Raw genomic sequence first — 54,517 nt, 5'->3', positions numbered from 1 at the left:
CTCACGATCCCCGGCTCGCACGACTCCGGCGCCCGCTACGGCGGCCCCTGGACCGAGTGCCAGAACACCACCATCGCCGAGCAGTTGAACAGCGGGCTGCGGTTCCTCGACGTACGGTGCCGGGTCACCGACGGCTCGTTCGCGATCCACCACGGAGCCTCGTACCAGAACCTGATGTTCGGCGATGTGCTCGGCGCCTGCTGGGACTTCCTGGCCGAACGGCCCACCGAGACCGTGCTGATGCGGGTCAAGCAGGAGTACTCCGAGGACAGCGACGCGACGTTCCGGGCGATCTTCGACGACTACCTCGACAACAGGGGGTGGCGACCGCTCTTCCGCATCGACCCCGCGCTGCCCGCGCTGGGCGAGGCCCGGGGCAAGGTGGTGCTGCTCGCCGACAACGGCGGGCTGCCCGGCGTCCGCTACGCCGATTCCGCGCTCTTCGACATCCAGGACGACTACATGGCGGAGCCGTTCGCCAAGTACCCGAAGATCGAGGGCCAGTTCCGCAAGGCCGCCCAGCAACCCGGGAAGCTGTACATGAACTACGTCAGCACCGCGGCCCTGCTGCCGCCGCGCTCGAACGCGGACCGCCTCAACCCGCAGGTCCACGCCTTCCTCGACGGCTCCGAGGCGGCCGGCTGGACCGGGCTCGGCATCGTCCCCCTGGACTTCCCCGCCACCCGGTCCGGCCTGGTGGAGTCGCTGATCCGGCACAACCCCGGAGCCTGAGCCCGACCCCGAGCCCACGCCGGGTCCTGGTCCGGGTCGCGGCCCCGGACCCGGTCCCGGCCCCGGGTCGGCCCCGGCCTCGACGAGACAGCCGCGGCGGCCGGGACCGCCCCATCCTCGCCGTTTGCGTTTCTTTCGAATTGTGCGATGCTTGGCTCATTCTCAAAGGAGACAGAGCCATGCACAGCACTGCTGAAGACCGAACTCTGCTGCCCGAGCACCGTGCGGAGATCGCTGAGCTCTGCGCGTTTCTGGACCGGACTCCGCAGGCCGAGGAACCGGCGCTCCTGCGCGGTCCCGACGGAACCTCTCGATCGCTGCCGCCCGAGGTCTACGAGGCGCTCATGGTGGTTGTGCGCGCCCTGTCCGAAGGCAAGGCGGTCACGGTCGCCCCGGTGAACACCACCCTGACCACGCAGGAGGCTGCGGATCTGCTCGGGGTCAGCAGGCCGACGTTCGTCAAGATCCTGGACGAGGGTGCTCTGCCCTTCTCCCGCCCGGGGCGTCATCGCAGAGTGCTGCTGGCTGACGTCCTGGACTACAGGGAGAAGCGCCGTACGCAGCGCCGCCGAGGACTGGACGAGTTGGTCGAGCTGACCGAGGAGTCCGGCCTCTACGACATCTGATTTCGCATAACACCGAGTTGCCGGGAGTGATGTGCAGCGCGTGGTTCTGGACACCTGTGTCCTCTTCCCGAACTATCTCAGGGACACCTTGCTGCGGCTGGCGGAAGCGGAGCTCTATGAACCGCTCTGGTCGGCCGACATCCTGGAGGAGCTGCGGCGCAACCTCGCGGAGAAGGTGGCTTCGACGACGGCCAAGAAGGTTGTCGAGACCATGGCGCGCGCTTTCCCCTGCAGCTCAGTGACGGGTTACGCGGGGCTCGTACCAGTGATGACGAATGAGCCGAAGGACCGCCATGTGCTCGCGGCAGCGGTCTGCGGGCAGGCGCATGCTGTGGTGACGCTCAACGTGAGGGATTTTCCGGCCTCGGCTGCGGACCCCTACGAAGTCGAGGTGCTCCATCCCGACGACTTTCTGCTCGACATGCTCGACCTTGCCCCGGTCGATGTGTCCTCAGTCCTGCGCAGGCAGGCCGCCGGCTACCAGCGCGACCCCCGTGACCTCCATGGGCTCCTGGACCGGCTTTCGGCCGGGGGCGCACCGCAGTTTGCCGCCGAGTTCCGCCGTCGGCTCTGATCCCTGCCGGTGCGGCCGGCCCCGGCCTCGACGAGACAGCCGCGGCGGCCGGGGCCGCCCGGGCCGTCTCAGTGCTCCGGCGGTGGCTGGGGCGCTCCCGGCATTCTGATCGACGCCACCGTGCCGTCGCCCTCCGCCGGGCTCAGGCCGACCTCGCCGCCCGACTGCTGGACGGTGCGGGCGACGATCGACAGGCCCAGGCCCGAGCCGGGGAGCTGGCGGGCGGACGGGGAGCGCCAGAAGCGTTCGAAGACATGGGGGAGGTCCTCGGCGGGGATGCCGGGGCCGTGGTCCCGTACCGTCAGCTCACCGTGGAGCAGCGCGACCTCGATCGTGCCGCCGGGGGGACTGAACTTCACCGCGTTGTCCAGGACGTTGACCACGGCCCGCTCCAGCGCCGCCGGCTCGGCCCGTACGTACCAAGGGGTCAGGTCGGCCCTGATCGTCAGCTCGGGGCCGCGCAGGCGGGCCCGCTCCAGGGCTGTGTCCGCGATGTCGTGCAGAGCGACGACCTGGAGGGGGCCGGGGTCCGCCGCGTCGGGACGGGCCAGTTCCTGGAGGTCACCGATGAGGGAGGCCAGTTCGGTCATCTGCGCCTTGACCGATGTCATCAGGGCCCTGCGGTCGTCCGGCGGGATGGCCCGGCCGGTGTCGTCGCTGCGGGAGAGGAGTTCGATGTTGGTGCGCAAGGACGTCAGCGGGGTCCGCAGTTCGTGACCCGCGTCCGCGATCAGCTGGGCCTGGCGGTCGCGGGAGCTGGCGAGGGAGGCGGTCATCGAGTTGAAGGAGCGGGACAGCCGGGCGATCTCGTCCTCGCCCTCGACCGGGATGCGGACGGTGAGGTCCTCGGTGCGGGCAACGTGCTCGACAGCCTCGGTGAGCTCGTCGACGGGGCGCAGCCCGGCACGGGCGACCCAGAGACCGGCCGCCCCCGCGCCGACGACGCCGATGCCGGAGACGAGCAGGAGCACCCAGGCGAGGGTGGAGAGCGGGTCGTCCACCTCGCTCAGCGGGCGGGCGATGGAGACGGCGATGTTGCCCGACGTCCTGCCGGGCTGAGGCGCGACATGCAGCGGGTACGTGTAGACACGCATCCTCGTCCCGTCCTCGTCCTTCGTCGAGTGCAGGGCGTAGGGCTGCCGCCCGTCGGCCACCGCGACGTCGGCGGTGCTCACGGAGAGCGGCGACGCGTCGGGCGCGATGCATACCGTGCCCTGGGCGTCGACGAGCTGAACGGTGTACCCGGTGAACGGATTGGGCAGCACCGAGGCGGTGCCGCGGCAGTAGGAGTACAGGTTCGTCAGGTACCTCTCGTCGACCTGCGAACTGCGCAGCGTGTTGTCCACCTGCCGGTCGAGCTGCGCCTTCGTCACGAACCAGCAGGCCAGCGCGACCGCCGCCACCGCGACCGCCACCGCCGTCGCCACCAGCAGCGCGAGCCGGGAGCGCAGCGGCAGGGCGCGGAGCCGGCGCAGGGCCCCGGTCATCCGTCACCGCCGCCGGAGCGGAGCGCGTAGCCGACACCGCGCACCGTGTGGACGAGCCGCGGTTCGCCGCCCGCCTCCGTCTTGCGGCGCAAATACATCACGTACACGTCCAGGGAGTTGGAGCTGGGCTCGAAGTCGAAGCCCCACACCGCCTTGAGGATCTGCTCGCGGGTCAGCACCTGCCGCGGGTGCGCCAGGAACATCTCCAGCAGGGTGAACTCGGTACGGGTCAGCTCGACCCGGCGCGAACCCCGGGCGACCTCGCGGGTGGCCAGGTTCATCCGCAGATCGGCGAAGGCCAGCACATGGTCGTCGGGGGCACCGCCGCCCGCCGCGGCCGCGTAGGAGCTGCGGCGCAGCAGGGCCCGGACGCGGGCGAAGAGCTCGTCCAGTTCGAAGGGCTTGACCAGGTAGTCGTCGGCGCCGGCGTCGAGACCGGTGACCCGGTCGCCGACGGTGTCGCGGGCGGTGAGCATCAGGATGGGGGTGGTGGTGCCGGCGGCACGGAGCCGGCGGGCCGCCGTCAGCCCGTCCATCCGCGGCATCTGGATGTCGAGGACGATGAGGTCGGGGGCGTACCCGTCGGCCTTGGCGAGGGCGTCGAGGCCGTCGACGGCGACCTCGGTGCCGTACCCCTCGAACGCGAGGCTGCGCTGCAGGGCCTCGCGTACGGCGGGCTCGTCGTCGACGATCAGGATGCGCTGCGGATCGTCTTCGGCGGGGCTCATCGCTCGTGTCCTCTTCTCGTTCCGGGCGTCGGGACTGCTCTCAGCCTCGCACGGCCGCGGCACGGCGTCGCGCGGCCCGGCGCTTGCGGCTCGCGGGAGTACGGGTCGTACGGATCTCGGGGGCGCGGGTGGCCCCGCCGGCCCCGCGCGCGGTCAGTTCCGTGACGAGGGCGAGCGGCAGGGCCAGGTCCGCCGGGCCGGTGGGGGTGTGCGAGGGATGGTGGTGCATGGGTCTCTCTCCTCAGGAGCCGTTGCCGGCCCGCAGGGTGGCGAGGTCGGCCTTGAGTGTGTTCACGGGGATGGCGAAGCCGAGGCCCACGCTGCCCGCGCTGCTGGATCCGCTGGACGAACTCGCCGAGTACATCGCGGAGTTGATGCCGATGATCTCGCCGTTCATGTTGATGAGCGCGCCACCGGAGTTACCGGGGTTGAGCGAGGCGTCGGTCTGGATGGCCTTGTACGTGGTCGTGGAGCTGCCGGTGTCGCCGTTGAACTGCTGACCCCCGAACTCGAACGGCCACTGCTGGCCACCGCCCTGCCCGTACTGGCCCTGGCTCTGGTCCTGGCCGCTGCTCTCCTCCTTGGCGACCGTGACATCACGGTCGAGGGCGGAGACGATGCCGCTGGTGACGGTGCCGGTGAGGCCCTCCGGCGAGCCGATCGCGACGACCTGGTCACCGACCGCGACCGCCGAGGAGTCGCCCAGCGTGGCCGTCTTCAGCCCGCTCGCCCCCTGGAGCTTGATGAGGGCGAGGTCCTTGTCGGCGTCGGTGCCGACGACCTCCGCGGTGTACGTCTTGCCCGTGCTGAGCGTCACCTTGATCGACGAGGCGCCGGAGATGACGTGGTTGTTGGTGACGATCTCGCCGTCGGACGTGATGACCACGCCGGAGCCGGTGGACTCGCCCGCGTTCGACGTCGCGTTGATCTCGACGATCATCGGCGAGACGGCCTTGGCCACTCCCGAGACGGTGCCCTTGCTGCTCTGCGAGACGGTGGTGCCGGGGATGACGCTGCTGCCCGTGCCGTTCGCGTCGTTGCCGACGAGCCGGCTGATGAAGGTGGCGGTGCCGCCGCCGATGACGGCCGCCGCGATGGCCACGGCCGCCAGGAGGGCCACCGGCCGCCCGGCCCGGCGCCGGGGTGCGGCGGGCCCGGGCGCGGGCTGCGGGAGGGCGGAGCCGTAACCACCGTCGCCGCCGCCGTAGCCGTTGTCGCCGCCGTAACCACCGTCGCCGCCGCCGTAACCACCGTCCGGGCTGCCGTGCCCGGTGGTTCCGGGGCCGGGCCACACGGTGGTTCCGGGGCCCGTCGCGATCGGCTGCACGGGCTGGTGGGGCGGCGGCGGCGGGTAGGACGCGTCACCGTTGCCGTACGAGGGGTACATCGGGTACTCGCCGCTCGGGCGCTGGCTCTCTGTCATGTCCTAGAGCCTGTGCGCCGAACATGAGAGAAGCCTGAGCACGTGCTGAGAAGCCCGGCAGAACCTCGTATGCCCCATATAAGGAAGCGGGCCCGACACAAGGAAGCGGGCCCGACACAAGGAAGCGGGCCCGACAAGGAAGCGGGCCCGCGTGGGACACCGCCCGCGCCGGCCTGCCTACCGTGCCGCCGCCGCCACCGGCTCCCCGCAGCCGCACGACCGCCGTACCACCAGCGCCGACGGGAACTGCTTCAGCCGCTCGCGCCGCGACCCCGCCACGCGCAGCGAGTCGTCGAGCACCAGGTCCACGGCCGCCCGTGCCATCGCCGGCCGGTCCGAGGAGACCGTTGTCAGCGGAGGGTCGGTCAGACCGGCTTCCTTCACGTCGTCGAAGCCCGCCACCGCGAGCTCCTCGGGCACATCGATCCGCAGCTCACGCGCGGCCCGCAGCACACCGATGGCCTGGTCGTCCGTCGAGCAGAAGATCGCCGGCGGTCGGTCCGGCCCCGCCAGCAGCTTCAGAGCCACCTGATAGGCGTCGTAACGGTTGTACGGGGCCTGGAAGAGCCGGCCCTCCGTCGAGCGTCCCGACTCGTGCATCGCCCGGCGCCACCCCTCGACGTGGTCGGCGACCGGGTCGCCGACGGCCGGGGTCGACTCCACGCCGCCGAGGCACGCCACGTACGCGTTGCCGTGCTCCAGCAGATGGCGGGTGGCGAGCTGGGCGCCGCCGACGTCGTCCGTGACGACCGCGACGTCGTCGATCGCCTCGGGCCGCTCGTGCAGCAGGACGACCCGCGCGTCCCACGCCTCGATCTCGGCCGCCGCCGACTCGCTGGGGCCCTGGCTGACCAGGATCAGTCCGGACACCCGCATGCCGAGGAAGGCCCGCAGGTAGTGGACCTCGCGCTCGTCGCGGTAGTCGGAGTTGCCGACGAGCACCATCTTCCCGCGCTCGGCGGCGGCCTGTTCGACCGCGTGCGCCATCTCTGCGAAGAAGGGCTGCCGGGCGTCCGGCACGATCATCCCTATGAGGTCGGTCCGCCGCGAGGCCATGGCCTGGGCGACCCGGTCGGGCCGGTAACCCAGCTCCTTGATCGCGGCGAGCACCCGCTCGCGCGTGGCCGGGGCGACCGGCCGGGGTCCGTTGTTGATGACGTAGCTGACGACCGCGGTCGACGTACCCGCCAGTCTCGCCACATCGTCCCGCGTCACCTTGGCCACGCGCGGCAGTCTACGCGGATGGATCGGGCGGATGACAGGTGGATCCGGCCCGATCCATCAGCCCCGCGTTACCGGTTGGCCGGCCGGACCGGTGCCTCGTCCGCGGACCGGACCGACGCCGGCTGCTCCGGACGGGCCGCGGCCTCGGCGGCCGGTTCCGTCGCGGCGTGCGCCTTGGCCTCCTCGGCGGCGCGCTCGGCCTTCTCCGCCTTCTCGGCCTTCTCCGCCTTCTCGGCCTTGTCTGCCTTGTCTGGCTTCTCCGGCGTGACGAAGCGGTAGCCGACGTTGCGGACCGTGCCGATCAGCGACTCGTGCTCGGGGCCGAGCTTGGCGCGCAGCCGTCGCACATGGACGTCGACCGTCCGCGTACCGCCGAAGTAGTCGTAGCCCCAGACCTCCTGGAGCAGCTGGGCGCGGGTGAAGACCCGGCCGGGGTGCTGCGCCAGATATTTGAGCAGCTCGAACTCCTTGAAGGTCAGGTCCAGGACCCGGCCCTTCAGCTTCGCGCTGTAGGTCGCCTCGTCGACCGAAAGATCGCCGTTGCGGATCTCCATCGGGGAGTCGTCGGAGCCGAGCTGCTGCCGGCCCGTGGCCAGCCGCAGCCGGGCCTCGACCTCGGCAGGCCCTGCCGTGTCCAGCAGTACGTCGTCGATGCCCCAGTCGGCGGTGACGGCCGCGAGACCGCCCTCCGTCACGACGAGGATCAGCGGACAGCCCGGTCCCGTGGAGCGCAGCAGCTGGCACAGCGACCGCACCTGCGGCAGGTCGCGGCGCCCGTCGATCAGGATGACGTCGGCACCGGGGGTGTCGACGAGGGCGGGGCCTTCGGCCGGCGCCACCCGCACGCTGTGCAGCAGGAGACCGAGAGCCGGAAGCACCTCCGTCGACGGCTGAAGGGCATTCGTAAGAAGCAGCAGTGAACTCATCGCCGCCCACCTGCCTGCGTCGGCGGTCGATGATCGTGCACGGGTTGCTCGCCCATTACGTCGGTCCTCCTCGTTCCCTGCGAGAGGGGCACTCCCGGGCTTTGGCCCGGGGGAGTATGCGGCACTTCTTCGTACGTGTGGTGCTGGCTTTCGCCCTGCTTGCCGTACGACGTTCGTCATACGGGTTTTACGGGTGCGGCCCCGCGCCCTGGGACCGCTGAGCTTGTGGAAACGCTGTCGTAACAACGTCCGGAAAGCACAAAAGGATCCGGGGGCTGCTTTGCCCGGATCCTCTTCCCAGCAGAATAGCCCACATGAGTTCAGTGTCCGAGGGGCGATATCGGAGTTCCTCTGTTTCCTTGATCACGCCCGGCCCCCTGCGCACCACATTGCGGACCGATGACGGGGTCCGTATCGAGGCGGTGTACGAGCCGTGTACGGCAGAAGCCGGTACCGCTGCGGAAACATCCTTCGACGGTACCGCGATCGTGGTCGCGCACGGCTTCACCGGATCGGCGGACCGGCCCGCGGTGCGGCGCGCTGCGGGGGTGTTTGCCCAGCGTGCGGCCGTGATCACGTTTTCCTTCCGGGGGCACGGCGCCTCCGGCGGGAGGTCGACGGTGGGGGACCGCGAGGTGCTGGATCTGGCGGCCGCGGTGCGGTGGGCGCGCTCGCTGGGGCACCGGCGGATCGTGACCGTGGGGTTTTCCATGGGCGGTTCCGTGGTGCTGCGGCACGGAGCGCTGTATACGGAACAGGCGGTGTCCGGCGTGGACGCCGGTGGTGCCGCCGAGCCCGAGCGGCCGGTCGAGGGGGGTACGTCCGCGCACGCGGACGCGGTGGTGGCCGTGAGCGCCCCCGCCCGCTGGTACTACCGGGGCACGGCTCCGATGCGCCGCCTGCACTGGCTGGTCACCCGGCCCACCGGCCGCCTGGTCGGCCGTTACGGGTTCGGCACCCGGATCGACCGCGACGAATGGAATCCGGTGCCGCTCCCGCCGGTCGATGCGGCCGGGCTGATCGCCCCGGCCCCGCTGCTGATCGTGCACGGCGACCAGGACCCGTACTTCCCGCTGGACCACCCCCGGATGCTGGCCGCCGCGGCGGGCGACGGCGCCGAGCTGTGGCTGGAACGCGGCATGGGCCATGCCGAGAACGCCGCGGACGAGAACCTGCTCGGCCGCATCGGGGACTGGGCGGTGACGCCGTGACCCATGATGGACAGCTGACGCGAGACGAGAGGAGCGTCGCCATGCCGGCCGGAACGATCCGCTACTGGGCCGCGGCCAAGGCCGCCGCCGGGACCGCGGAGGAGCCGTACACAGCCGCGACCCTCGCCGAGGCGCTCGACGCGATGCGCGAGCGGCACCCCGGTGAGCTCACCCGAGTGCTGCAAAGGTGCTCGTTCCTCATCGACGGTGACCCCGTGGGAACCCGCGGGCATGAGACCGTACGCCTTGCCGAGGGCGGCACGGTCGAGGTGCTCCCGCCGTTCGCAGGAGGGTGAACCGCAGCACATGAGCAGCAACGATCAGCAGCATCCGTACGGACAGGACCCGGGCCACGGGTACGGGCCAGGGCCCGGGCACGACCCGGTCGACGGCCGGTCCCAGCAGCCCGCACAGCCCGCACAGCCTTACGGACAGCAGCCCGCGCCGTCGTACGGGGAGCAGGCGTACGGCGCACCGTCCTATGACGCGCGGTCGTACGGTGAGGCGCAGGCGCATGGAGACGGTTCGTACGGGGACGGTTCGTACGGGGCCGGTTCGTACGGCGACCCGACCCATGTCCGGCAGGCGTACGGGAGCCAGTCCTACGGGAGCGAGTCCTACGGTGCGCAGGCGTACGGCCGGCAGGCCCCGTACGCGGACCCGCATCAGGCGCCGCACGCAGCGTACGACCCGCGTCAGGCCCCGCAGGGAGCCGGGACGGACCCCGGGTCCGCGTGGCCGACCGGGGCCACGGGATCCGCGCCGGAGCCCGCCGCGCACGGTCCTCGGGATCCCGGCGTCGCGCAGACCTGGGAGGGCCAGACCTGGGACACCCAGTACCAGCCGACCTTCCAGTCCTCCCGGTCGGCGCAGTCCGCCCAGCCGGGCCCGCCGGTGCAGCAGCCCGTTCCGGCCGAGCCCGGGACCGCCGGGACCGCCGGTACGCCGCGTCCGCAGCCGCTGGGCGCCTCCGGCTCCTACCCGGCCCACCCGCTGCCTCCTGAGGCCCCGGCCCGGCCCGTCACCGCCGAGCCGGCCGGTGCCACCGCGTCCGCGCCCGACGCCACCCAGTACGGCGCACCCACCACCCTGGGCAACAGCCGCATCACCGACGCCCAGCGGGCCCGCGCCGAGGGCCGCTCGCCGATCATCGCGCCGGGCATGCAGCCCGCCGGGATCACCGCGGTGCTCGGGCTGCTGCTCGCCCTCGGCGCCGCGATCGGTCCGTACGCCCTGGCCGTGCCGCTGGTGCTGCTCCAGGGCGTGACCGCGGCAGGCTGGTTCCGGCTCAACGGCATGTGGCCGGCCCGGCAGGGCATCGCACTCGCCTTCGCCGGTGGCCTCGTCGCCGACATCGCGCTGCTCGCCGCGGGCCGCGAGAACGCGCCGGCCGCCATCCTCGGCACCCTCGGCATCTGGGTGCTGCTCACCGTCGTCCTCCAACTGCGCAGCCACGCGAGCGCCGACGAACGGATGCAGGGGCTGATGGCCACCGTCGCGTCGGCCGCCCTCTCCGTGCTGGCCGCCGGACACCTCGCGGCGGTCCCGGACGCGGTGACGGTGGGCGGCGCGGCCGTCGCGGTCGCGGCGCTCGTCCGTGCGCTGCCGCTGCCCGGACCGGCGTCGGTCGTGGTGGCGCTGCTCGCCGCCGCGGGCGCCGGTGCGGTGGCGGGGGCGTTCACCGACTTCGGTACGGAGGGCGCGCTGCTCGGGTTCGCGGCGGGCGGCTGCGCACTGATCGGGCTCCGGGTGGCGAGTTACGACTATCCGTCGCGGTTCGTCCACATGACGGCCGGGGTGGCGCTGCCGCTCACCGCCGCGGCCCCCGCCGTGTATCTGATCGGCCGCGCGCTCTCGTAACACCGGCCACTGCCGCCCCTTGGGAACCGAAGAGGGGGGTCCGGTCGTCGATCACCCCGGGCGCGCCGTGCACCCATCGTGGACGCACGGGCGCCAGGGGTTCGGCCGGATGCAGGGTGGGGGAGAAGCGGGCATGCGCGCACTGCGGATACTGCTGGTCATAGTGGTCGTTCTGGGCGGGATCTTCGTCGCCGTCGACCGGGTGGCGGTGTACTTCGCCGAGTCGGAGGTCGAGGGGCGGGTCCAGGTCAGCGGCGCCACGCTCGGTTCGACGGACGTCTCCATCAAGGGATTCCCGTTCCTCACGCAGGTCGCCGGATCGCAGCTCGACGAGGTCGACATCGAGATCACCGGCATCGAGACCGACAGCAACGGCCACAGGATCCGGATCAGCCGGATGAACGCCGCGCTGCACGAGGTGGAACTGGCCGACGGCTACTCCAGTGCCACGGCCGCCCGGGCCACCGGAACCGCCGTCATCTCGTACGAGGACCTGACCAAGGCCGCCAGCGACGGCGTCGTCGTCGCATACGGCGGCGACAGCAAGGTGAAGGTGACCGGCACGGTCGACATCCTCGGCAGCCCGCTCACGCGCAGTGTCCGCTCCACCGTCACCCTCGTCGACGGACACACCATCAAGGTGCACGCGGACAAGGTGCCCGGTGAGGGCATCCCGGGGCTGGAGGGCCTGGTGCGCAAGAAGACCGACTTCGAGCGGGAGGTCGGGGGCCTGCCCAGCGGCCTGAAGCTGGAGAAGATCGAGCCGACCGCCAAGGGCCTGGAGATCTCGGTCGTCGGCACGGATGTGCGGCTCGCCGGATAGATCCGGGCCGGACGGGGCAGGCAGTCCCTCGGGCCCTCGGCGCCCCCGCGCCCCACAGGGCCCCGCGCACGGCCACGCACAGGGCCACGCACAGGGCCCCGCACCCCATATGACCCGGTGCCCCACATAGTGAGACGGCTGCGTCCGATCCGCAGATGACCGACGGGCGCCGGTGGCGGCGAGCGGTGCGGAGTGCGCCCTTCCTCGTATGTCGTCTCATCTTACGGACGATCGCGTCTCATCATGCGACACGGCGGTGACATGTCCGCCCGTACCTCCTTACGATCGGTCCCATGCAGTGCTCTATGGGCGGTCTCCCGCAGGGGGGACGGGCGGATCTCACGAAGCGGCGGGCAGTGGACCTGTGCCGCGTCGCCGCCATGCTCTGTCGCACTGTCTGAGCGGGAGCCTTCGGCGCCCCGCGTTCCCCAGGCCCTTCGACCGGTGTCAGGGCCCATTCCGATCGCCTGTGCACGTGCGCCGCATCCTGCGCCGCCGTACATCCGCATCACGCACCGTCTCGCATCATCTCGCCGCAAACTGCCCCGGAGGAGAACAGAATGAGCCGCAGTGACGTCCTGGTAGACGCCGACTGGGTCGAGGCCCACATCGAGGACCCGCAGGTCGCTCTCGTCGAGGTCGACGAGGACACCTCGGCGTACGAGAAGAACCACATCAAGAACGCGATCCGGATCGACTGGACCAAGGACCTCCAGGACCCGGTCCGCCGTGACTTCATCGACCAGGCCGGCTTCGAGAAGCTGCTGTCCGAGAAGGGCATCGGCAACGACACCACGGTCGTCCTGTACGGCGGCAACAACAACTGGTTCGCGTCCTACGCGTTCTGGTACTTCAAGCTCTACGGTCACCAGGACGTCCGGCTGCTCGACGGCGGCCGCAAGAAGTGGGAGCTCGACTCCCGCGACCTGGTCGACGGCGACGAGGTCCCGTCCCGCCCGGCCACGGAGTACAAGGCCAAGGCGCAGGACGAGTCGATCCGCGCCTACCGCGACGACGTCGTGAAGGCGATCGGCAGCCAGAACCTGGTCGACGTGCGGTCGCCCGACGAGTTCAGCGGCAAGCTGCTCGCCCCGGCGCACCTCCCGCAGGAGCAGTCGCAGCGCCCCGGCCACGTGCCGTCCGCCCGCAACATCCCGTGGTCGAAGAACGCCAACGACGACGGCACCTTCAAGTCGGACGACGAGCTCAAGGCGCTCTACGAGGGCGAGCAGGTCGACCTCGCGAAGGACACCATCGCGTACTGCCGCATCGGCGAGCGCTCCGCGCTCACCTGGTTCGTGCTGCACGAGCTGCTCGGCCAGGAGAACGTCAAGAACTACGACGGTTCGTGGACCGAGTACGGCTCCCTCGTGGGCGTGCCGATCGAGCTCGGCGCCAACAAGTAACTCCGCACGACCCCGGACCAGCACGACCCCCGACCAGAAGGACAGAACATGTGTGGAGCAAAGGCCGGTGGCCCCGACGCTTCGACCATCAAGCCCGGTGAGACCACCATCCAGGGCAGCGTGACCCGCAACGGTGAGCCCGTCACCGGTTACGTGCGCCTGCTGGACTCGACGGGTGAGTTCACCGCGGAGGTCCCGACCTCGGCGACCGGACAGTTCCGCTTCTACGCGGCCGAGGGCACGTGGACGCTGCGCGCCCTCGTCCCCGGCGGCAGCGCCGACCGCACGGTCGTGGCGCAGACCGGTGGTCTCTCCGAGGTCGCGATCGCCGTCTAGTACGGAGCGCGGGACGCCGAAGGCCACCGGCCCGGAGCCTCGCGACGCTTTACCGGCCGAAGGGCCGTACCCCAGGGGTTGGACGCCTTCTGAAACGGGGTACGGCCCTTCGTGCCGTTCCCGGCGGCGGCGACGGGCCTACGCTTGAGGTATGTACGCGCGGCGCCGTCGCGGCTATTTCCTGATGATGGGCGGTTGCATCGTCCTCTTCGTATCGGCCTGGGCCTTCGTCCGGCTGTGGTCGATGCCCGCCGCGATAGGGATGTGCGTCGTCGCGATGGTCATTCCGCCCCTGGCGGCCATGGTCGCCAACCGTCGGGGCCCGGAGGACCGCTGGTGGGACGACCCGTCGGGCGACCCGAAGTCCGACGAGTGGTGGGACGAACTCGACGGCAAGAAGCGCCGGTAGCGGGTACGAGCGTCGGTAGCAAGTACGGGCGCCGGCAGCGGGTACGGGCGGCGGGTGCGGGCGGCGACGGGCCGTGGGCACGGGCCGCGGTGGCGGGGACGGCGCGGGCGACTCACGGGTACGGCGCGGGCGACTCAGTAGACGAGGGCCTGGACGTCCTCGGCCATGATCTCGCTGACGAAGACCTGGGCCCCCGCGATGCGCACGCCCTCCAGGACATCCTGTTCGGTGATGTCGCGCCGGGCCGCGCACTGGGTGCACAGCGTGATCTGCCCGCCCGCCTGGATCGACTCGATCAGATCCGGCAGCGGCGCGGCGTGCGGCAGTTCGAACTCCGCGGCGCGTCCCGGCAGAGCGAACCACGAGGATTCCCCGGTCAGCCAGAGCGAGACCTCCACGCCACTGGCGACGGCGACCGCGGCCACCGTGAACGCCTGCGAGCAGCGCTCGGCTGAGTCGGCACCGGCAGTCACCTTGATCACGAGCTTCTTCGGCATATGCCGAACTGTAATCGTCGCCAGGGCAACCTCATCGCCCCGGCGGCAGTCAGGTGGGTGCGCGGATACGGAATCAGCGCCTCTGGTCTCGTGGGGGGACCCCAATTGGAACCGAAAGACACTACTTCTGACGGGCCGGCCGAGCCGCTCGCCGCGAAGGAGATACCGGCCGACGCCGTGGCGCCACCGCTGACGGGAGAGACACCGGAACCTGCCCCGGCCGCCGAACCCGCGCCCGCGCCTGCTGCTCCGCCTGCTGCTCCGCCTGCTGCTGATCCTGCCGTCGCCGCGCCCCGCGCGAGGCGTCCGCGTGGGCGTACGACCCTGCTGATCGCCGCTGCCGCCGTGCTCGGCATCGCAGGCGGCACCGCGGTGGGCCTCGACATCCAGGCCGGAAGGGCTCCGACGCCGCTGCCGGCTCTGTCGCAGCCCGATCTGGCGTATCCGGCGAAGTCCCTGCCCGCGGGCAAGGCCCCGGATCCGCTGCCCGCCTCCGAGGACCGGCAGGTGAGGACGAGCGGCGACCTGCGCAAGCTGATCATCGGCAGGCCCTCGGGCTGGAGAGAGAACACGTCGCTGCTGAGGCCGAGCAGCGGTTGGCTCGGTGTGGACAACTACGCCCGCACGTACGAGGAGCCGAGCTCCATGTACGAGTACTTCGTGGAGTCCGACGTCCGCCGGATCGCCACAGCTTCCTGGGAGCGCGGAACGTACGGGGAGGCGCTGATCACGCTCGTGCAGTTCCGTTCGAGCTACACCGTGGCGTCCGCCGACTTCGCCGAGGGCCAGCACGCCTACATGCCCGGCACCGCCCACGGCGCGGGGAACGTCGGACATCCGATCAAGGGCAGCGGCAACGGCCGCTACTACGTCTACGCCGTCGACCGGAAGCCCGGCTACCTGCCCGCCTACCAGGCCAGGGCCATCATGCAGCGCGGCGACATCGTGGCCGACATCTACCTCTACGACACCAAACCGATCAGCAAGAAGGACATCCGCACGCTGGCCGAACGACAGCTGGAGCGCCTGTGAGCGACGTGACCACACCGGAGACACCTGTGAACGACGTGACCACGCCGGAGACGACTCAGGAGGCGACGCCCGCCGGTCAGGACGTGACGCCCACCGGTCAGGACGTGACGTCCGCCGGGAACGTCGACGCTCCGGGGACCGCCGCCCCGCTTTCCCCGGCCATCCCCGGCCGGGCGCGCCGGGTGATCCTCACGGCGCTCCCCGCCGCCCTGGTTCTCGCGACGGTCGGCGGTGCGGTCGCGTACACCAGGGCGGCGGTGGACACTGCCGACCGCAGCGTCAGCACCCGACTCTGGCAGCAGCCCGCGAAGGACGAGCGTCCCGGCAAGGACCCCGCCGGTGACACGGCCCGGGGGCGTGCCTCGACCGAGCTCAGCAAGCTGCTGCTGCCGGTTCCGAGCGGTTACCGGCTCGGCCCGGACGTCAGGGAGCTGGGCAACGACGGCGAGCAGAGCGGAAAGAAGGCCGCCGCCGCGGTGAAGGAGAACGCGCACGGCCTTGCGGGCAAGCAGCGACGGGCCTACGAGAAGCAGGTCGACAAGCTCCGTATCGAGGGCACCGCTGTCCGTTCCTACGCATCGGACAGCAACGACCTGCTGGTGGACACCCAGATCGTGCGGATGAAGGACAAGAAGGCCGTCCGCAGCCTCCACAACGCCAGGGTGGAACTCTTCGAGGCCATCGGCATCTTCCGTCAGGGGCCCAAGATCCAGGGGCACACGAAGAACGCCAAGTGCTTCGTCCCGGCCAAGAGCGACAAGGACTCCGTCCAGTCCATGGAGTGCACGGCGTTCGACGGCGAGCTGAGCATCAGCGTCTCGGCGTCCGGCATCCGCCCCTTCGACCGGGCGGCCGTCGCCGAGCTGCTGAAGGACCAGCTCAACCACATCACGTCCCCGGGGGAGTACGTATGACCGAGCAGACGACGGAAACGCCCCACGCGCCCGGTACCCCGGCCGGTACCGAACCCGTGGCGCCGACCGGTACCGAACCCGGGGCGCCCGCCGGTACCGAGCCCGCCGCCCTGGCCGGAACCGAACCGGCCGGAACCGAACCGGCCGGAACCGAACCGGCCGGAACCGAACCGGCCGGAACCGAACCGGCCGGAACCGAACCCGCCGGTACCGTGCCCGCCGTGCCCGCCGACAGCGTCGCTCCCGCACCGCAGGTGCCCGGGCATCCTCCGGCCCCGCCGCTGCCGACCGAGTCGCCCAGGTCGCCCAGGCCGCCCCGGCGCGTCCTGCGCGCCGTCGCCCGATGGACCGTCGCCGTCCTGGTCCTCGGAGGGCTCGGTGCCGGTACGGCCCTCGGCATCACCTCGATGGAGCGCACCGACGTGCCGGGCCTGGCCACCGAGAGCGACGGCCGCTGGGACTATCCCGAGCTGAGCCTGCCCGCGCTCCCGGCCGGTTCGCCCCGACCGTTCAGCGAGAGCAATGTCGCCGAGATCCACCACGCCGACCTGCGGCGTCTCCTGCTGCCCGCCCCGGCCGGAGCAACCGTGGACGACAAGGAGCTCGACGGCGGCTGGGTGAGTACGGAGCAGTACCTCTCCGCGTACGCGAAGGACGAGCGCTCCGACATCGCGCAGGTGCTGAAGGACTCCGCTCCGCGGCACGTCGCCGCCCGCGGCTGGACCATGCCGGACGGCACATCGACCCGGATCTATCTCCTCCAGTTCAACTCGACGGCCTTCGCCCAGTACTTCAGGGACGCGATCACCGAGGACGACCCCTCCGGGGTGCCGCTCGCCGGGACGTCCGAGACGGCCATCGACGAAGACTGGAAGGGCGCCGGCAAGGTGGAGGGGACCGCGTCGTACGTGTACAGCGAGCAGAAGCCGTACGGCGAGGCACAGGTCCGCCACGGCTACGTGGTCGCCGGCGACACGCTCGCCCTCGTCGTGCAGTCCCGCAAGGGCAAGGACGGCACTCCGAGCGTTCCGTTCCACCAGACGCTGATCCTGCAGAACCAGCTGCTCGGCTGACCTGCCCTTCCGCGGCTCCCGGGCAAACCCCGAACCGACGGGCCGGGCCCCAACCCATTAGGCTGGGGCTCGGCCCCGTACCGCTGCCCTACCGCTCGTTCCAAGGAGTTCCCGTGCTTGAGGCGTTCTTCTCCGCCCTGCTGGTCCTGGTCTGCGTCGGCGTGCTCGCCTTCGCCGGCGTGACCGTGAAGAAGCTGTACCAGGGTCAGCGCTGACCCTCCCGACCTCGCCGCCGTCCGCGCGGGGCACCCCTGCCACGACCACGTGACAGGAGGCACCCGGTGTGTCACGTCCGAAGTCGCCCCACCTCGTACCCCCACCTCGTACCCCCACCTCACAGATCGTCTGAGCCGCTCATGATCGAGATCCCGTCCGACCTCCACCCGGACCTCGTCCCGCTGGCCTTCCTCCTCGGCAACTGGGCGGGCGCGGGTGTCTCCGACTTCCCCGGCGCCGAGCAGTGCAACTTCGGCCAGGAGGTCTCCTTCAGCCACGACGGCCGGGACTTCCTGGAGTACGTCTCGCACACCTGGGTGCTCGACTCCGAGGGCAAGAAGATCCAGCCGCTGGAGTCCGAGTCCGGCTACTGGCGCATCGACAAGGACCGCAAGGTCGAGGTCGTCATGGTCCGCGACCAGGGCGTCATCGAGATCTGGTACGGCGGGCTGGCCGATCAGAAGCCGCAGATCGACCTGGTCACCGACGCGGTGGCCCGGACCGCGTCCTCCGGTCCGTACAGCGGTGGCAAGCGTCTCTACGGCTATGTGAAGAGCGACCTGATGTGGGTCGGCGAGAAGGCCACCCCCGAGGTGGAGCTGCGGCCGTACATGTCGGCGCACCTGAAGAAGGTCGTCACGCCCGAGGAGGTCGAGGCGATGGCGAAGAGCCTCGGTGACCTGCCGGACGACGGTATCGCCTTCTTCAAGTAGCGCACGGGTTTCCTCCGGCCTCCCACAAGGCGGCGAACAGGTGCTCACCCGGTCCTACACTGGGCCTGTGGTGAGCACCGACTGGAAGACCGATCTCCGACAGCGCGGCTATCGACTGACGCCGCAGCGGCAGCTTGTCCTGGAAGCCGTCGACACGCTGGAACACGCGACGCCGGACGACATCCTCTGCGAGGTGCGCAAGACCGCGTCCGGTGTGAACATCTCCACCGTCTACCGGACGCTCGAACTCCTGGAGGAGTTGGAGCTGGTCAGCCACGCCCATCTGGGCCACGGGGCACCGACGTACCATCTGGCCGACCGCCACCACCACATCCATCTGGTCTGCCGCGACTGCACGAACGTCATCGAGGCCGATGTCGATGTCGTCGCCGAGTTCACCGCGAAGCTTCACGGCACCTTCGGTTTCGAGACGGACATGAAGCACTTCGCGATCTTCGGCCGCTGTGCCGACTGCACGGCGAAGGCGGCGTCCGGGAGCGAGGGCCGCGTGGCCGACACGGCCGGTCCCCGGTCCTGAACCGCGTCGTACGCTGGTCGCATGAAGAGCCCCCTGCTGTCCCTGCCCGGCGCCGTCCCCGCCGAGGGCCGCGACGAAGGCGTCGCCGCGCACTACGGTGACCTGTTCCGCGAGCAGCGCGCCCTCGCCGACGGCTCAGGTCTCGTCGACCTCTCGCACCGCGCCGTCGTCACCGTGTCCGGCAGCGACCGGCTGGCCTGGCTGCACCTGCTGCTCACGCAACACGTCAGCGAACTCGCCCCCGGGCAGGCCACCGAGGCCCTGATCCTCTCCGCGCACGGACACATCGAGCACGCCCTCTATCTCGTCGACGACGGCGAGACCGTGTGGATGCATGCCGAACCGGGCACGCAGGGCGACCTCGTCGCCTATCTGGAGTCCATGAAGTTCTTCTACCGGGTCGAAGTCGCCGACCGTACCGAGGACTTCGCCGTGGTGTACCTGCCGGCCGGTTCCATCGCGGAGGTCCCGGACGGTGTGACGGTACGGGAGACGGCGTACGGCCGGGACGTGTTCCTGCCCCGCGCGGACCTGGAGGCGTACGCGGCCGGGAACGGCCCCGCGGCCGGCATCCTGGCGTACGAGGCGCTGCGCGTCGAGGCGCACCGCCCGCGCCTCGGCTTCGAGACCGACCACCGCACCATCCCGCACGAGCTGGGCTGGATCGGCACCGCCGTCCACCTCCAGAAGGGCTGCTACCGAGGTCAGGAGACCGTGGCCCGGGTGCAGAACCTGGGCAAGCCGCCACGGCGGCTCGTCTTCCTGCACCTCGACGGCAGCGAGGTCCTGCTCCCCGGGCACGGCACCCCGGTACGGCTCGCCGCGGACGGCGCCGAGGGCCGGCAGCTCGGCTTCATCACCACGTCCGCCCGCCACCACGAACTGGGACCGATCGCGCTGGCCCTGATCAAGCGGAACGTCGCGGTGGACGCGGAACTGCTCGCGGGGGACACCGCAGCCGCGCAGGAGACGGTCGTGGAGCCGTAGCGGCCCACAGACCCTGTTGCCTGCCCTGGACCTGGACCTGGACCTGGACCTGCCGCGGTCGCGGTCCCGGGCCGGACCTGGGGCCGCGACCGGCGGAGGCCCTGCCCCGTCCGGGCCGGCTCAGACCTCGACGATGACGGTGAACGGGCCGTGGTTCGTGAGCGAGACCCGCATCTGCGCCCCGAACCGGCCCGTCTCCACCTGCGCCCCCAGCGCCCGCAGCTGTGCCACCACCTCGTCCACCAGCGGTTCGGCGACCTCGCCGGGCGCCGCCGCGTTCCAGGTGGGGCGGCGCCCCTTCCGGGCGTCCCCGTAGAGAGTGAACTGCGAAATCACCAGAAGCGGTGCATTCACGTCGGAGCAGGACTTCTCGCCCTCCAGGACGCGGACCGACCACAGTTTGCGGGCGAGTTGTGCCGCCTTCTCCGGAGTGTCCCCATGGGTCACTCCGACCAGCACACACAGCCCCTCGCCGACGATTTCGCCGACCACCTCGGGCCCGCCCGACGCGTCCGAGCCGTCGGCCACCGTGACGCTCGCACCGTCCACCCTCTGTATCACTGCACGCATACAGACCAACCTATCTTGGGCTGAACGGGTACAGAGCAGCCGCACAAGGCCCACCGGAGTGGCACCATGCTCGGAAGGCGGTGTGCCGACGCACCGGTCGAGGGGATGGACAACAGCATGAGTACCTATGGAACCGGGCAGTCCCCCGGTGCCGTGCCGGGCACGCGCACCGGCACCAGTACCAGTACCAGCACGAGCACCCTGCGCCCACCCGTGCAGCGAACCGGCCACGGTCTCGACGGCGGCCTGTCCGCGGGACCGCAGCCCGAACTGGACGGCCTGAGGCTGCCGGAGCTGCGCACCCTGCGCCGCGATTCGCAGCGCGACGAGGCCGACCTCAGCTACGTACGCCGGCTGGTCCAGGGGCGGATCGACATCCTGAGGGCCGAGCTGGCCCGGAGGATGGATCCGGAGACACCGGTGGTGGACCGGCTCTCGGAGATCCTTGCCGACACCCCGTCCCAGCACCGTTCCTCCGCGCGGCATGTCACGCTCACCACACCGCGCAGCGACGAGTACCGCCGGCTGGCGGCCGAGACGTTCGCCGAGGTCGAACTCTCCGACCTCGACGCCCGTACGGACGAGGAGCTGCACACCGCGATGGGCCGCCTGGTCCGCTACGAGCAGCAGGTCTCCCGGCGCCGTCACCAGCTGCAACGCACCGCGGACGAATGCAGTGCGGAGATCGCCCGCAGGTACCGTGATGGTGAAGCACAAGTAGACGACCTGCTGGCCTGAAGCGATCCTTCCGGGGGCGGGTTCCGTTCGTCCCCGGAAGGCCACCATGACCTCCAGCGCAGTTCCTGCCGCTCCCTCCGCCATATCCTCCGCCCACCCCGTCCTGGCCGAAGTCGTACGGTCCGGCTTCGTGGAGGGCGGACATCGGGGTTCGCTGGTCCTCCTGGCCGCCGACGGCAGTGTGGAACGGGTCCTGGGCGACCCGGCGGCCCCGGTCTTCCCTCGCTCCTCCAACAAGCCCATGCAGGCCGCGGCCGTGCTGCGGGCCGGCCTCGACCTGTCGGGGGAGCGGCTGGCGCTGGCGGCGGCGAGCCACTCGGGCGAGGGCTTCCACCTCGACCTCGTGCGCACGATGCTCGCCGAGCACGGACTGACGCCCGGCGATCTGCAGACGCCGCCCGACCTGCCGCTGGACCCGGTGGAGGCGGAGGCGTACCTCGCCGCGGGCCTGGTCCGGGACCGGGTCACCATGAACTGTTCCGGCAAGCACGCGGCGATGCTCGCGGTGTGCGCGGTGAACGGCTGGGACCAGGCGTCCTACCTCGATCCGGCACACCCGCTCCAGCAGCTGGTGCACCAGGTGGTCGAGGAGGCGACCGGCGAACCGGTCGCCGCGGTCGGTACGGACGGGTGCGGGGCGCCGCTGATGGCGGTCAGCCTGGTGGGTCTGGCGCGGGCCTTCCGTTCGTTCGTACTGGCGGAGCCGGGGACGGCGGAGCGCCGGGTCGGGGACGCGATGCGGGCCCACCCCGAGTACGTCGCCGGAACGCGCCGCCCCGACACCTGGCTGATGCGGGAGGTGCCGGGCACGCTCTCCAAGATGGGCGCGGAGGCGGTGCAGGCGGTGGCACTGGCGGACGGCCGGGCCCTGGCCTTCAAGATCGACGACGGTGCGACGCGGGCACTCGGCCCGGTGCTGGCCCGGTCGCTGAGCCTGCTCGGCGTCGACGCCCCGGTCGTCTCCCGGATCGGGCGCGCGCCTCTGCTGGGCGGCGGCGGTGAGGTCGGCGAGATCCGGGCAGCGTTCTGACGGGTCGTGCCGCGCCGTGACGGGACCGGCGGTTCATGAGGCCCGCTCCAGGTTCAGGGAGGGGGCGTGGGGGCGGGGGCCGGTGTGCGAAGCGGCAGGGCGGTGCCGCGGTTCCGGTGCCCGCGCGACGGAGACCCCGGCGAATTGTTCCCCGTGGCCGGATACGGGCCGGTGGACATAAACCGGAGGACATGGTGTGAGCCGGTACCTAGCGTGGGTGTATGCGCCCTGACGTCCGTACGATCACCGAGTCCGAAGTGCCCGACTGGCTGCGTGCCCTGAACACCGGCTTTCTCCGTCCCCCGACCGTGACACCCGAGGAGGTGGCCGCCCGCCTCCCGCGCTACGACCTGGCCCGTACGCAGGGTGTGTTCGACGGTGGCCGGTGCGTGGCGACGTTCCGTTCGTTCGCGCAGGAGCTCACGGTCGTCGGCGGCGCCACGGTGCCGGCCGACGCGGTCTCCAACGTCACGGTGTCGCCCACGCACCGCCGTCGCGGGCTGCTCAGCCGGATGATGGCCACGGACCTGGCGGCGGCGAAGGAACGCGGCGAGGTGGTCGCCACGCTGATCGCCGCCGAGTACCCGATCTACGGACGGTACGGCTTCGGCCCGGCGGCGTGGAGCACCGAATGGGAGATCGACGTGCCGAGGGCCGGCCTCGACCCGCGCTGGTCGGGGCCCGGTGCCGAGGACGGCGGCCGGATCGATCTGGTGAGCGGGGCGGACGTACGCAAGCTGGGCCCCGCGCTCCACGACCGGCTGCGTGCCCGGCAGCACGGGGTGACCGACCGCACCGCACACTGGTGGGAGCAGACCACCGGCGAGAACCGGCCCGGCCCCGGCGCCTGGACGGAGCCCTTCTACGCCGTCCACAGCACAGCGGACGGCGATGCCGACGGCTTGATCATCTACCGTGCCGACGGCCACTGGGGCGACGCGAAGCAGCCGCTGAACCGCGCCACGGTGGCCGACCACATCGCGGTCACGCCCGCCGCGGAACGGGCACTCTGGCACTTCGTCTGCTCGATCGACTGGATCACCACGGTCCGCACCGGTCACCGCGCCCCCGACGACCTGCTGCCCCTCCTCCTCCCGGACCCGCGCGCGGCCCGCATCGTGACCCAGGCGGACTGGCTGTGGGTGCGCGTCCTGGACGTCGTACGCGCACTGGAGGCCCGCACCTACGCGGTACCCGGCACCCTGACCCTGGACATCCACGACGCCACGGGCCTGACCACCGGCCGCTACCGCCTCGACGCCTCCCCGTCCGGCGCGACCTGCGCCCCCACCACGGCCACCGCCGATCTCGCCCTGGACGTGCGGGAACTGGGGACGCTCTACCTCGGCGACGAGTCCCCGACCCGGCTGGCGGCCCTGGGGCGCATCGAGGAACTCGTGCCGGGTGCGGTGGCACGGGCGGAGGGGATGTTCCGGACGGCACGGCGGGCCTGGTGCCCGGACGTCTTCTGAGGGCTGCCGCTGCCGGTCCATGTGTTGCCGGGCGCGTGCCTTCCGCTGCCGGGCGCGCGCTTCCCGCTGCCGGGGGCCGCGTCGTCCGGCGCTCGTGCCGCCGTGCTCGGACGTCAAGTCCGGTTGAGGTCACGGCGTACGCTCATGGTCATGAGCGGAGAGAAACCCGGTCCCGGGACGCCGGTGCGCGCGGCTCCGGACGCCGTCCGGACCTCGGCGGCCCCTGCGGCCTCTGTGGTCCCTGCGTCTCCAGTGGCCCCGGCGGACCCGCCGGCCCCTGCGCCCCCTGCGTCTCCTGCGTCTCCTGCGTCTCCTGCGCCCCCTGCGTCTCCTGCGTCTCCTGTGGTGATGAGTCTGCGTGAGCGGAAGAAGCAGCTGACGTACCAGGCGGTTTCCGATGCCGCGATCGCGATGTTCCTGGAGCGGGGCTTCGACAAGGTCTCGGTGGCGGAGGTGGCGGCCGCGGCGGACATCTCCAAGCCGACACTGTTCCGGTACTTCCCGGCCAAGGAGGACCTGGCCCTGCACCGGTTCGCCGACCACGAGGACGAGGCGGCCCGCGTCGTCGCCGCCCGCGCGGAGAGCGAATCCCCGCTGGACGCCCTGCGCCGCCACTTCCTGGACGGCCTGGAGCGGCGCGACCCGGTGACCGGGCTCTGCGACGCACCCGAGGTGCTGGCGTACCTGCGGCTGCTCTACGGGACACCGTCCCTGGTGGCCCGCCTGTACGCCTACCAGGGCCGTTCGGAGGCGGCGCTCGCCCGTGCGCTGGGCGACCGGGTCCGGGACAGGCTGGGCGCGGGCCAGATCATCGCCGTACAGCGCATCCTGGCCCTGGAGAACTGGCGGCGGATCGACGCGGGGGAGAGCGCGGACCAGGCGTACGCCGGTGCGGTCGAGGCCGCCGAACTCGCCTTTGAGCAGCTGCGGTCGGGGCTCGGGACGCGGTAGCGGACGGCAAAGGCGCCCGGGCCTGTCAGGCGCACCCGGCGGTGCGTTCAGACGTGGACGTCCCCGGCGGTGCGTTCAGACGTGGACGTCCCCGGCGTGCAGCACCGCTTCGGCGATCTCCCGGACCCGGTCCGGCGTGATGCCGGTGCGCTGCTCCACGGCGAGCGGATGGTCGGTGGGCTCCAGCTCGATCCGGGGGCGGAGGCCGATCGGGCGGGTGTGCGCGTTGGTCTTGAGGTTGGTCGTGCGGGGCGAGTACAGCCCCAACTCGGTGCTCAGCCAGCCGAAGTACGGCTGCTCGGACTCACGGCCGGGGGTCTCCCACACATCGAGCGCGCGGGCGAAGTTCTCCCGGCTGAGCGAGACCCAGACCCCCCAGGAGAAGGGCTCCTCGCTGCCGAGGACGGGTATCTCGATCAGACCCTTGATGAAGTAGTGCTCATGCCTGACGATGCACTGGTCCGACGAGAGCATGCTGTCGGGATCGCTCTCCAGGCTTGCGTCCCAGACGTCGGGCGCCATGGTCGAGTACCCCATCGGGAGTTCCGCGTGGTGTTCGCCGCAGCAGGAGCAGGTGTAGCCGGGGTCGGTAGCCATGGGCGGGATCCTAGGCCCTGAGGTCCCGGGGGTGGCAGGTGTCCCGCGGGCGCCGCCGGTCCCCCGCTGCCGGTCGGCGCTCCTCTGCGTGCGGTCGGGCTTCAGGCGGCGGGCCTGTGCGCGGGACGCCGCAGCACCGCGAGCGCGATGAGGAGCGCGGCCACGAGGAGTCCCGTACCGACGGTGAAGGCCAGGTGGTAGCCACCGGTCAGCGCCTCGGCGCGGCTGAGGCCGCCCGTGAGCAGGTCGTCGGTACGCCCGGCGGCCAGGGTGGACAGCACCGCGACGCCGATGGCCATACCGATCTGCTGGGTGGTGTTGAACAGTCCCGACGCGAGCCCGGCATCGCCGTCCCCCGCCCCTGACATGCCGAGCGCGGTCACTGCGGGAAGGGCGAGTCCGAAGCCCGCGGCGAGCAGCATCACGGGCAGCAGGTCGGTGACGTAGTGCGCGTGCACGGGGACGCGGGTCAGGAGGCCGAGGACTCCGATCAGGAGGACGAGCCCGGCCAGCAGCACATTCCGGTCGCCGAACCGCTCGCTCAGCCGGGCCGCGATGCCCAGGGACACGGCTCCGATGGCGACCGCCGCGGGAAGCATCGCGAGACCGGTCGCGGCGGCACCGTAACCCAGCACGTTCTGGAGGTAGAGGGCGACCAGGACCTGGAACGAGTACAGCGCCGCCACCATGAGGACCTGGACCAGGTTGGCTCCGAAGACGCTGCGCGAACGGAGTATCCGCAGCGGCACGAGCGGGGTGCGGGCGGTGGCCTGGCGGGCGGCGAACCCGGCGAGCAGGACGACTGCGAGCGCGCCGAGCCCGAGCGTGGGCGCGGATGTCCAGCCGTGCTCCTCGACCCGGACGACGGTGTAGATGCCCAGCATCAGCCCGGTGGTGACCAGGAGCGCGCCGATCACATCGGCTCCGGCCCGTCGGCCGAGGCCCCGGCCGACGGGCAGCACGCGCACGGCGACGGCGAGGGTCGCGAGCCCGATCGGCAGATTGATGAAGAAGATCCAGTGCCAGTCGAGGGCGTCGGTGAGAACCCCGCCGAGCACCTGCCCGATCGATGCCCCCGCCGCGCCCGTGAAGCTGAACACGGCGATGGCCCTGGCGCGTTCGCGGGGCTCGGTGAACAGGGTGACGAGGATGCCGAGGCCCACGGCGGAGGCCATGGCGCTGCCGAGGCCCTGCAAGAAGCGGGCGGCGATCAGGACGGCGGGGGAGGCGGCGGCACCGGCGAGGAGCGAGGCCGCGGTGAAGACGGCGGTGCCCGCCACGAACATGCGCTTGTGGCCGATGAGATCGCCGAGCCGGCCGGCGAGCAACAGCAGGCTGCCGAACGCGATCAGGTACGCGTTCACGACCCAGCTGAGTCCCGCGGGCGAGAAGCCCAGGTCGTCCTGGATGGCGGGCATCGCCACGGTGACGATCGAGCCGTCGAGGACGGTCATCAGCAGGCCCGTGGCGATGACGCCGAGAGCGAGTCGGCGTGAGGCGTGCGAGACGGGTGGTGAGGCGTGCGAAACCGGTGCGGAATCGGGCGCGGCAGGGGCGGGGGAGGCGGCAGAGGTATCAGAGGTATCAGAGGCAGCAGAGGCAGACATGGGGTTCTCCTGTCGGATGAGGCGACAGGAAGGACCGTAGCAGATGGTTTTGTTGCAGACTGTTTTTTTCGGGTCTTCTTTCGGGTCCTCTTCCGTGTCTTGTCCCGGATCCTGCTTCTGGGCGTCTTCCTGCTCCGGGGCGTCTTCCTGCCCTGGGGCGACTTCCTGTTCCGGGGTCTCCTGCCCGGGGCCGCTGCTCCGGGGTTACGTCTTGCTTCGGGGCTACTTCTTGCTCTGGCGTGCGCGGCGAACGGTCGCGGGGCTCTCCGCGGGGACGGCCAGGTGGTCGCCCGCCAGGTGGTGCAGGGCCCGCAGGAGGGCGTCCCGGTCGTCGGAAGGGAGGGTTCGCAGGGCGTCCTCGTGCACCCCGTCGACGATCCGCCGACTCTGCTCGGCGAGTCGGGCGCCCTTCTCGGTGACCGCGATGATCCGGGCCCGCCGGTCCCGGCGGGACGGCCGGCGTTCGGCGAGGCCCGCGCTCTCCAGGGCGTCCACGGTCACCACCATCGTGGTCTTGTCCATGTCACCGATCTCGGCCAGCTGGATCTGCGTGCGCTCCTCCTCCAGGGCGTGGACCAGTACGCAGTGCATGCGTGCCGTGAGGCCGATCTCGGCGAGTGCCGCCGACATCTGGGTCCGCAGGACGTGGCTTGTGTGGTCCAGGAGGTAGGAGAGGTCCGGGCCGGTCTGGGTGGATGCCATGGTGGTCATGCGTACCAGCGTAACCATTCAGACCGTGGCGGATAGTCCTCAAGCAGACGTTCGGCGCGCCGGGGTGCGCCGGGACCGGATGCCCCTTTCCGACGGGCCTACGCGTCCGACGGGCTTACGCGTCCGATGGCGGGAGTCAGGCTTTGAGGGCCGACTCGTGCAGGATCCGTGCCAGCTCGTGCGGCTGGGAGAACATCGGCCAGTGACCGGTGCTCATCTCGACCAGGTCCCAACGCTCGTTGTCGGCCACCAGCTTGGCCACGACCTCCTTCGGTTCGTCGCCGTCGAGCAGGCATTTGATGTACGTCGCCGGAAGCTCCCCGAGCGGGCGTGCCAGTACGGCCGGTTCGGTCAGCGTGGCACCGGGGTGCGGCGTCGAACCGCCCGTGATCCGTGCGGTCTGTTCGTCGGTGAGGCCCTGGCCGTCGCAGTCGGCTGCGGTGAGCGGTGCCCAGAAGCCGCCGTTCCCGTCGATGGCGGCCTCCAGTGCCTCGCGGCCGGCCCACCAGTCGGAGGCGAACGACGCGCCGTCGACCGGAACCTCGGAGTCGACGAAGACCACGTGGGCCAGCCGGTCACCGATCCGTTCGGCTGCCTGGCCGACCGGGATGCCCGAGTAGCTGTGCCCGACCAGGACGACATCGTGGAGATCGTGGTGCTCCACCACGTCGACGATGTCCCGGACATGGGTCTGCTGCCCTGCCGGTACGCCTTGCTTCTCGGCGAGGCCGGAGAGCGTCACCGGGTGAGCGCCGTGCCCGGCCGCACGCAGCTCCGCCGCCACCTCGTCCCACGCCCACGATCCGAGCCAAGCACCGGACACCAGTACGAATTCCGTCATGGCCATAACCTAGCGCGGCAGCCCCGGCGCTCGTCCGGGTTCCGCCGATGCGTGGCGAGGTTCTGACCTGCGGCGCCGACGGCTGAGCTGCACGTACACGCCGTTCGCTTCTACCGCTGGAGTTCCAGGACGTCGGCGATCACACAGCTGACGTTGTCGGGGCCGCCGGAGCCGTTGGCGAGGGCGATGAGTGCGCGGACCGCCTGCTCGGGTTCCCCGGTCTCGGAGAGCACCCGGTGGATCTCCTCGGTCGGCACGACGGTCGAAAGGCCGTCGGAGCAGAGCAGGTAGCGGTCTCCCCGCTGGGCATCGTGGAGACGTATGTCGGGGGCGGTGTCGGCTCCTTGGCCCAGGGCCCGTACCAGCAGCGACCGCTGGGGGTGGGTGACGGCTTCTTCCTGGCTGATGCGTCCCTCGTCGACCATCGACTGCACCACGGTGTGGTCGTGGGTGATCTGGAACAGCTCTCCGTCGCGCAGGAGGTGCACCCGGGAATCACCGATGTGGACGAGGGCCAGACGCGATCCGGTCCAGAGCATCGCGGTGAGCGTCGTGCCGCTCTCCTCGGTGGCGGAACCGGTCCCGGCGACGCCGTGCACGGCCTGGTTGGCCTGGTCGATCGCTTCTTCGAGGACGTTGAGGAGATTGCCTGCCGGGATGCTGCCGGTTTCGAGGTGCTTGAGCGCGTCGACGGCGGCCGCGCTCGCGGGGGCTCCTTCCTTGCCGTAGCCGTCGGCGACGGCGAGCAGGCGGGATCCGGCGTAGGCGGTGTCCTGATTGCTCTCGCGGACGAGGCCCGTGTCGGACATTGCGGCGTAACGGATTCCGAGCGGCGGGGTGGTCGGGGACATGGCAGGGTCCTTCCAGGACAGGTGGTCGATGAGGAAGGCGGCCAGATCCCGCCGTGCGGCGGTGTCGGCCTCGACCTGGGCCCAGAACGCGCGGATCTCCTGGGCCACCTCGTCTGCCTCCAGCGCGCAGACGTGCTGGATCCGGGCCAGGGGCATCCCCAGGCGTCGGAGCCAGGCGACCAGCCGGGCTTGATCCAGCTGCTCCGGCGCGTAGAAGCGGTACCCGGTCACCGGGTCGACGCGAGCCGGGGTCAGCAGGCCGAGCTCGTCGTAAAGACGCAACGCCTTCGGTGACAGCCGGGACGCCCTCGCGAACGCCCCGATGGTCAGCAGCCCCATGCTCGCTCCTCCTCATTGCCGGGCACATCGCCCGGCCCCACCGATGCTGTGACCTCACCCAGGGTGAAGGTCAACCCGCAGCGGCGTCGGCGAGGATCGCCTCAAGACGTGCGCGGCATTCGGCGACGAAGGCGGCAAGGCGTGCCAGTGGTCGGCCAGTCGTTCGTTCCCTGATCTGCCGACCGCGGACCCACGAGGCCCGCGGTCGCGTGGAACGGCTTGGTGTGCGGTGTCCCGCTCGCCCGCCGGGCCGCCTCTAGGGTGTGCTGTGCCTCGCGGAAGTCCATCGATCGGCTCGGAGACGCCATGCCCCTGCAGATGAAGATGAAGTTGAGCGCGATAACACTCGACTGCCCTGATCCGTTGGCTCTGGCGGAGTTCTACCAGCAGGCCACCGGCCTCGAACTCCACCCGAAGTCGGACGCCGAGTTCGCCGGTCTCCACCACGAGGACGGACTCCTGATCGGCTTTCAACGGGTCGACGACTACCGAGCCCCGAGATGGCCCGGCCAGACCGTTCCCCAGCAGCTCCACATCTGCTTCAAGGTCGAGGAGGACTTGGAGGAGGCCGAGGCCCGGTTGCTGGAACTGGGCGCGGGCAAGCCGGATCACCAGCCTCATGACGCCGCCAGGGCCCGGGTGTTCACCGATCCGGCTGGGCATCCCTTCTGCATCGTCAGAAACTGACGGGGGAAAGCGGTTGGCTGTCGGTCGCGGGGCCGGGAAAATCCGCGGTGTACGGGGCGGGAGGGCGTATGGACGTGTTTGCGTGCGTCGGGTGCGGCGCGGTGCTGACGGCACCGGTTCCTCAGGTAGCGCTTCCCGTTCATGCCTGAGCTCGCCGGAGCGGCCCACGGTGACCTCGGTGGGGGTTGCGGACCGAAAGGCGGGCAGGTCTCGGTCCTAGCGGCCGGCCGTCGGCGTGGCCGTCGGGTGCCACTCGCGGCGGAGGAGGCCGAAGACCCAGGAGTCGGAGACATCGCCGTTGACGACGCAGTCCTCGCGGAGGGTGCCTTCGCGGACGAAGCCGAGCTTCTCCAGGACCCGGGCGGACGCCACGTTGCGGGTGTCGATCTCGGCCTGGACGCGGTTCAGGTCCAGGGTGTCGAACGCCCACCGCAGGACGGCGTGCGCGGTCTCCGTGGCGTAGCCGTGGCCCCACGCGGCGGCGTCGAAGACGTAGCCCAGGGACGCGCTGCGGAAGTCCGGGTTCCAGCTGGTCAGGCCGCACCAGCCGATGAACGCGCCGTCGGAGACGCGGTCGACGGCCACCCGGGCTCCCGTGCCTTCCTCCTCGATCGTCCGGCAGGTCGCGATGAAGCGCTGGGCGCGGGCCGGATCCCCCCACGGCGGGGAGTCCCAGTAACGCAGCACGTGGGCGCTGCTGTGCAGCGCGTAGAGCGGCGCCGCGTCGGCGTCGGTGAACGGCCGCAGTCGCAGGCGGGCGGTGTGCAGCTCGGGGGTGGGCAATGGCATGCGGAGCATCCTGCCGCATCACGATCAGCCCCGACCGTCCGTTTATCCGGACGGTCGGGGGCGCGTACGTCCGCGGTGACGCCGGACGCGCCGCATGGGCGGTGAGCCCGCGGTACCGTGCCGGCATGGCGAGCAAACGGCGGCCGTACTGGCGCACCCTCGGGACGCCGACCAGCCTCGTCCTGTACCGGACCCCGGACGGACTGAGGTACGCCGTCCACTTCATCGGGCCGGCCGGCATCGCCGACGGCGCGCTCGCCAGTCCTCCGCCCTCGTCCGGGCCGGGCATCGCGCAGGTGGCCCTGGTTCAGAAGGCGGAGGAGCTCACCCACCGCCGGCTCGACGTCCTCTGGCACGCACCCGATCAACCGGACTGGTGGACCGGTACGGTCACCGTCGCAGGGCCACTTCCACCTGCCTGAAGCCGGCGCACCGATGCGGTCGGAGCAGTAGATGTGGTGTCTCACGACGTTGGTTCCACAGGTCCGGCTGATCACTGCCCCGTCTCAGGCGGCCTGGCAGGTTGCGCGGCACGCCCCGGACAGTGCGGGACACCATGCCGTAGGGTCGCGCGCGTGACAGGCGGCGCAGGTGAAGCGAGCTTCTGGTGGACGGAGTTGCGGGGGGCGGATGGGGCCGAACTCCCGCCCAACGTGCGGGAACGAATGACGTGGTACGAGTGGCATAAGCGGCGGCAGCGGCTCGGCCACTACCTTTCGGAGGCCGGGCTGATGCTGTTGTCCGCGTCCATACCGGCGTGTGCGGCGGCCGGTGTCTCCGTCACGGTGACAGGAGTTCTCGGTGCGTTGGTGGTGGTCTCGGCGGGGCTCCGGCAGCTGTTCCGGTGGGGTGAGAACTGGGTACGGGCGAGTTCCGTGCTGATAGCGCTCCAGGGCGAGCTCGTCAACTGGAGCTGTGGGTCGGCTCCGTATGACGGCGCGGACTCCTTGGCCGTGCTGGCATCGAGAACCGAGGAGCTGGTGCGGTCGGAGGCCGGCGCATGGGCAGAGACACGGTCCTCGGCGCCCCAGCCCCCCGTCGCTGGACCTCCAGCATCGGGTGGGTGAGCACAACGCCGACGCGCCGTGGGGAGTGTCCCAGAGCGAGGGGTGCCGCCGGTCCGTACGTGGTCAAGATGGGCGTGAGCCCCGCCGCTGAGGCGGCACCAACCTCATGAGACGGCACAACTGGACCTCGACGGCGTCGGTCATCGCACCCTCAGCAGCAACCTCTCCGTGCCAGTGCTGCTGTCGAAACCCGTGAACATTTCGATTCCCTCTCGGGCGGCGGCTGCCTCCCAAGCCGGTGTACATCCGCTGCCGTTCTCGCGGACAGAGCCACTCAGGGGTGTGGGCGGCTGAACCAGGCCGTTGTCGGGGCTGCTTGCCACCCTCCCCGGCGTTCCCCGGATCAGGCTGCCCCCAGCTTCACCAGACCGCTGCGACGGCCCGGCAGAGAAGGTCTTCCACCTCCACTCGATTGCGTAGCGCCTCGTGGCGCACTCCTGTTTCAACTAAGTGTGGGTAGTGCGAGGTCGTGACCTGCGGTGCCTCGTTCTGTCTGGGACGCGCCGGCCGGGGCTGTCCCGCATAGGTGTGGGTAGTCCGACGTGTGGCATGTGCCGGAGAGTCGGGTTTCAGCGGCCTTCGGTCTGCGGCGGTTCCCAGACCGAGCAGTCGTGGGCGAAGAGCACACGGCGTGGGTCGAAGTCGGCGAGTCGATCCAGCCAGTGCTGATAGGGAGGAAGCGGCTGCTCCACGCCCTGGAGTGTCGCGTGGCGGGCCAGTTGGCCGGACGCGAAGTGGGAAGTGAAGTCGTGTGCCTGGCCCGCGAGGACTACTGTGCCGTCACCTCGTCGGAGGACGAGCGACTGATGCCCTTGAGTGTGCCCGGGCGTCGGGATGATCCAGACTCCCGGCCAGACCTCGGATTCACCGGCGAGTTCCTCATAGGCGGCGCCGGGGAAGTCGATCAGTTCATCGAACGCGTCAGCCATGCGGTGGACCGTGCAGGCCGGCCGGCTTCGCCGGGACTCCGCCGGGTCGTTTGCCGGAACCACTGGGACTCGCCACATCTACCGGGAACGGACACCCGTCGTGCTCAGTCCCACGGGGCTGAGCCTGAGGGCGACAGTTGTCGCTGACCTCCTGTGCCGACCTGGCCCTTCTCGAAGCACGAGCACGATGTCTGTCGCCGAATTCGCATCGTTGCCGACGTGTTCCGTGCTTTTCGCAGGCACGTTGTCGCCACCCTCGAAGAGCAGGCAGGCACCCCGGCCCGAGAAGCGGGCAAGGTCAGGACCGGGCGGTCCGGAACGCGAGATACCGGCTGAAGGCTTCGTGGCTGTCGGGGGTGAAGCGCCACTCCAGCAGGGCCGACCGCAGCTCCGGCTCGGTCAGCCAGCCGTGCCAGGCGACCTCATCAGGATCGGCGACCACCGTGTCCGGCATCACGGCCTCGTGCACGCCGAGCCAGTGAGGGCTCAAACCGCTGCGGTTGAGGAACGTGAACAACAAGCGCGGCAGCACACGAATGCCCAGCTCTTCGGCCAGCTCCCGCGCGGCGGCCTGTTCATAGGACTCACCGACGTCCACGGCGCCACCGACCACGACCTCGTAGTGCCCGGGGAAGCGCGACAGCTGCTCCGACCGCCGGTGAACGAGGATCCGCCCACGCTCATCACGACACACCGTCACGGCGACCCGGTGCAGCCAACCCTCCTGGGTGGCTTGCCGGCGGCTGACCACCATCCCCAGCGCACGATCTTGGCCGTCGACACGCTCCACCAGTTCATCCACGACGCACACCCTGGCAGAGCCCACCGACAACGCCGCTCCCCGGCGATCCGTGGAGGGCGTCCCGGGAGCACCTGCACCAGGAGGCCGGACCCGGCTGACGACAGGTGTCGTGCACATACGACACCTACCGTGCTCAGTCCCACAGTGTCCGTTCCCAAAAGATCTGAATGGATGAGGTGTCTCCGAGCTGGGCCTTGTCAGTTCCGTTGGGACGGTTCCGAAGCCGGGCGGCCCGGTGGATCTGAACGGTGGTGAGCCTGCCTGCGGGGACAGCTGGGGTGGTCCCATTTGTTCTGTCGGGCGGTGGGGCTGTGACCTGGACTTTTTCAGTTCTGGTGGGACTCATCCCGTAGGGCGTCGTAGTCGTCCGGCGTCGTCACCAGCATCAGTGATCGTCCCAGGGAGTCGGTCCAGCGAAAGAGGGCGTCGTTGGAGAAGGCGTGGGATCGGAGCCTTTCGCGAAGGGTGGGGACGTTCAGCCGGCGCTCGGCCTCTGTGCAGACGGCGTCGATGGTGTGCCGGTGCTGGCTGAGGTTCGCCCATCGGCGAGGCGCCCGTAGTGTCCGCCAAGCAGGATCGGCCACCATGCCCAGCAGCGTGACGAACTCTGGCTAGGTGGCGATGTACTCCCGCTCGTCGACACGCGCTTTGACCTTGGTCAGCTCATCAACTCCCCTCGAACAGAGCCCGGATGGAACACTTGACCATTGACCACGGAGGTGCATGCGCGTGACGGTAGTGGAGTTCGCGGCTGGCCAGGACGGACGCGTCTACGTTGAGGTCCCTGACGGGACACGTGACAACGGCGACAGCGGACTGGTCCGGGCCGGCGCCGGGGACCGGATCGCCCGGGCGGCGACGGATACCTGGCAGGGCGCCCTGGCGGGCGTGCGATCGGTGGCCGAGGGGGCGTTGGCCCAGCTGCGCGCAATCGACCCACCGCCCGAGGAGGTGGAGGTGACCTTCGGGGTGGCAGTCGACGGGAAGTTTGGCGCGACGCTGGTGTCGGCGGGAACGAATGCGCATCTGACCGTCAAGGTGGTGTGGCGGAACACGGCCGCGACGACGGCCCCGGGCCCATGACCGGCCTGGCAAGCCAGCTCGCGGAACGTCCGCCGTGGCTGGTCCGGTTTCCGCACCCGCGGGGCGAGAGTGTCGCGGGAGCCGGAGTACTCGTTGGGCCCCGGCATGTGCTGACCTGCGGCCACGTCCTGGAAAAGCAGCTCGGCCGACCGCTTCCAGCGCCTGGCCCTGGCCTGTCCTCGCATGTCGACGAGGTTGAGGTCGAATTCCCCTTCGCTGGAGAGCCCGGAATTGCCGGCAAACGCATGCGGGGCACACTCGTGGGCTGGGTGCCGATCCCGGCGGACCGCTCCGGCGACGAAGCACTCCTGGAAGCGGCGAACGACTCCGGCGACGTGGCGCTGCTGGAACTGAAGTCGCCCGTGGACTTCACCCCGGCGCCGCTGGCGTGTCCACCCGCGCTGGATGGTCACCGATTCTCCGTCCACGGCTTCCCCGACGGGGATCCTGTGGCGCGACAGGCGAACGGTGTGCTGAGAGGAGCCAGCGGAAAGGAGGGGACATGGGTACAGCTGGACAAGGAAAGCGCGACCGGCTGGGCGATCGAGATGGGTTTCTCCGGCGCGCCCGTCTTCGACCACAACAGGGAGGCCGTGGTCGGCATCGTCGTGGTGCGCGACAAGCGCGAGACCCGCACCGGGCACATGCTGCCCATGTCCTACCTCCGGACGCTCTGGCCCGAGGTACGCAGCAACTGCCGCTGGCGGCTGGACCTGGAGCCGAGCTACGACGCGCACTGGGGCCCCCGGGCGCGCGGTTCTGAGCCCGATTCCCCCACCTGGAAGTGGTTCTTCACCGGCCGTATCGAGGCCCGCCGCGTTATCCGCGACTGGCTGAAAGGCAGCGAACCGGCCCACGCCAAGCAGCCGATCCTGCTTGTGACCGGTGGCCCGGGCAGCGGCAAATCAGCGCTCCTTGCGCACTCGCTGGTCTCGGCCGATCCACTTCTGGCCGAAACAGTGCCTTACACCGACCTCACGGACCCGCGCCCGCCGATCGGGGCCTTCGACGTGGCACTCCACTTGAGGGGGCAAACCTGTGATGAGGTGACGTCACAACTGGCCCTCGCGCTGGACGTAGACGGGAGCGAATCCAGCAAACTACTGGCGGCGGTGCGCAAGTACCCGGATGGTGAACGGATTACGGTACTGGCGGACGCGGTGGAGGAGGCCGCCACCCTGGAAGAAGCCCAGAAGATTGCGGCCCTGCTGCGGCAGTTGACCAACACGGGCCGGGTTCGAGTGCTGGCAGCCGTACGCACAGCGCCCGCTGGTACCACCCGGGCACGGATCCTTACCAGGCTCGGCCGCGACGCCCATCTGATCGACCTGGAAGACAGCCAATTTCTGCACCGCCCGGACATCACCGAGTACGTAATAAGCCGTCTGACCAGCGAGCAGGCGGATGCGGCCCAGTACCACGCTTACGAGCCGAGCCAGTTGTCCGCGATCGGGGAGGCCGTGGCGCGCAAGGCACGCTACAACTTCCTGATCGCCCAGCTCACCACAGGCTGGCTGATCCGCCGCGGTGAGCAGGGCCCTAGCCCTGGCGAACCCAGCTGGGAGAACCAGCTGCCCACTACTGTCGGCGACGCGATGGACGCCTACCTCGACACCTGCGGCGTCGACACGCCGAAGCTTAGGCGCCTGCTCACCGCCCTGGCCTATGCCCGCGGCGACGGTCTGCCCCTCGGCGACACCTGGTTGCGCATGGCGGACGCACTTGGTCGCGGCGTACGGCACAGGGCCGAAGACCAGGAGATGATTTTTGAGAGCGCGGCGCACTACCTCGTCGAACGGATCAACGCCAGTTCGAAGACGCAGGCTTATCGGCTCTACCATGACGCTCTCGACCAACATCTGCGAGAAGAGTGCGAGCGTGTCGCACCCGAGGCTGATATCACAGCCGCTCTCATGGAGGCTGTACCCGTATGCAACGGGGAGCGGAACTGGGCTGAGGCCGATGCGTATACATGCGACTATCTAGCCAGTCACGCAACCGCCGCAGGACAGCTCGACGATCTCCTGACGAGCGACACCGAGTACCTCGTCCACGCCACTCCTCGCGGCCTGACCCGGTACCTGGACCGAGTCCGCAGCGAGCCCGCTCGGTTGGCAGCGGCCGTATACCGAACCTCACTTCGCGTCCACGCCACTTCCACCCCGGGCGTACGCCGTCAAGCACTCGCCCTCGATGCTGCACGCGCCGGGGCCACCTCTCTGAAGTGCCGACTGGTCAATCACATCCCCGCAGGCGACTGGGCGCCTCTGTGGGCGACTGGCAGCGACTTCACTCCCGCTCTCCGCGATACCCTGACCAGCCAGACCGGCCCGGTGTCCCATGTCACATGCATCGTGCTGGACGGCACTCCGGTCGCCATCGCTATCGCCGCCGAGTCCATATTCAACTTCGGTAGCGATTGCACGGCAGAGACATGGGACCTGACCACTGGCGCCCCACTGACCCGCCGCACCATCCCGAAGTGCAGAGCCGTGTGCACGCTGCCGGACGGCACGCCTGTCGCCGTGACCATGGGATACGACAAGACGGTGCGGGTATGGAACCTGATCACTGGCACACCCCTCGGTAAGCCCATCGTCAGCCACACCGACACGATCCTCGCGGCGTGCACGGTGGTGAACGGTACTCCGGTCGTTGTCATCGCCTACGGCGAGGACAGCGAGCAGAGCAAGCAGAGGTGGAATGTTGGTTCGGCGGTGATGGCAGCGCCCAGCTACGACCGGAGCATGCTGCAAGGGCGGCCGAACGTCTACGGCGGTGACACGGTACAGGCGTGGAACCTGACCACCGGCACACCGTTTGGTGAACCTCTCGCAGACAACACCCGGGTGAGACGCATCACATGCGCAGTTCTGGAGGGTGCCCCAGTAGTTCTCGCTGACGTCTCCGACCACAGAAGAATGAAGGCGTGGGATCTGGCTACCGGCACCCCTATTTCCCAGCCTTTCTCAGGCCGTATGGGCCACATTAGCCAGATCCGCGACGCAGCCATCACGGTGTTGAATGGCACGCCGGTCGTCGTCACTGCCGGCAGCACACTATGGGTACGGAGTCTGGCCGCCGACACTCAGCTTGACCAACCCCTCGGGAGCCACACCCAAGAAGTGAGGGCGGTGGCATGCGCGATGGTGGAGGGCACCCCAGTAGTCATCGCCGGCGGCCACGAAAACGCGGTGCGGGTGTGGGATTTGGCCACCGGCACTCAACGCGGCGAACCGCTCACTGGGCACACCGAACAAGTGAACTCAGTGGCGTGCGCAGTGGTGGAGGGCATCCCCGTTGCCGTTACGGGAAGTAACGACGGCACCGTGCGGGTGTGGAACCTGACAACAGGTGCCTCCCTGGGGAAGCCCCGCCCGGGGCACACAGGCCAGGTAACAGCGGCGGCGTGCACAGCAATGGGCGGCACCCCGGCAGCCGCCACCGTTGGCGAAGACGGCACAGTACGAGTGTGGGACCTGAGCACCGGCACCAGCCTCGGTGAGCCCTTCAGCAGCCACACCCGCCGGGTGTTTGATATCGCGTGCACGACGGCGGGCGGCACGTCCTTGGCCATTACGGGCGGCTATGACCACTCGCATCGGAACCACTGGGGTACCGCGCGGGTGTGGGATCTGGCCACCGGCGCTCCTGTCGGGTCACGTCAATTTGACGGAGACAGAGTTCGGGCCGTCGCGTGGATAGGCGATACCCCGGTCTGTATGGGGGATCAAATGCTTGGAGGAGTGAGAGCTTGGAACCTCGCCACCAGCCGCCTATTCGGAGAATCACTCAAACACCACTCCCGCAATATGAATGCGGTGACATGCTCGGTGCTGGCCGGTATTCCGGTCGCACTCACTAGCGATGAAAAATTCGTGGAGGCTTGGAATCTGGATACCGGTGAGTGTGTCGGCAGAGCCCTGCTCAGAGACCCGGGTCCAGTCTTCAGCATGGCGTGCGCAGTGGTGGACCGCACCCTCGTCGCTGTCACCGGTAGCACCAAGGGCACGGTGCGGATATGGAATCTGGCCACCGGCACCCCACTCAGTAGTCCCCTCGCAGGCCACACTGGCTGGGTAGACGCGGTGGTGTGCACTGTGCTGGACGGAACACCGGTCGCCGTCACTGCCGGACGCGACGACACGGTGCGAGTGTGGGATCTGCGTACCGGCGAGCCTGCCGGGCTTCTCCCAGTGCCTCGTCCCCGAGCGGTCACGCCGACCCCTGACGGAGACCTCGTCGTATGCATGGGCAACGACGTGGCCGTCTTCCGCCGCCGCCCCGCACATACAGGGAGCGTCCTCGCCGCGCGACGTCCGTAGGGCAACCGCAAGAGACCTCACTGTGCAGAAGGATCGGAACCCGATCACTTCACCGAGCGGATCCACCGGGAACCCTGCACAAGTACGGGGAACGGACACACAGGGCCGTGTCCCACAGGGCCGTGCGGGTGGTGTGGCGCACTTTTGCAAGCGAGTGCTTGCAAAAGTTAGCAGGGGTGGCGCACTATCGGTTCATGGCATCACTCAACGTCGGCAATCTCGGTGAGTACCTGCGCGAGCAGCGGCGCAACGCGCAGCTGTCACTGCGGCAGCTCGCCGATGCCGCCGGGGTGTCGAATCCCTACCTCAGCCAGATCGAGCGCGGGCTGCGCAAGCCGAGCGCCGAGGTGTTGCAGCAGGTCGCCAAGGCCCTGCGGATCTCCGCCGAGACCCTTTACGTACGGGCCGGGATTCTGGACGAGCGGGAGCGGGAGGAGCTGGAGACGCGGGCGGTGATTCTGGCCGACCCGTCCATAAACGAGCGGCAGAAGAGTGTTCTGCTGCAGATCTACGACTCCTTCCGCAAGGAGAACGGGTTCGAGCCCGGACCGGAATCCGGCGCCGAAGCCGGATCGGAGACCGGCGGCGAGCCCGGATCGGGGGCCGGTGCGGACGGCCGCCCCGGTGCCGGCGGCAGCGATGCCGGCACAGCTTCAAAGCCTTCAAAACCCTCACACTGAGTCTGATGATCCGGGAGGACCACAGTCATGGCCATCACCGATGACCTGCGCAAGACCCTCACCGACCCGACCCCCCTCTACTTCGCCGCCGGTACGGCCGACATCGCCGTCGAGCAGGCGCGCAAGGTCCCGGCACTGATCGAGCAGCTGCGTGCCGAGGCGCCGGAGCGCATCGAGGCCGTGCGCAACACCGACCCCAAGACCGTGCAGGAGAAGGTGACCTCGCAGGCCAAGGACGCCCAGGCCACCGTGCAGGCCAAGGTCACCGAGGTGATCGGGTCGTTCGACAGCGATCTGCGGAAGCTGGGCGAGAACGCCCAGGACCTGGCGCTGCGCAGTCTGGGCGTGGCCGCGGAGTACGCCGTGCGGGCCCGGGAGGCGTACGAGAAGGTCGCCGAGCGCGGCGAGCAGACCGTGAAGAACTGGCGCGGTGAGACGGCCGACGAGATCGTCGAGATCGCCGTCGTCGTCGAGCCGCGCAAGGAGTCCAGGCCGACGGGCACCGGCCCCGCGAAGTCCGAGCCTGCCGCCAAGCCGGGTCCTGCCGCCAAGCCGGGCCCCGCCGCGAAGCCCGGGCCTGCCGCGAAGACGGGCCCCGCGAAGGCCGCGCCTGCTGCGAGGGCCGTCAAGCCGGAGACCAAGGCCCCGGCCGCGCCCGCGAAGAAGGCGCCCGCGCGCAAGCCCGCCGCGAAGAAGACCACTCCGCCGACCGCGAAGTAGGTTCCGGCGTCGCGGCGCGTCGCAGCCGGAGGGTGTATCGGGGCGCGAGGCGGGCACCTTTTGGGGTGCCCGGCTCGTTGTCCCGGTACCTTGGCCGCGAGGCGCTCATCCACTTATTAGGCGGTGCACACCATGTTGCTCACAGGATTCAGCACACTCGTCTGGCTGCTCTACATGGCCATGCTCGTCCTGGCCGTGGTCGCACTGGTCATGGCCGCGACAGCGCGCGAGGACGCCTACCGGGCCGCGGACAAGCAGAAGAAGTCCTTCTGGCTGATCATTCTCGGCATTGCCGTCGCCGTGAATCTCTTCGTGCCGATGCTGTTCCTGCAACTCGCGGGCGCGGTCGCATCCATCGTCTTCCTGGTGGACGTACGGCCCGCGATCAGGGCCGTCTCCGGTGGTGGCGGCGGCCGACGCGGCGGCTCCAGCAGCGACGGTCCGTACGGTCCCTACAACGGCGGGCGTTGAGCGTGTGCGGGGCTCACGGCCACTGCAACGGTGAGCGTTGAGCAGCGACGGGCCGCACGGTCCCTACAGCGGTGGGCGTTGAGCGTGCGCGGGGCTCGTCGCGGCTTCGGCGTTCGCGGGAGTCGCGGGTGAGGCCGGTTCGGGGCGGGGGCGAGGGATGCTCCTGCCCCGGCTGCCGTTCGGGCTCCGTCGGCGGATGTGTTCCTCGTCGCGGTCGAGCAGCAGGACCGCGACATCGTCGGTCAGTTCGCCGCCGTTCAGCTCCCGCGCCTCGGTGACCGCCGCCTCCAGAAGATCCTCGCCGGTGAGCCCCTGAGCCAGTTGGCGGTTGATCATCGCGACCATGCCGTCCTCGCCGAGCCGCCGGATGTCGTCCGGCCCCACGCGGCCCTCGATCAGCCCGTCCGTGTACATCATCAGGCTCCAGGAGTCGCCCAGCTCCACCTGTCGGCGCGGCCACGGCGTGTTCCCCGTGCGAAGAGCTTGCGGAAGGGCGTTGCGCGGCAGCAGCCCCAGGGCCGGGCCGCCGTCCTCGTGGGGGAGAAGGTGCGCGGCCTGCCCGTGCCGGGCGATCAGCGGGGCGGGGTGGCCCGCCAGGCAGAGGCCCGCGCGCCGACCGTCGGGGGCGATGTCGACGGTGCAGAGCGTCGCGAAGATCTCCTCGCTCTCCCGCTCGTGCTCCAGGACCTGCTGGAGGGTGGAGAGCAGTTCGTCGCCGCAGAGCCCGGCCAGTGTCAATGCCCGCCACGCTATGCGCAGTTCGACGCCGAGCGCCGCTTCGTCCGGGCCGTGCCCGCAGACGTCACCGATCATCGCGTGGACGGTGCCGTCGGGCGTACGGACCGTGTCGTAGAAGTCCCCGCCGAGCAGCGCGCGGCTGCGGCCGGGGCGATAGCGGGCCGCGAAGCGCAGATCGGAGCCTTCGAGCAGCGGGGTGGGGAGCAGGCCGCGTTCGAGGCGGGCGTTCTCCTGGGCGCGCAGCCGGGACTCGGTGAGCTGGTGCTGGGCGACGTCGGCGCGCTTGCGTTCGACGGCGTAACGGATGGCGCGGCTGAGCAGCCGTCCGTCGAGTTCGCCGCGGAAGAGGTAGTCCTGGGCGCCGACCCGTACCGCCTCGGCGGCCAGCTCGGTGTCGTCCTCCGCCGTGAGGGCGAGCACGGCGTGGCACGGGGCGATCCGCAGGACGTGCTTGAGGGTGGCGAGCTGGTCGGCTTCCTCGGTGGCGGCGGAGCGGGCCTCGCTGCCGAGGGGCAGGGCGAGGTCCAGCAGGATGCAGTCCACGTCGTCCGTGAGGAGCCGGCCTGCCTCGGTGAGGTTGCGGGCGTTGCGGACACGGACCCGCGTGCCGGCCGTGGCCGGGAGCTCGGGGACGGTGAAGGTGCCCGTCGGGTCGTCCTCGATCACCAGGAGGGTGAGGTCGGCGCCATGGGTGGCCTCCGCAGCGGGAACGGCGCGCTGCTGCGGTACGGGTACGGGCATCGGTTCTGTCTTCCTTCCCTCCCCCCGAGGGCGCGGCGGAACGACGATCGACGACCCGCCAGACGGGGACCATAGCGGTCCGCGACGGGGGAACGGAATGGCGTCCCCCGGTCGGCCGCTGTCCCGTGCACGGCCATAAGCCGCGTCAGGTCACGGATCCGGCGCGATGCACGAAGCCGAGGGCGGGTTGCGCGGCATGACAAAGGTCACGTGGGGTGGTGGGGCATGGGTGGTGCGGGTCACTCCCTCGGGGGCTCCGTAAGGCTCCGTGCGGTTGCGTAAGCCTCCGTGCGGCTCCGTAGGGCTTCATGGGGTGGTTCCGTGTGGCTCCATGGGGTGGCTCCGTGGGTTCCGCTGTCCGGACGTGTGTCACTTGTCCGGGCGGACCACTCCGAGGATCTGCATCGAGCCCGCGCCGGCCAGTGTGACGTTCCGGCCGGGGCGCGGGGCGTGGATGATCGCACCGTCGCCGACGTACATGCCCACGTGGCTGGCATCGGAGTGGTAGATGATGAGGTCGCCGGGGCGCATGTCCTTGATGGCGATGTGGCGGAGCAGCCGCCACTGCTCCTGCGAGGTGCGCGGGATCGGCCGGCCGGCCGACGCCCAGGCCTGTGACGTCAGTCCCGAGCAGTCGTACGAACCTGGGCCCTCGGCCCCCCACACGTACGGCTTGCCGATCTGTTCGGTCGCGAAGGCCACCGCCTTCTTGCCGCTCGCGCTCGCCTCGCGGTTGATGTCCTTGAGGGCGCCGGAGCTGAGCCAGGCCGTCTGCAGCTTGTACGCGGCCTCCTGCTCCAGCTTGAGCAGGCGGGCCTTTTCCTCTTTCTCCAGCTGGGATTCCAGCTTCTTCGCCGCGGCGATCCGCGCGTTGATCTCCTTCTTGTACGCGGCCTGCTTGAGGCGGTCGGCTTCGAGCTTCTTCCAGTTGGTGCTCGCGTCCTGGGTGTACGTCTCCAGGTCCTGCTGGGTCCTGGTCAGTTCGCCGAGCACGCCCTCGGCGGCCTGCTGGCCCTCCCTGATCCGGCCCACCCCGTCCAGGAAGAGCTGCGGGTCGTCGCTGAGCATCAGCTGCGCGCCGGGCGGCAGTCCGCCCGAGCGGTACTGCTCGCGGGCCTGGGCGCCCGCCTGGGCCTTGAGCTCGGCGATCTTCGACCGGCCTTCGATGATGGCCCTGGCCAGTCTGACGATCTCGGCGGACTGCTTCTTGGCGCGTTCCTCGGCGAGGTTGTACGCGTCGGTGGCCGCCCCGGCCTTGTGGTAGAGGTCGTCGATCTCCTTGCGTACCTCTTCGAGGCTCTTCTTCTGCGTCGTCGAGCCGGACGGGGACGGCGTCGCGGAGGGGGACGAAGGCGGTGCCGGTGCGGCGAAGGCCTGGACCGGTGCGGTGAGCACGCCCAGCGCGCAGACCAGAGTGATCGCGGCTGCGGCAAGATGACGTCGGTTCAAGAGATTCCCCCCGAATGAATCTGATTTACCGTCAGTAACTTGTTGCCGATGTCGAGATCGTGCCATGCCGTACCGAAAAGCAACAGAGGCGCACACCTGATGTCTTGACGGTCACATGGGTCAGCCGGCGCTCCGGGCGCTACCCCTCGCGCCCGGGGAACCGCCCCCCTATGGTCTCGACGAACGGTGTCCCGTCCGTGTTCCCGTCCGTGTTCTCGTCCGCGTCGCCGTCCGCGTTCTCCTCGGTGTTCGCCCCCACGTCGCCGTCCGTGTTCCGGCTCGCTTCCCCCGGTGCGGTCCCGTCGGGCTCTGTCCGGTGCGGGTGGGGCTATCGGTTGGGCTGGAGGGCGGTCCACTTCACCGTGACTTCGCCCTGGCGCCACCGCCGTACCCCGTCCGCCAGTGGCCAGTCGCCCGACAGTGAACGCACGGCCGTGATCCAGCGCTGTCGGGCGCCCAGTGAGGCGTACGGAGCGGCGGCGGCCCACGCGCGGTCGAAGTCCCGCAGGAACGCGTGGACCGGTTCGCCCGGCACATTGCGGTGGATCAGGGCCTTGGGAAGGCGTTCCGCGAGGTCGGAGGGGCGGTCCAGGGAGGCGAGCCGGGTCGCGAACGTCACGGTGCGCGGGCCTTCCGGGCCGAGTGCCACCCATACGTGCCGACGGCCGATCTCGTCGCAGGTGCCCTCCACCAGCAGCCCGCCCGGCGCGAGGCGCGCGCACAGCCGCTGCCAGACCGCTGCGACCTCGCTCTCGTCGTACTGCCGCAGCACGTTCGCCGCCCTGATGAGGTCGGGGCGCGCGGGGAGCGGGATCTCGAAGCCGCCGTGCAGGAAGGTGAGGCCCTCGCGTGCGTACGGTCGCGCCGCCGCGACCCGCTCCGGGTCGATCTCGATGCCGACCACCGACGTGCGCGGTTCGGCGGTGCGCAGGCGGTGCAGCAGCTCGACAGCGGTCCAGGGGGCGGCGCCGTAGCCGAGGTCCACGGCAACGGGGGCTGCGGCGCGGCGCAGGGCCGGGCCGTGGGTGTCGGCGATCCAGCGGTCCATGCGGCGGAGCCGGTTCGGATTGGTGGTCCCGCGGGTCGCGGTGCCGATGGGGCGCATGACAGCGAGCGTAACGATGCGGTGGGCCGGGAGGCGGCGCGGGCGGAGGGCACCGGCCCGGACCCTGGCGGGGGTACGCGCCCGGACGGGAACACGCGCCCCGGCGGAGGCGGGTGCACCGGCGGAGGCGCGCGCCCCGGTGCCCGTTCCGCGCCCTGCATACGCCCCCGGCGCACCGCGCCCCGCATTGTAATGATTTGGTAAAGCGGAAATGAAAGCGGGAATTCGTATGTTGCAGCCCCCGAAGGGGCTCGCGTCCCTCAAGTGTCATGCCCTGAGTTGAGGAGGACCGGACGACGTGAGTCAGTACGTCTCCCGGCTCGGCAGCAGCCGTGTCGCGCCGCGCCTCAGGTTCCCCGCCGCGTTTCCCGGCGGCCAGCGCAGGCCCCGCCGTATCGCGATGCTCTCCGTGCACACCTCGCCCCTGCACCAGCCGGGCACGGGTGACGCGGGCGGCATGAACGTCTACATCGTGGAGCTGGCGAAGCGCCTCGCCGCGATCAACATCGAGGTCGAGATCTTCACCCGGTCGACGACCGGCGGGCTGTCCCCGAAGGTCGAGCTGTCGCCCGGTGTCCTGGTCCGCCATGTCGACGCGGGGCCGTACGAGGGCCTGGCCAAGGAGGAGCTGCCCGCCCAGCTCTGCGCCTTCACGCACGGTGTCATGCAGGCATGGGCCGGTCAGCGCCCCGGCTATTACGACCTGGTCCACTCCCACTACTGGCTCTCCGGCCATGTCGGCTGGCTCGCCGCCCAGCGCTGGGGCGTTCCGCTCGTCCACGCCATGCACACCATGGCGAAGGTCAAGAACGCGGCGCTCGCGGCGGGGGACACCCCCGAGCCCGCCGCCCGCGTCATCGGCGAGACCCAGATCGTCGAGGCGGCCGACCGGCTGATCGCGAACACCGCCGAGGAAGCGGACGAGCTCATCCGCTTCTACGACGCCGATCCCGGAACTGTCGCCGTCGTCCACCCCGGGGTCAACCTCGACCGTTTCCGCCCCGCCGACGGGCGCGCCGCGGCCCGGGCACGCCTCGGGCTGCCGCAGGACGCCCTGATCCCGCTCTTCGCCGGCCGCATCCAGCCGCTGAAGGCCCCCGATGTGCTGCTGCGGGCCGTGGCCGCCCTGCTGGACCACGATCCCTCGTTGCGCCGCCGGATCGTCGTACCGGTCGTCGGCGGACCGAGCGGCAGCGGGCTCGCCAAGCCGGAGGGGCTGCAGAAGCTGGCGGCGCGGCTGGGCATCGCCGATGTCGTACGGTTCCACCCGCCGGTCGGACAGGATCGGCTCGCCGACTGGTTCCGGGCCGCGTCCGTGCTGGTCATGCCCTCGTACAGCGAGTCCTTCGGCCTGGTCGCCATCGAGGCGCAGGCGGCGGGCACCCCGGTCGTCGCGGCGGCCGTGGGCGGTCTTCCGGTGGCGGTGCGGGACGGCGTCAGCGGCTTCCTGATACCCGGGCACGACCCCCAGGCGTACGCACGGGCGCTGGGCCGATTCGCCGAGGCGCCGGACCTGGTCGCCCGCATGGGTGCGGCGGCGGCTGCGCACGCCCAGGGTTTCGGCTGGGACACCGCCGCGTCCGCGACGGCCGACGTGTACACGGCCGCGATGCAGGAACGCCGCCGTCGCGTACGCTCGCACCATGGCTGACGTACCCGATGAAGCGGTGACGGCGCAGGTCGCGCGGGCCGGGCAGGCGGAGGCGCCGTCCTCCGAGGCCACGCAGGTCGCGCGGATCATCGAGTCGACCCTGAAGGACGCCGAGCTCGCCTGGGAGAGTCCCGAGCCCGGCAGCTATGTCGTCACGCTGCCCGGCACGCGCAAGCTGTCCACCACCTGCTCGCTGCGGGTCGGCCGGCACTCGCTCTCCCTCAACGCCTTCGTCGTCCGCCACCCGGACGAGAACGACGCGGCGGTCCACCGCTGGCTCCTGGAGCGCAATCTCCGTCTCTTCGGCGTGAGTTACGCGATCGACCCGCTCGGTGACATCTACCTGGTCGGCAAGCTGCCGCTCTCCGTGGTCTCCCCGCAGGAGCTGGACCGGCTGCTCGGCACGGTCCTCGAAGCGGCCGACGGCTCGTTCAACACCCTGCTGGAACTGGGCTTCGCGAGCGCGATCCGCAAGGAGTACGTGTGGCGGGTGTCGCGCGGCGAGTCCACGCGGAACCTGGACGCGTTCACACATCTGACTCAACGCCCCGTCGACTGATTCCCGCGTCACGGTCCGGCTGACAGCCCCGCAGGTCGCGCCGACGGTCCCTCCATGCACTATCGGTGTGCCCCTCGGTGTGCCCTTCCGTGCGTCCTTCCGCGTGCCCTCCAGGCATCCCTCTGCACGTGTACACGTTCATCCATGTGGCCGAGGGTTCCCCACCGCGCCCGAAGATTCCCCGCTGCACGCCTCTTTCGCCGCGCCGGGGCGGCGTGGCATGCTCACCGCCGACTCAGATATGAACGTCGTTCACATGTATGAAAGGCGGCTCGGATTCATGGCGACCATGGGGAACATCAGCAGACGCGGACTGCTCGGCAGCGCGGTGGCCGTCGCCGCGGCAGCGGCCACCGGCGTCATCGGAGGCGGCACGGCATGCGCCGCGGGCCGTCCGACCGCGGGCGGAGCCGTCACGGGGGTCGGTGCGGCCACGCAGGCCGGTACCGCGACCGGGCAGGCGTCCGCGGTCGGCGCCCCGCGCGCCACACCCCTCTGGCGGGAGTTCGCCGCGGCCCCCTTCACCCACCCGCAGATCCCGTTCATCGGCCGGGCCGGCTACCGCGGCGGCCGTGACCTGCCCCGCCGGACGGACCGCGGCTTCGTCGCCGACGTCCGGAGTTACGGCGCGAAGCCGGACAACTCCGCCGACGCCGCCCCCGCGATCAACCGTGCCATCGCCGCTGCCGGAGAGCGTGGCGGTGGCACGGTGCTCATTCCCGCAGGCACGTACCGCATCGACGACATCATCCGGATCGGCCACAGCAAGGTGGTGGTGCGCGGCGCGGGCAGCGGGCGCACCAAGCTCTACGCGACCAGGAGCCTCACCGAGCTGATCGGTGTGTACGGCAGCCGCTATGGCGGTGACAAGTCCAGCTGGTCCTGGGCCGGCGGCCTGATCTGGCTCTGCCCGAAGGGCCGTTGGGCCTCGCTCACCGACGCGATCAGGGCTGGGGCCTGGCCCTTCGAGGGCTGGACCGGGAACAGCCGGGACGAGTGGAGCACGCTGACGGCGGTCGCCCCCGCTCGCCGGGGTGACCGGTCGATCACCGTCGCGTCCACGAAGAACCTGAAGCGCGGCGGGCTCGTCCTGCTCCGTCTCGCCGACGACGCCGACCACACGCTCCTGGAGCACATGGCGGGCGGCGGCCCCGGTCCCGAGGCGTACTACTGGGACGACAAGACCAAGCTGACCTCGTACGTGCCCTACGAGTGGCCGGTCCGCATCACCTCCGTGCGGGGCCACCGGGTCACTCTGGAGCGCCCGCTCCCGCTCGATGTCCGCCCCGAGTGGGATCCGCGCCTGACCACGCTCGTCACCCCGCTCACCGGCTCCGGCGTCGAGGGCCTGACGCTCGAAGCGGTCGAGACCCCGCAGGAGCAGCATCTGCTCGACAAGGGGTACAACGGGGTCGCGTTCCAGTGCGCGTACGACTGCTGGGCCGACGACATCACCGTGCGCCATGTCGACAACGGCTTCGGCCTGATCGGCGCGTCCGCCTGCACGCTGCGCCGCACACGGGTCGAGGGCCGCGGCTCGCACCACCCGTACTACTGCCGTGAGGGTTCGCACGACAACCTGGTCGAGGACTTCACCATCGCCCGGCGCACCGTTCCGGCGCCTGCCGGAACGCAGCTGCACGGCATCAACGTCGAGGGCCTGTCCAGCTACAACGTCTGGTCGCGCGGCGTGATGGAGATGGGGACGTTCGACTCCCACCGGGGCATGCCGTTCGCCAATGTCCGTACCGACATCACCGTGGAGAACAACGGGCGTCACGGCGGCGACGCGAGCGCCGGGCCGCTCTTCGGCGCCCGTTTCACGCACTGGAACATCCGGGTCACCAACGGCCGGGCCGGCCTGATGCGGATCGACGGGCTCGCCCCGTACAGCGCGACGGTCGGCGTCAGCGAGGTGACGGAGTTCGACCAGATCGACGTCCCCGACTTCACCGGCGATCTGCACACGCGGCTGGAGGCGTACGGCACACCGGAGGCGGTCCGGCCGCCGAACCTCCACGACGCCCAGCGGGCGCTGGGCGGCTGAGGTGCGGGTGTCGGCAGGGCGATGGTGCGGGTGCTGTGTGCGTCGGCAGGGTGACGGTGCGGGTGCTGTGGCCAGTGGTCGGCTGACGGTGCGGGCGCTGTGGCCAGTGGTCGGCTGACGGTGCGGGTGCTGCGGGCCGGTGGTCCTCAGCCCCGTGCCCGCAGCGCCGACTCCACGTTGTCCAGCGCCGATTCGAGCTGCGGACCGACCTCCTTCCACGCCCAGTCCAGGTGGTCCTGGGGTACGCGGCGCGGGACCGTCTCCACCAGCATGATCAGGTAGAGGTAGCAGCGGTACAGCGCCAGCCGCAGCCGTGCGGACGCGTCGAACACCACGGGCTGCCCGCGGCCGGCCCCGTACCCGGCGAGGAAGTCCTCGTCCTCCTGGATGTCCGTGAACAGGGCGAGCGATACGAAGTCGGCCACCGGGTCGCCCCAGAACATCCGCTCGCCGTCGATGATCCCGCCGATGGTGCGCGCGCCGGGCTCCCCGGCCACGAGCAGGTTGCCCTGCCACAGGTCGAAGTGGACCAGGGCGGGCCGGGTGACGTCGTCGAGCACGGGCGAGGCGTCGGCGAGAACCGCTCGGATCGCGGCCGTCGGGCGCGGCAGCCGGGCGCGGTAGGTGTCCGCGTCGGCGAGTACGGCGTCGGTCATGGCCGTGAACGCCTGCCGCCAGGTCGGGGACAGCGGGCCCAACGCCCCGGCCGGATAACCGAATCCGCCAGGGCCTGCGACGGAGTGCAGGCGGGCGACGATCCGGCCCAACTCGTTCCTGAGCCGACGCTCCTCGGCGTCGGTAACGGTGTGCTCGGCGTGCTCGACTGTGGTGTGCCCGGCCGTGGTGTGCCCGGCCGTGGTGTGTTCGGACGTGGTGTGTTCGGACGTGGTGTGCCCGGCCGTGGTGCGCTCGGTGTGCTCGGCTGTGGCGTTTGTGAGGGCGGACCAGGGCCGGCCCGGGCAGGCCGACATGATCACGAACGGGCCGGTCGGCGCGGTCGGGTCGAGTTCGCTGTGCAGGACACGCGGGACCACGTCCGGCGCGCCGGCGCGGGTGCAGAACTCGACCTCGTTGACGAGCAGATCGCGTTCGTAACTCATCAGGGTGCCGTCGGTCGCGGGCGGCGGAATCTTCACCACCCAGTCGCCGCCGTCGGTGAGGGTCACCCGGGTGACGGCGTTGAACGTGCCGCCGGTGAGAGGCGTGACCGCGGTGATCCGGTCGTCCGTCAGGCCAACGGAGCGAAGAACTGCGGACGTTGCGTCATCTGTCTGCATGAGTGAATGTGCCCCCTGTGTCGGCATTCGGCGCAGCTCGTGAGGACGGGGCGGACCTTTCACAGAAAGATCACAGCGCCGTCACGATCGCATCGGATGCCCTCATTGATTGATCATCAAACAAACTTTCGCTCTTAGAGTGTGCAAAACCCGAAGTTCCCAGCTCAGAGAGACGGATCCGGACCATGCGATCCACTGTCATACGCCGTACCGCCCTTGCCTCCGGCGCAGTGTGCCTGGCTCTGCTCGCCACCGCCTGTGGTGGCTCGGATTCCGGTTCCGGTGACGGCGACAAGGCGGACGCCAAGGGCAAGGAGTCCGCTGCCGCGAAGCCGGCTGCCGAGGTGCTGACGGCGGCCGAGCTGGAGAAGGCGGCGCTGGCCCAGGGCGACGTCAAGGGGGAGAAGATCACCAAGGCCGCGGCCAAGGACATCATCGCCGCCGACGACATCACCGTGGACAAGGAGGCCTGCACCTCGTTCGCCCGCGCGTTGATGGGCACGGCGATCGGCGAGCCCGCCGTCTCCACTCAGCGGCACTCCATCAGCGAGCCCAAGAAGGGCAGCAAGGAGAGCGAGGACAGCGAGGACATCGACGCGGCGTTCGCGGCGGCGTTCGACATCACGACGACGCAGATCAATCTCGCCTCGTACGAGGGCAAGGCCGCCGAGGAGACGATCGCCGGCCTGCGCACCGCGGCCACCGAGTGCTCCGGCGGCTTCGGCTTCACAGCGGCTGGTGAGAAGCAGAAGGTCAGCAAGATCACCGAGGAGCAGGTCGAGGCGGGGGAGGAAGCTCTCGCCTGGACGGTGACGGTCGAACAGGACGGCGAGAAGGTCTCGTTCAGGCTGGTGGCCTTCCGTCAGGGTGCCACGGTCGCCTCCTTCTCCGCGTTCAATCTGGCCGAGGCGGCCGGTGAGCCGGGGGACTACGGCCTGCCGACCGCGCTGGTCGACGGCCAGGCGGCCAAGCTGGCCTGACTCGGGTACGCGACCCGCTACCCGTGAGTACTCGTACTCATGATCGGTTCTTCCCCCTCCGGGCAAGCTGGATCCACCAGCCACCCAGGGGGAGTCGACCATGTACGGAACCAGCAGACGTCATCACGTGAGGCCCGCGAGCGGCGGACGCCGTCCGAGCCGGTCCGCAGTGGGCCTCGCCCTGGCCTCGGTGGCCGTGGCGCTGCTCACCGCAGGCTGCTCGACCGAGGACGCGGTCTGCAGCGACGGCGAGTACCCGGTCCTGACCGTCGGAAGCACCGGGTCGGCGTGCGTGTCCAACGACGAGGAACCGCCGAAGGGATACACCCGATACCCGGAGGGCAAGGTTCCGAAGCATGTGGACGACAAGTGGTACACGTACTGGGAGACCCACACCGTGGACGAGAACGGAAAGATCACCGACGCCCCTGGCTACCCCGGGGAGTGAGACGGATCCCGGGCGTCCAGGCGTCCGGGCGTCCGAGGGACGGGACATCCGGGGACGGGACATCCGAAGTGGCTTCTCGGCGCCGGTTCACGGCAGCGGGACGAGCCTCACCACGGTGACGATCAGGACCGACCCGGAGACGTAATAGAGCACGATCGCCCCGGCGACCGTCGCCTCGCGGCGGTCGTGCTCGCTCTTGACGGCCGACGACCCGTGCCCGTACGGGTCGAGGCCCAGGGTGCGCGCCATCTCGTCGCGGAAGACCTCGCCGTCGCGCATCTTGGCCAGGGTGTCGTCGGCGGGTGGGGCGTAGGAGATGCGGAAGCTCAAGCGACGGTCCGCCTCTCGGCCTCGTCCTGCGCCAGCCTGTCCAGGATCTTCTCGGCCTCCGGGTCGGGTACGGCCTCCAGCATCCAGTGCCGCATGACCGCCTGGATCTCCCCCACGCCGGCCTCGTTGATGGCGCGGTCGAACTCCTCGCGCCGCTCCTCGGGCAGCGCGGCCCGGATGGCCGGAATGCTGTTGGGCACGTCGACTTCGGCGCCGCCGACAAAGGTCTTCAGGGGCTCGCCCATGATTGCTCTCCCCGCTCTCCTTGCTCTCTGCGCACGGCCCGTCCGGTCGGTCCCTTCACGTGCGGGCCGGTGCACGGGACACGTTAGCGCCAGGGTCGGGTGCGGGCGCAGAACCCGCGTGATGAGGCGCTGTCGTGACGGCCCGTCATGGTGTCTGTCGAAGGCGTCGGCGTCCGGATGGTCCAGTGGATCCCGGCGATGACCGGCCACTTGCTCGGTGACCGGTGCCATCTCGGTGCGCGACCGGCCCGGTTGAGGTGCGTGGCCGCACCTGTCTCCGCCCCCGACGTGCGAGACCACGACCTACGGGTGTTCGGTGAGCAACTCCGCCAGTCGGTCGGCGAACGCGGTGAGCCAGTCCAACTGGGGGCCGCTGCGGGCGACGCGGAATCCGTGGCGGCGACCCCAGAACGCGGCCTGGACGGCATGGAACTGGGCCCAGCGCCGGGCGCGTTCGGGCTCGACTTCCGCGGCCTCGGCGAAGACGTCCAGGGCTCGATGGACAGCCTTGCGCAGGTCGTTCGCCTCAAGGAGCGTCGGCGCGCGCGACTTGAGCAGCGTGCCGCCGTCGTAAGCGGGATCTCCCGCATATCCCTTGGGGTCGACGGCCAGCCATGGTTCACGGTCGGCGCGCAGGATGTTCCTGGCGTGGAGGTCACCGTGGACGAGGATGTCCGGCTGGACGCGACCCAGTTCGCGAACGGTCGCCACGGCGGCGTCCACCACGGAGCGCGGCAGTGCGTGCGTCAGCTCCTCAGCGTCCTTGCGCAGTTGTTCCTCCCAGGCATCGGCCCGCTCCCTCAGCCGGGGCAGGCCCGGTGGCGCGGGGATGGCCAGCCGGCGACTGATCCGCCCCGCGACCGTCACCACCTCGTCGCCGTCTTCGACTTCGGCCAGGGTGGACGTCCGGACCCGCTCAAGCAGCATCGCGAACCGCTCGTCGTCGCGCTCGCGCAGCAGGACCGCTCCGCGCCCGTCCCACGCCGCGAAAGCGTCCGGCTCGTGGACGTTGCCGGAGTGGGGAAAGGACACCTTCAGCACAGCGGTACCCTCGGCCCGCCCCTCGGTCCGCTGCCGCACCGGGACGATGACCCCGACACCCCCGTGCATGACCTTCCCGTCCGGCACGCAATCCCAGCGCCCCAGCACGTCTTCCACGATCCCGGCCAGTTCGCCGAGCCACGCCGCGCCGAGCTCTCCTTCGCGCTCAAGGGTGCTCCGCGCGAACGCCTCCGGTACCTCGATCATCCGGGCACCCTATGCGCCGGCCTGCCGCCGCCACCATGCCCGAGCCGGCCACTATCGCCGCCGGGCAGCAGCCTTGTGCCTGCGCGTTCGGCGCGTTCCCGTCGCCGACGGCGGCAGCGCTCCTGGGGACTGGCGGCCCACGGGCGGCCCAGGCCCCACGGGATGCCCGGGCCCACGGAAAAGCCCCCTGCCTGACGGGAATCCGCAGGCAGGGGGCTTCCAGCTACAGCGTTACTTCTTCTTGCCCTGGGTCTTGCGGGATATCTCGCCGACCAGGGTTTTCGCAGGTAGAGGCGCTGATCGACTCGGGGTGAGCGGTCGCCATTGGTCGTTATCGGGTGCCGTTGAGCAGCCTCGGACGGCCCAGAGACGGCCCAGCCTGAGGCGCCCGAACACCGCTTCAGGAGCCCGCTCACGCTTGCCATGGTTCCACGTGAAGACACCTATCCTGCTGGGTGTAGCCCCCAGGCACGTCTACGCCAACGGCGTCCCAGAAGGGTGCGGATTCGCGGAAGTGCCCACCACCTGTGTGCCACTCGAATCCCGGGTAAGCCCGCCGTAGAGACCGGAGAGCAGCTGAGGCGAGGCCGCAGCGCTTGTAGCCCTCATAGAGCTCGTAACACGATCATGAGCGGGCTTTCTTGAGGCGTCTGTAGCAGATGAGGCTGCAGGCGAGGGAGACGAAGGCGTCGTGGAGTTCGGTG

Annotated in this window: 57 protein-coding genes and 1 pseudogene (1 of these 58 cut by a window edge); 34 read left to right on the top strand and 24 right to left on the bottom strand. The window is 70.3% G+C overall.

What is annotated here, in order from left to right; genetic code table 11:
* The 3 genes from ACFVUT_RS30695 to ACFVUT_RS30685 form a co-directional block, all read left to right on the top strand.
* A protein-coding gene (locus ACFVUT_RS30695) for a phosphatidylinositol-specific phospholipase C (RefSeq protein ID WP_389656543.1) crosses the window boundary here: on the top strand, positions 1 to 732 show its 3' portion. Its footprint begins 162 nt before the window's first position; only the last 732 of its 894 coding nucleotides appear in the window; its start codon lies beyond the left edge, outside the window; its stop codon occupies positions 730 to 732.
* 179 nt (positions 733 to 911) lie between these two features.
* Positions 912 to 1,358 carry a helix-turn-helix domain-containing protein gene (locus tag ACFVUT_RS30690; protein WP_389656540.1) on the top strand — a complete coding sequence of 149 codons (447 nt, stop codon included), beginning with the start codon at positions 912 to 914 and terminating at the stop codon, positions 1,356 to 1,358.
* Between the two features lie 40 nt (positions 1,359 to 1,398).
* A complete protein-coding gene (locus ACFVUT_RS30685) occupies positions 1,399 to 1,932 on the top strand; it encodes a putative toxin-antitoxin system toxin component, PIN family (protein ID WP_389656537.1) in 534 nt (177 codons plus the stop codon).
* Between the two features lie 68 nt (positions 1,933 to 2,000).
* Here the strand turns inward: ACFVUT_RS30685 and ACFVUT_RS30680 are convergent, their stop codons facing one another.
* The 6 genes from ACFVUT_RS30680 to ACFVUT_RS30655 form a co-directional block, all read right to left on the bottom strand.
* Positions 2,001 to 3,419, bottom strand: coding sequence for a sensor histidine kinase (locus tag ACFVUT_RS30680; RefSeq protein ID WP_389656534.1), 1,419 nt, complete (start codon positions 3,417 to 3,419; stop codon positions 2,001 to 2,003).
* Positions 3,416 to 4,147, bottom strand: coding sequence for a response regulator transcription factor (locus ACFVUT_RS30675; protein WP_389656531.1), 732 nt, complete (start codon positions 4,145 to 4,147; stop codon positions 3,416 to 3,418). The genes ACFVUT_RS30680 and ACFVUT_RS30675 overlap by 4 nt, the downstream gene beginning before the upstream one ends.
* Positions 4,148 to 4,187: 40 nt before the next feature.
* Entirely contained in the window at positions 4,188 to 4,376 is a 189-nt protein-coding gene (locus tag ACFVUT_RS30670; protein ID WP_389656528.1) for a hypothetical protein, read from the bottom strand.
* A 12-nt stretch (positions 4,377 to 4,388) separates the two neighbouring features.
* Positions 4,389 to 5,570 (bottom strand): S1C family serine protease, encoded by a 1,182-nt coding sequence (locus ACFVUT_RS30665; protein WP_389656525.1) that lies wholly within the window; start codon positions 5,568 to 5,570, stop codon positions 4,389 to 4,391.
* A 177-nt stretch (positions 5,571 to 5,747) separates the two neighbouring features.
* The gene (locus ACFVUT_RS30660; RefSeq protein WP_389656522.1) at positions 5,748 to 6,794 is read right to left on the bottom strand and encodes a LacI family DNA-binding transcriptional regulator; all 1,047 of its coding nucleotides are present in this window, start codon (positions 6,792 to 6,794) and stop codon (positions 5,748 to 5,750) included.
* A 68-nt stretch (positions 6,795 to 6,862) separates the two neighbouring features.
* On the bottom strand, positions 6,863 to 7,720 hold the full coding sequence (locus ACFVUT_RS30655) for a response regulator transcription factor (protein WP_389656519.1): 858 nt from the start codon (positions 7,718 to 7,720) through the stop codon (positions 6,863 to 6,865).
* Between the two features lie 314 nt (positions 7,721 to 8,034).
* On the opposite strand from ACFVUT_RS30655, the gene ACFVUT_RS30650 reads away from it, so the two are divergent.
* The 8 genes from ACFVUT_RS30650 (at position 8,035) to ACFVUT_RS30615 (ending at position 13,765) form a co-directional block, all read left to right on the top strand.
* Positions 8,035 to 8,931 (top strand): alpha/beta hydrolase, encoded by an 897-nt coding sequence (locus ACFVUT_RS30650; RefSeq protein WP_389656516.1) that lies wholly within the window; start codon positions 8,035 to 8,037, stop codon positions 8,929 to 8,931.
* Positions 8,932 to 8,972: 41 nt separating this feature from the next.
* Positions 8,973 to 9,227, top strand: a complete 255-nt coding sequence (locus ACFVUT_RS30645) for a MoaD/ThiS family protein (RefSeq protein WP_389656513.1) — start codon at positions 8,973 to 8,975, stop codon at positions 9,225 to 9,227.
* Positions 9,228 to 9,237: 10 nt separating this feature from the next.
* Positions 9,238 to 10,791, top strand: a complete 1,554-nt coding sequence (locus ACFVUT_RS30640; protein ID WP_389656510.1) for a hypothetical protein — start codon at positions 9,238 to 9,240, stop codon at positions 10,789 to 10,791.
* Between the two features lie 133 nt (positions 10,792 to 10,924).
* Positions 10,925 to 11,614: a DUF2993 domain-containing protein gene (locus ACFVUT_RS30635; RefSeq protein ID WP_389656507.1), complete on the top strand. Its 690-nt coding sequence runs from the start codon at positions 10,925 to 10,927 to the stop codon at positions 11,612 to 11,614.
* Between the two features lie 293 nt (positions 11,615 to 11,907).
* Positions 11,908 to 12,015, top strand: coding sequence for a putative leader peptide (locus tag ACFVUT_RS30630; RefSeq protein ID WP_389656504.1), 108 nt, complete (start codon positions 11,908 to 11,910; stop codon positions 12,013 to 12,015).
* A 159-nt stretch (positions 12,016 to 12,174) separates the two neighbouring features.
* Positions 12,175 to 13,020 (top strand): sulfurtransferase, encoded by an 846-nt coding sequence (locus ACFVUT_RS30625; RefSeq protein WP_389656501.1) that lies wholly within the window; start codon positions 12,175 to 12,177, stop codon positions 13,018 to 13,020.
* A 48-nt stretch (positions 13,021 to 13,068) separates the two neighbouring features.
* The gene (locus ACFVUT_RS30620; protein ID WP_148837139.1) at positions 13,069 to 13,356 is read left to right on the top strand and encodes a DUF1416 domain-containing protein; all 288 of its coding nucleotides are present in this window, start codon (positions 13,069 to 13,071) and stop codon (positions 13,354 to 13,356) included.
* Positions 13,357 to 13,507: 151 nt separating this feature from the next.
* The gene (locus ACFVUT_RS30615; protein WP_389656496.1) at positions 13,508 to 13,765 is read left to right on the top strand and encodes a DUF3099 domain-containing protein; all 258 of its coding nucleotides are present in this window, start codon (positions 13,508 to 13,510) and stop codon (positions 13,763 to 13,765) included.
* Between the two features lie 134 nt (positions 13,766 to 13,899).
* Here the strand turns inward: ACFVUT_RS30615 and ACFVUT_RS30610 are convergent, their stop codons facing one another.
* Positions 13,900 to 14,262 carry a DsrE family protein gene (locus ACFVUT_RS30610; RefSeq protein ID WP_389656493.1) on the bottom strand — a complete coding sequence of 121 codons (363 nt, stop codon included), beginning with the start codon at positions 14,260 to 14,262 and terminating at the stop codon, positions 13,900 to 13,902.
* Between the two features lie 105 nt (positions 14,263 to 14,367).
* On the opposite strand from ACFVUT_RS30610, the gene ACFVUT_RS30605 reads away from it, so the two are divergent.
* The 6 genes from ACFVUT_RS30605 to ACFVUT_RS30580 all read left to right on the top strand — a co-directional run bounded on the left by ACFVUT_RS30605 (position 14,368) and on the right by ACFVUT_RS30580 (position 19,735).
* A complete protein-coding gene (locus ACFVUT_RS30605; RefSeq protein WP_389656490.1) occupies positions 14,368 to 15,294 on the top strand; it encodes a hypothetical protein in 927 nt (308 codons plus the stop codon).
* The gene (locus ACFVUT_RS30600; RefSeq protein ID WP_389656487.1) at positions 15,291 to 16,208 is read left to right on the top strand and encodes a hypothetical protein; all 918 of its coding nucleotides are present in this window, start codon (positions 15,291 to 15,293) and stop codon (positions 16,206 to 16,208) included. Before ACFVUT_RS30605 ends, ACFVUT_RS30600 begins: the two co-directional genes overlap by 4 nt.
* Positions 16,205 to 17,281, top strand: a complete 1,077-nt coding sequence (locus ACFVUT_RS30595; protein WP_389656484.1) for a hypothetical protein — start codon at positions 16,205 to 16,207, stop codon at positions 17,279 to 17,281. Before ACFVUT_RS30600 ends, ACFVUT_RS30595 begins: the two co-directional genes overlap by 4 nt.
* 356 nt (positions 17,282 to 17,637) lie before the next feature.
* Positions 17,638 to 18,210, top strand: coding sequence for an FABP family protein (locus ACFVUT_RS30590; RefSeq protein WP_389656481.1), 573 nt, complete (start codon positions 17,638 to 17,640; stop codon positions 18,208 to 18,210).
* Positions 18,211 to 18,277: 67 nt separating this feature from the next.
* Positions 18,278 to 18,748 (top strand): Fur family transcriptional regulator, encoded by a 471-nt coding sequence (locus tag ACFVUT_RS30585; RefSeq protein ID WP_389656478.1) that lies wholly within the window; start codon positions 18,278 to 18,280, stop codon positions 18,746 to 18,748.
* Between the two features lie 21 nt (positions 18,749 to 18,769).
* The gene (locus tag ACFVUT_RS30580) at positions 18,770 to 19,735 is read left to right on the top strand and encodes a YgfZ/GcvT domain-containing protein (RefSeq protein WP_389656475.1); all 966 of its coding nucleotides are present in this window, start codon (positions 18,770 to 18,772) and stop codon (positions 19,733 to 19,735) included.
* 120 nt (positions 19,736 to 19,855) lie between these two features.
* On the opposite strand, the gene dtd is transcribed toward ACFVUT_RS30580, so the two are convergent.
* Positions 19,856 to 20,305: a D-aminoacyl-tRNA deacylase gene (gene dtd, locus ACFVUT_RS30575; RefSeq protein ID WP_389656472.1), complete on the bottom strand. Its 450-nt coding sequence runs from the start codon at positions 20,303 to 20,305 to the stop codon at positions 19,856 to 19,858.
* Positions 20,306 to 20,422: 117 nt separating this feature from the next.
* Between dtd and ACFVUT_RS30570 the strand changes: the two genes are divergently transcribed.
* The 4 genes from ACFVUT_RS30570 (at position 20,423) to ACFVUT_RS30555 (ending at position 24,496) form a co-directional block, all read left to right on the top strand.
* Complete coding sequence (locus tag ACFVUT_RS30570; protein WP_389656469.1) at positions 20,423 to 21,043, top strand: ABC transporter substrate-binding protein; 621 nt, start codon at positions 20,423 to 20,425, stop codon at positions 21,041 to 21,043.
* A gap of 46 nt (positions 21,044 to 21,089) precedes the next feature.
* Positions 21,090 to 22,073, top strand: a complete 984-nt coding sequence (locus ACFVUT_RS30565) for an asparaginase (protein WP_389656466.1) — start codon at positions 21,090 to 21,092, stop codon at positions 22,071 to 22,073.
* Between the two features lie 221 nt (positions 22,074 to 22,294).
* Positions 22,295 to 23,545 carry a GNAT family N-acetyltransferase gene (locus ACFVUT_RS30560; RefSeq protein WP_389656463.1) on the top strand — a complete coding sequence of 417 codons (1,251 nt, stop codon included), beginning with the start codon at positions 22,295 to 22,297 and terminating at the stop codon, positions 23,543 to 23,545.
* A 348-nt stretch (positions 23,546 to 23,893) separates the two neighbouring features.
* Positions 23,894 to 24,496 (top strand): TetR family transcriptional regulator, encoded by a 603-nt coding sequence (locus ACFVUT_RS30555; RefSeq protein WP_389656460.1) that lies wholly within the window; start codon positions 23,894 to 23,896, stop codon positions 24,494 to 24,496.
* A 75-nt stretch (positions 24,497 to 24,571) separates the two neighbouring features.
* Here ACFVUT_RS30555 and ACFVUT_RS30550 read toward each other — a convergent pair whose 3' ends face one another.
* From ACFVUT_RS30550 to ACFVUT_RS30530, 5 genes are all read right to left on the bottom strand, one after another.
* A complete protein-coding gene (locus tag ACFVUT_RS30550) occupies positions 24,572 to 25,093 on the bottom strand; it encodes a DUF2199 domain-containing protein (protein ID WP_389656457.1) in 522 nt (173 codons plus the stop codon).
* 101 nt (positions 25,094 to 25,194) lie between these two features.
* Complete coding sequence (locus ACFVUT_RS30545; protein WP_389656454.1) at positions 25,195 to 26,700, bottom strand: MFS transporter; 1,506 nt, start codon at positions 26,698 to 26,700, stop codon at positions 25,195 to 25,197.
* Positions 26,701 to 26,922: 222 nt separating this feature from the next.
* Positions 26,923 to 27,411, bottom strand: a complete 489-nt coding sequence (locus tag ACFVUT_RS30540) for a MarR family winged helix-turn-helix transcriptional regulator (RefSeq protein WP_389656451.1) — start codon at positions 27,409 to 27,411, stop codon at positions 26,923 to 26,925.
* A gap of 136 nt (positions 27,412 to 27,547) precedes the next feature.
* On the bottom strand, positions 27,548 to 28,252 hold the full coding sequence (locus tag ACFVUT_RS30535; protein WP_389656448.1) for an alpha/beta fold hydrolase: 705 nt from the start codon (positions 28,250 to 28,252) through the stop codon (positions 27,548 to 27,550).
* 110 nt (positions 28,253 to 28,362) lie between these two features.
* Positions 28,363 to 29,442, bottom strand: coding sequence for a MerR family transcriptional regulator (locus ACFVUT_RS30530; RefSeq protein ID WP_389656445.1), 1,080 nt, complete (start codon positions 29,440 to 29,442; stop codon positions 28,363 to 28,365).
* A 306-nt stretch (positions 29,443 to 29,748) separates the two neighbouring features.
* Between ACFVUT_RS30530 and ACFVUT_RS30525 the strand changes: the two genes are divergently transcribed.
* Positions 29,749 to 30,129 carry a VOC family protein gene (locus ACFVUT_RS30525; protein WP_389656442.1) on the top strand — a complete coding sequence of 127 codons (381 nt, stop codon included), beginning with the start codon at positions 29,749 to 29,751 and terminating at the stop codon, positions 30,127 to 30,129.
* Positions 30,130 to 30,345: 216 nt separating this feature from the next.
* Here the strand turns inward: ACFVUT_RS30525 and ACFVUT_RS30520 are convergent, their stop codons facing one another.
* On the bottom strand, positions 30,346 to 30,918 hold the full coding sequence (locus ACFVUT_RS30520) for a GNAT family N-acetyltransferase (RefSeq protein ID WP_389656439.1): 573 nt from the start codon (positions 30,916 to 30,918) through the stop codon (positions 30,346 to 30,348).
* Between the two features lie 125 nt (positions 30,919 to 31,043).
* Between ACFVUT_RS30520 and ACFVUT_RS30515 the strand changes: the two genes are divergently transcribed.
* Both ACFVUT_RS30515 and ACFVUT_RS30510 read left to right on the top strand, forming a co-directional pair.
* Positions 31,044 to 31,340, top strand: coding sequence for a hypothetical protein (locus tag ACFVUT_RS30515; RefSeq protein ID WP_389656436.1), 297 nt, complete (start codon positions 31,044 to 31,046; stop codon positions 31,338 to 31,340).
* Positions 31,341 to 31,583: 243 nt separating this feature from the next.
* Positions 31,584 to 31,985, top strand: a complete 402-nt coding sequence (locus ACFVUT_RS30510) for a DUF4231 domain-containing protein (RefSeq protein WP_389656693.1) — start codon at positions 31,584 to 31,586, stop codon at positions 31,983 to 31,985.
* Positions 31,986 to 32,554: 569 nt separating this feature from the next.
* On the opposite strand, the pseudogene ACFVUT_RS30505 reads toward ACFVUT_RS30510, so the two are convergent.
* From ACFVUT_RS30505 to ACFVUT_RS30495, 3 genes and pseudogenes are all read right to left on the bottom strand, one after another.
* Positions 32,555 to 32,902, bottom strand: a pseudogene (locus tag ACFVUT_RS30505) (N-acyl homoserine lactonase family protein); the annotation flags it as partial.
* Positions 32,903 to 33,212: 310 nt separating this feature from the next.
* On the bottom strand, positions 33,213 to 33,668 hold the full coding sequence (locus tag ACFVUT_RS30500; RefSeq protein WP_389656689.1) for an NUDIX domain-containing protein: 456 nt from the start codon (positions 33,666 to 33,668) through the stop codon (positions 33,213 to 33,215).
* A gap of 374 nt (positions 33,669 to 34,042) precedes the next feature.
* Complete coding sequence (locus tag ACFVUT_RS30495) at positions 34,043 to 34,303, bottom strand: hypothetical protein (protein WP_389656432.1); 261 nt, start codon at positions 34,301 to 34,303, stop codon at positions 34,043 to 34,045.
* A gap of 136 nt (positions 34,304 to 34,439) precedes the next feature.
* On the opposite strand from ACFVUT_RS30495, the gene ACFVUT_RS30490 reads away from it, so the two are divergent.
* The 5 genes from ACFVUT_RS30490 (at position 34,440) to ACFVUT_RS30470 (ending at position 40,995) form a co-directional block, all read left to right on the top strand.
* Entirely contained in the window at positions 34,440 to 34,799 is a 360-nt protein-coding gene (locus ACFVUT_RS30490; protein WP_389656429.1) for a CU044_2847 family protein, read from the top strand.
* Positions 34,760 to 39,124, top strand: a complete 4,365-nt coding sequence (locus tag ACFVUT_RS30485; RefSeq protein ID WP_389656426.1) for a trypsin-like peptidase domain-containing protein — start codon at positions 34,760 to 34,762, stop codon at positions 39,122 to 39,124. The genes ACFVUT_RS30490 and ACFVUT_RS30485 overlap by 40 nt, the downstream gene beginning before the upstream one ends.
* Positions 39,125 to 39,318: 194 nt before the next feature.
* Positions 39,319 to 39,804 carry a helix-turn-helix domain-containing protein gene (locus ACFVUT_RS30480; protein ID WP_389656423.1) on the top strand — a complete coding sequence of 162 codons (486 nt, stop codon included), beginning with the start codon at positions 39,319 to 39,321 and terminating at the stop codon, positions 39,802 to 39,804.
* 27 nt (positions 39,805 to 39,831) lie between these two features.
* Entirely contained in the window at positions 39,832 to 40,524 is a 693-nt protein-coding gene (locus tag ACFVUT_RS30475) for a hypothetical protein (protein ID WP_389656420.1), read from the top strand.
* Positions 40,525 to 40,656: 132 nt separating this feature from the next.
* Positions 40,657 to 40,995, top strand: coding sequence for a DUF2516 family protein (locus ACFVUT_RS30470; RefSeq protein WP_389656417.1), 339 nt, complete (start codon positions 40,657 to 40,659; stop codon positions 40,993 to 40,995).
* A 63-nt stretch (positions 40,996 to 41,058) separates the two neighbouring features.
* On the opposite strand, the gene ACFVUT_RS30465 is transcribed toward ACFVUT_RS30470, so the two are convergent.
* The 3 genes from ACFVUT_RS30465 to ACFVUT_RS30455 all read right to left on the bottom strand — a co-directional run bounded on the left by ACFVUT_RS30465 (position 41,059) and on the right by ACFVUT_RS30455 (position 45,028).
* Complete coding sequence (locus ACFVUT_RS30465; protein WP_389656414.1) at positions 41,059 to 42,474, bottom strand: PP2C family protein-serine/threonine phosphatase; 1,416 nt, start codon at positions 42,472 to 42,474, stop codon at positions 41,059 to 41,061.
* Between the two features lie 369 nt (positions 42,475 to 42,843).
* Positions 42,844 to 43,923, bottom strand: coding sequence for an NlpC/P60 family protein (locus tag ACFVUT_RS30460; RefSeq protein WP_389656411.1), 1,080 nt, complete (start codon positions 43,921 to 43,923; stop codon positions 42,844 to 42,846).
* 328 nt (positions 43,924 to 44,251) lie between these two features.
* Positions 44,252 to 45,028 (bottom strand): class I SAM-dependent methyltransferase, encoded by a 777-nt coding sequence (locus tag ACFVUT_RS30455; protein WP_389656408.1) that lies wholly within the window; start codon positions 45,026 to 45,028, stop codon positions 44,252 to 44,254.
* 298 nt (positions 45,029 to 45,326) lie between these two features.
* Here ACFVUT_RS30455 and mshA point away from each other — a divergent pair, with 298 nt between their 5' ends.
* From mshA to ACFVUT_RS30440, 3 genes are all read left to right on the top strand, one after another.
* Entirely contained in the window at positions 45,327 to 46,679 is a 1,353-nt protein-coding gene (gene mshA, locus ACFVUT_RS30450) for a D-inositol-3-phosphate glycosyltransferase (RefSeq protein WP_389656405.1), read from the top strand.
* Entirely contained in the window at positions 46,672 to 47,238 is a 567-nt protein-coding gene (locus ACFVUT_RS30445; RefSeq protein WP_389656403.1) for a YbjN domain-containing protein, read from the top strand. The genes mshA and ACFVUT_RS30445 overlap by 8 nt, the downstream gene beginning before the upstream one ends.
* 280 nt (positions 47,239 to 47,518) lie before the next feature.
* Positions 47,519 to 49,285 (top strand): glycosyl hydrolase family 28-related protein, encoded by a 1,767-nt coding sequence (locus ACFVUT_RS30440; protein WP_389656400.1) that lies wholly within the window; start codon positions 47,519 to 47,521, stop codon positions 49,283 to 49,285.
* 146 nt (positions 49,286 to 49,431) lie between these two features.
* On the opposite strand, the gene ACFVUT_RS30435 is transcribed toward ACFVUT_RS30440, so the two are convergent.
* Positions 49,432 to 50,562, bottom strand: coding sequence for a phosphotransferase family protein (locus ACFVUT_RS30435; RefSeq protein ID WP_389656398.1), 1,131 nt, complete (start codon positions 50,560 to 50,562; stop codon positions 49,432 to 49,434).
* 185 nt (positions 50,563 to 50,747) lie between these two features.
* Between ACFVUT_RS30435 and ACFVUT_RS30430 the strand changes: the two genes are divergently transcribed.
* Entirely contained in the window at positions 50,748 to 51,542 is a 795-nt protein-coding gene (locus ACFVUT_RS30430; protein WP_389656396.1) for a hypothetical protein, read from the top strand.
* Positions 51,543 to 51,642: 100 nt separating this feature from the next.
* Positions 51,643 to 51,990, top strand: a complete 348-nt coding sequence (locus tag ACFVUT_RS30425; protein WP_389656393.1) for an SCO0607 family lipoprotein — start codon at positions 51,643 to 51,645, stop codon at positions 51,988 to 51,990.
* An 87-nt stretch (positions 51,991 to 52,077) separates the two neighbouring features.
* Here ACFVUT_RS30425 and ACFVUT_RS30420 read toward each other — a convergent pair whose 3' ends face one another.
* The 3 genes from ACFVUT_RS30420 to ACFVUT_RS30410 all read right to left on the bottom strand — a co-directional run bounded on the left by ACFVUT_RS30420 (position 52,078) and on the right by ACFVUT_RS30410 (position 53,813).
* Positions 52,078 to 52,320, bottom strand: a complete 243-nt coding sequence (locus ACFVUT_RS30420) for a hypothetical protein (RefSeq protein WP_389656390.1) — start codon at positions 52,318 to 52,320, stop codon at positions 52,078 to 52,080.
* On the bottom strand, positions 52,317 to 52,565 hold the full coding sequence (locus tag ACFVUT_RS30415; RefSeq protein ID WP_389656387.1) for a hypothetical protein: 249 nt from the start codon (positions 52,563 to 52,565) through the stop codon (positions 52,317 to 52,319). Before ACFVUT_RS30415 ends, ACFVUT_RS30420 begins: the two co-directional genes overlap by 4 nt.
* A 303-nt stretch (positions 52,566 to 52,868) precedes the next feature.
* On the bottom strand, positions 52,869 to 53,813 hold the full coding sequence (locus ACFVUT_RS30410; RefSeq protein WP_389656384.1) for an aminoglycoside phosphotransferase family protein: 945 nt from the start codon (positions 53,811 to 53,813) through the stop codon (positions 52,869 to 52,871).
* Between the last annotated feature and the right edge of the window lie 704 nt (positions 53,814 to 54,517).

This window comes from Streptomyces sp. NPDC058051 (assembly GCF_042885475.1).
Classification (GTDB): domain Bacteria; phylum Actinomycetota; class Actinomycetes; order Streptomycetales; family Streptomycetaceae; genus Streptomyces.
Note: the sequence above shows the minus strand (reverse complement) of the source record. Positions and strands in the feature narration are given on the sequence as shown.

Bases quoted from the DNA above. Each gene is read 5' to 3' on its own strand.
- ACFVUT_RS30620 (WP_148837139.1), top strand. From the start codon at position 13,069: ATGTGTGGAGCAAAGGCCGGTGGCCCCGACGCTTCGACCATCAAGCCC.
- ACFVUT_RS30520 (WP_389656439.1), bottom strand. From the start codon at position 30,918: ATGCCATTGCCCACCCCCGAGCTGCACACCGCCCGCCTGCGACTGCGG.
- ACFVUT_RS30430 (WP_389656396.1), top strand. From the start codon at position 50,748: ATGCGATCCACTGTCATACGCCGTACCGCCCTTGCCTCCGGCGCAGTG.
- ACFVUT_RS30480 (WP_389656423.1), top strand. From the start codon at position 39,319: ATGGCATCACTCAACGTCGGCAATCTCGGTGAGTACCTGCGCGAGCAG.
- ACFVUT_RS30675 (WP_389656531.1), bottom strand. From the start codon at position 4,147: ATGAGCCCCGCCGAAGACGATCCGCAGCGCATCCTGATCGTCGACGAC.
- ACFVUT_RS30470 (WP_389656417.1), top strand. From the start codon at position 40,657: ATGTTGCTCACAGGATTCAGCACACTCGTCTGGCTGCTCTACATGGCC.
- ACFVUT_RS30465 (WP_389656414.1), bottom strand. From the start codon at position 42,474: ATGCCCGTACCCGTACCGCAGCAGCGCGCCGTTCCCGCTGCGGAGGCC.
- ACFVUT_RS30680 (WP_389656534.1), bottom strand. From the start codon at position 3,419: ATGACCGGGGCCCTGCGCCGGCTCCGCGCCCTGCCGCTGCGCTCCCGG.
- ACFVUT_RS30580 (WP_389656475.1), top strand. From the start codon at position 18,770: ATGAAGAGCCCCCTGCTGTCCCTGCCCGGCGCCGTCCCCGCCGAGGGC.
- ACFVUT_RS30455 (WP_389656408.1), bottom strand. From the start codon at position 45,028: ATGCGCCCCATCGGCACCGCGACCCGCGGGACCACCAATCCGAACCGG.
- ACFVUT_RS30500 (WP_389656689.1), bottom strand. From the start codon at position 33,668: ATGGTGGTCAGCCGCCGGCAAGCCACCCAGGAGGGTTGGCTGCACCGG.
- ACFVUT_RS30515 (WP_389656436.1), top strand. From the start codon at position 31,044: ATGGCGAGCAAACGGCGGCCGTACTGGCGCACCCTCGGGACGCCGACC.
- ACFVUT_RS30555 (WP_389656460.1), top strand. From the start codon at position 23,894: ATGAGTCTGCGTGAGCGGAAGAAGCAGCTGACGTACCAGGCGGTTTCC.
- ACFVUT_RS30645 (WP_389656513.1), top strand. From the start codon at position 8,973: ATGCCGGCCGGAACGATCCGCTACTGGGCCGCGGCCAAGGCCGCCGCC.
- ACFVUT_RS30525 (WP_389656442.1), top strand. From the start codon at position 29,749: ATGCCCCTGCAGATGAAGATGAAGTTGAGCGCGATAACACTCGACTGC.
- ACFVUT_RS30625 (WP_389656501.1), top strand. From the start codon at position 12,175: ATGAGCCGCAGTGACGTCCTGGTAGACGCCGACTGGGTCGAGGCCCAC.
- ACFVUT_RS30530 (WP_389656445.1), bottom strand. From the start codon at position 29,442: ATGGGGCTGCTGACCATCGGGGCGTTCGCGAGGGCGTCCCGGCTGTCA.
- ACFVUT_RS30630 (WP_389656504.1), top strand. From the start codon at position 11,908: ATGCAGTGCTCTATGGGCGGTCTCCCGCAGGGGGGACGGGCGGATCTC.
- ACFVUT_RS30410 (WP_389656384.1), bottom strand. From the start codon at position 53,813: ATGATCGAGGTACCGGAGGCGTTCGCGCGGAGCACCCTTGAGCGCGAA.
- ACFVUT_RS30615 (WP_389656496.1), top strand. From the start codon at position 13,508: ATGTACGCGCGGCGCCGTCGCGGCTATTTCCTGATGATGGGCGGTTGC.
- ACFVUT_RS30560 (WP_389656463.1), top strand. From the start codon at position 22,295: ATGCGCCCTGACGTCCGTACGATCACCGAGTCCGAAGTGCCCGACTGG.
- ACFVUT_RS30590 (WP_389656481.1), top strand. From the start codon at position 17,638: ATGATCGAGATCCCGTCCGACCTCCACCCGGACCTCGTCCCGCTGGCC.
- ACFVUT_RS30510 (WP_389656693.1), top strand. From the start codon at position 31,584: ATGACGTGGTACGAGTGGCATAAGCGGCGGCAGCGGCTCGGCCACTAC.
- ACFVUT_RS30445 (WP_389656403.1), top strand. From the start codon at position 46,672: ATGGCTGACGTACCCGATGAAGCGGTGACGGCGCAGGTCGCGCGGGCC.
- ACFVUT_RS30570 (WP_389656469.1), top strand. From the start codon at position 20,423: ATGAGTACCTATGGAACCGGGCAGTCCCCCGGTGCCGTGCCGGGCACG.
- ACFVUT_RS30545 (WP_389656454.1), bottom strand. From the start codon at position 26,700: ATGTCTGCCTCTGCTGCCTCTGATACCTCTGATACCTCTGCCGCCTCC.
- ACFVUT_RS30425 (WP_389656393.1), top strand. From the start codon at position 51,643: ATGTACGGAACCAGCAGACGTCATCACGTGAGGCCCGCGAGCGGCGGA.
- ACFVUT_RS30690 (WP_389656540.1), top strand. From the start codon at position 912: ATGCACAGCACTGCTGAAGACCGAACTCTGCTGCCCGAGCACCGTGCG.
- ACFVUT_RS30655 (WP_389656519.1), bottom strand. From the start codon at position 7,720: ATGAGTTCACTGCTGCTTCTTACGAATGCCCTTCAGCCGTCGACGGAG.
- ACFVUT_RS30490 (WP_389656429.1), top strand. From the start codon at position 34,440: ATGCGCGTGACGGTAGTGGAGTTCGCGGCTGGCCAGGACGGACGCGTC.
- ACFVUT_RS30640 (WP_389656510.1), top strand. From the start codon at position 9,238: ATGAGCAGCAACGATCAGCAGCATCCGTACGGACAGGACCCGGGCCAC.
- ACFVUT_RS30435 (WP_389656398.1), bottom strand. From the start codon at position 50,562: ATGCAGACAGATGACGCAACGTCCGCAGTTCTTCGCTCCGTTGGCCTG.
- ACFVUT_RS30610 (WP_389656493.1), bottom strand. From the start codon at position 14,262: ATGCCGAAGAAGCTCGTGATCAAGGTGACTGCCGGTGCCGACTCAGCC.
- ACFVUT_RS30550 (WP_389656457.1), bottom strand. From the start codon at position 25,093: ATGGCTACCGACCCCGGCTACACCTGCTCCTGCTGCGGCGAACACCAC.
- ACFVUT_RS30665 (WP_389656525.1), bottom strand. From the start codon at position 5,570: ATGACAGAGAGCCAGCGCCCGAGCGGCGAGTACCCGATGTACCCCTCG.
- ACFVUT_RS30415 (WP_389656387.1), bottom strand. From the start codon at position 52,565: ATGGGCGAGCCCCTGAAGACCTTTGTCGGCGGCGCCGAAGTCGACGTG.
- ACFVUT_RS30440 (WP_389656400.1), top strand. From the start codon at position 47,519: ATGGCGACCATGGGGAACATCAGCAGACGCGGACTGCTCGGCAGCGCG.
- ACFVUT_RS30565 (WP_389656466.1), top strand. From the start codon at position 21,090: ATGACCTCCAGCGCAGTTCCTGCCGCTCCCTCCGCCATATCCTCCGCC.
- ACFVUT_RS30595 (WP_389656484.1), top strand. From the start codon at position 16,205: ATGACCGAGCAGACGACGGAAACGCCCCACGCGCCCGGTACCCCGGCC.
- ACFVUT_RS30535 (WP_389656448.1), bottom strand. From the start codon at position 28,252: ATGACGGAATTCGTACTGGTGTCCGGTGCTTGGCTCGGATCGTGGGCG.
- ACFVUT_RS30650 (WP_389656516.1), top strand. From the start codon at position 8,035: ATGAGTTCAGTGTCCGAGGGGCGATATCGGAGTTCCTCTGTTTCCTTG.
- ACFVUT_RS30475 (WP_389656420.1), top strand. From the start codon at position 39,832: ATGGCCATCACCGATGACCTGCGCAAGACCCTCACCGACCCGACCCCC.
- ACFVUT_RS30540 (WP_389656451.1), bottom strand. From the start codon at position 27,411: ATGACCACCATGGCATCCACCCAGACCGGCCCGGACCTCTCCTACCTC.
- ACFVUT_RS30495 (WP_389656432.1), bottom strand. From the start codon at position 34,303: ATGGTGGCCGATCCTGCTTGGCGGACACTACGGGCGCCTCGCCGATGG.
- ACFVUT_RS30670 (WP_389656528.1), bottom strand. From the start codon at position 4,376: ATGCACCACCATCCCTCGCACACCCCCACCGGCCCGGCGGACCTGGCC.
- dtd (WP_389656472.1), bottom strand. From the start codon at position 20,305: ATGCGTGCAGTGATACAGAGGGTGGACGGTGCGAGCGTCACGGTGGCC.
- ACFVUT_RS30635 (WP_389656507.1), top strand. From the start codon at position 10,925: ATGCGCGCACTGCGGATACTGCTGGTCATAGTGGTCGTTCTGGGCGGG.